We start from the raw sequence: 41,784 nt of genomic DNA on the forward strand, positions 1-41,784 counted from the left end.
GGCCAGTACGAAAGGATCGCGCAGCAGCGGTTCGAACTTGAGGTCTGCCTCCTGGGTACCGATAAAGTTCAAGCCAAAATCCGCTTCGCCGCTGGCTACGCTGTGCAGCACGGCATTGGCGCCTTCATCCACGATCTTGACGCGAACATTGGGATATTGCGCATGAAAACGGCCGATCACCGCCGGCAGGAAATAGTGAGCGGCCGACGGCACGCAGGCAACGGTCACTTCGCCACCGTGCGTCACCGCCGGATCTCCGATGCCCAGCAGCGAGGACTCCACTTCCGCCAGCAGGGCGCGGGCCCTGGCGGCAAACTCCCGCCCCACGAGCGTGAGGGTGACCCGGCGCGTGGTGCGCTCGAACAGTCTCACATTGAGCGCCTGTTCGAGCTTTTCGATGCGGCGCGAGAGCGCTGGCTGGGACAGGCTGAGCGCTTCGGCTGCGGCGCGGAAGCCGCCCTGCTCCACAACCGCCACCATGGCCTGCAGGTCACCGAGGTCGAATCTGATTTGTTGCATCGTGCGCGGGCCAAATGGCTGTGAAGACGAGTATCATGGCGGCGCGCCAGGCCCCGGCGGCAAAGCCGGGACCACGGCCCCGCCAGTGCTGGGCATGGCCGCACCACTTTTATTGATGCGCCGCGCCGATCAAAACGGCATTACCAGCCATTCTAGCGCCGCGCCGGGGATGCGCCGGGCGGCCAAGGCTCCGCGTACGCGGGAGGGAGTGCGGAGCGGGCCGCCGCGATATTCTCCAGAACGCCGCACGCCGATCGCAACGCGATAGCCAGGCGCCAGGCACAAATCACCAGACCCGGAGGAAACCGTCAGATGTCGGACACGCTCGCCATGCTGGTCGTCACAGCAGCGCTCAGCGCCATGATGCTGGCCATCGTCTGGTCGCTGCGCCGCTGCGGCCAGCCCGGCGTGACGCTATGGTGGCAAGCCAACCTGATCGCCACGCCGGCGCTGGTGCTGATTGCACTGCGCGGCAAGATCCCCGACGCGCTGTCGATCGTGGTGGCCAACGCAGGCCTGTCGTGGGCGCTTGCCTTGTTCCTGGCCGCCACCCTGCGCTTCTGCGGGCGCGAGCCGAACTGGCGAGCACTGGCCGTCGGCACCCTTGCCACGGTTGCCGGCATCGCGACGTGGCGCTACGTATTCAATGACTTCAATACGCGCGTGGTGATCGCGTCGGCCTTCAACGCAACGCTTTGCGCCCTGGTAGGCATCGCCCTGGTACGCCACCGCCCGCGCGGCCGCCCTTCCAGCCATTACCTGACCACGGCCGGCTTCGCCTTTATCTTTGCCGGCGGCCACGCCTTGCGCGGCTTGCTCTCTGCACTGTCGGTCATGGACGATCCCGCAACCTTGACCGCCCCCGGGCTGAATCTGGCCTTCCTGATAGTCGGTGCCCTGGTCACGCCCGCACTGACCATGGGCGCGGTGCTGATGATCCACGATGCCATGGTGCGCCGGCTGGAAGCCATCGCCAATACCGATTTCCTGACCGGCGCGATGTCCCGCATGGCGTTCGAGGAGGAAGCCGGGCGGGAGCTGGCGCGCGCCGCTCGCGGTGGCCGCCCGCCAGTGCTGCTGATCGTCGATATCGATCATTTCAAGTCGGTCAACGACACTTTCGGCCATGCCGCCGGGGACGCCGTGCTGGCTGAATTCTCCCGGCTGGCAGCGGCCAGCCTGCGCACGCCCGACCGCATCGGCCGCATGGGCGGCGAGGAATTCGTGGTGCTGCTGCCCGGCAGCGCGCAGGGGGAAGCAAGCCACGCGGCCGAGCGCATCCGCGCGCAGGCCCAGGCCAACCGCGTCACCGGCCCCTTCGGCACGGTGCGCTACACCGTCAGCGGCGGCTATGCGGAGTGGCAACCCGGCGAGACCCTGGCTCAACTCACCGCACGCGCCGATACGGCCCTCTATATGGCGAAGCTGTCCGGGCGCAACCGCATGCTGGCCTATACCACGCCGGCCGGCGCCGGCGCGGGAACGCCCGCCGCGGCCGGCGTTCCGTCCGTGCAGCGCTAGCTTCCTGAACCAGGACATCAGGCCTGCGCCGGCGTGGCGCGGTAGGCGCCGGGCCGCAGCCCGGTCCAGCGCCGGAACGCCCGGTGGAAAGCCCCCGGTTCGGCGAAGCCAAGCTCGGCCGCGATTTCCGCCAGCGGGCGGCTGGAATGGCTCAAGGCCTCGATGGCCAGGTCGCGCCGCATTTCGTCCTTCAACTGCTGGTAAGTGCCGCCCTCTTCCATCAGCCGCCGCCGCAACGACGATGGCGACATGTGCACGTCATGCGCCAGCCGGTCGAAGGTTGGCCACTGCTCCGGCGCCTGGGCACGCAACTGGCGGCGCACGCGGGCCATGACGCTGGCGCGGTCGGTGTACTTGACCACCACATTGTGCGGCGCATCACGCAGGAACGCCTTGAGGCTGCGCTCGTCCTGGTGCACCGGCTGGTCCAGCCAGGCCGCGTCGAACACCAGCGCCGTGGCGGGCTGGTCGAACGCGAGGTGGCGCGAATACATCAGGCGGTACTCCGCCGCATAGGGCGGCTCGGGGTAGCTGAAAGCGGCCAGCAGCACGGGCACGCGCCGACGCATCAGCCAGCTCATCAGCCCGTGCAGCATGATCAGCATGGTCTCCTGGGCGAATACGCCGGGCGCGCGGTCCGAGGTCGCGGCCAGTACCAGGGCGGCTCGCCTGCCCCTGCGCGCAGGATCCTCGCTGCCATCCTTTTCCCCTTCGGCCTCGCCCTGGCCGACGCCCTCGCGTTCGAGCCGTACGCCGATATCGTCCAGCAGGAGCCGGAAGTACCGGACCACCCGCTCCAGCCCCTGCGCCAGCGTCCTGCTGCCGGCCACCGCATGGCACAGCATGGCAAAGCTGCCGCATTTCATGCGGCGCGAATCCTGGCCAAAGAATTCATCGTCCAGCGCGGCGGCTACGCCCAGCCATAGGGCGCTGTAGCTGGCGGAGGACACGCGCGCTTGCGGCACCGCCAGCAAGGCCGGCGCAATGCCGGCCGCCTGCAGCACCGGCTCTGGCGCGATACCGCGCGAGCGCAGCCCCGCAATGGCGTGATGCACGAAACAAATGGCGACGCTGTGTTTTTCCATGGACGCAACAAAAGGGGATGGGTTGCCCTGCCGCCAAGCCGACAGTGGCAAACGAGTTCAGCAAGGTTGGCGGATTCTGGCATAGGAGCCGCCCGGCTGTCTTCCTACACTGCTGCCAGGCCCATCCCGGATGGGACCGACGGATACGACAGACACAGCAGGCACGCCTTACCTGCCCCGACCCCGCCTCCACCAGAGCAGCCATGCAACACGAATTCACCGAACAGCAAACCATGATCCGCGACACCGCTCGCGCCTTCGCCAGCGAGCGGCTCGCGCCGAATGCGGCGGCATGGGACCAGGCCAGCCAGCTGCCGGCGGAAGTGGTGGCGGAGATGGGCGCACTCGGCCTGCTCGGCATGATCGTGCCGGAGGAGTGGGGCGGCACCTATACCGACTACATCGCCTACGCGCTGGCCATCGAGGAGATCGCCGCCGGCTGTGCCGCCTGCGCCACGCTGATGAGCGTACACAATTCGGTGGGCTGCGGGCCCATCCTGCACTACGGCACCCAGGCACAGAAAGAACGCTACCTGCCGCGACTGGCCAGCGGCGAGATGATCGGCGCCTTCTGCCTGACCGAGCCGCAAGCCGGCTCGGAGGCCCATAACCTGCGCACCCGTGCCCGTCGCACGGAAGCGGGCTGGGTGCTGTCCGGCAGCAAGCAGTTCGTCACCAACGGCCAGCGAGCCGGCGTGGCCATCGTCTTCGCCTCCACCGAGCCGGAGCAAGGCAAGCGAGGCCTCTCCGCCTTCGTCGTGCCCACCGATACGCCCGGCTTCGTGGTGCACACGCCGGAGCGCAAGCTGGGCATCCGCGCATCCGACACCTGCGCCATCACGCTGGAGGAATGCCATGTGCCGCACGACGCCCTGCTCGGCGAACCCGGCGAGGGCCTGCGCATCGCCCTGTCCAACCTGGAAGGCGGGCGCATCGGCATCGGCGCGCAGGCCCTCGGCATCGCCCGTTCCGCCTTCGAGGCGGCCTGCCGCTACGCTGCCGAGCGTGTGCAGTTCGGCCGCCCGCTGCGCGAGCATCCGCCCATCGCCAATATGCTGGCCGACATGGCCACCGAGCTGAACGCCGCACGCCTGCTGGTGCACCGCGCCGCGCATATGCGCACGGCCGGCCTGCCCTGCCTGTCCGAGGCCTCGCAGGCCAAGCTCTACGCCTCCGAACTGGCCGAGCGCGTGTGCTCCAAGGCGCTGCAGATCCACGGCGGCTACGGCTATCTGGAAGACTATCCGGTCGAGCGTCATTACCGCGACGCGCGCATCACCCAGATCTACGAAGGCACCAGCGAGATCCAGCGCATGCTGATCGCGCGCAGCCTGTGAGCGGCACGGTCCCCCTGGCCGCCCCCAACCATTGCACCACCCAAACCTAGAACCGACGGAGACCTACCCAATGAGTGCCCAGCCCACAACCGCAACCGGCGCCAGCGCCGCCGCGCCCACCGTCAAGCTGCTGATCAACGGCGAATGGGTGGAATCCGCGGCCACCGAGTTCCGCCCGGTGGTCAATCCCGCCACGCAGGAAATCCTGGCGCGCGTACCGCTGGCCACCGCGGCCGAAGTCGATGCGGCCGTGGGCGCGGCCCAGCGTGCCTTCGCCACCTGGCGCCATACGCCGCTCGGCGCGCGCCTGCGCATCATGCTCCGCTACCAGGCGCTGATCCGCGAGCACAGCAAGCGCATCGCCGCCATCCTGACCGCCGAACAAGGCAAGACCCTGGCCGATGCCGAAGGCGATATCTTCCGCGGCCTGGAAGTGGTGGAGCACGCCTGCTCGATCGGCACGCTGCAGCAAGGCGGCTTTGCCGAGAATGTGGCGGCCACCGTCGACACCTACACCCTGCAGCAGCCCATCGGCGTGTGCGCGGGCATTACGCCGTTCAACTTCCCGGCCATGATCCCGCTGTGGATGTTCCCGATGGCAATCGTGTGCGGCAACACCTTCGTGCTCAAGCCTTCGGAACAGGACCCGCTGTCCACCATGGAACTGGTCAGGCTGGCGGTCGAGGCCGGCGTACCGGCGGGCGTGCTGAATGTGGTGCACGGCGCCCGCGAGGTCGTGGACGCCCTGTGCACGCATCCGGACATCAAGGCGGTTTCCTTCGTCGGTTCCACCGCCGTCGGCACCCACGTCTACAACCTGGCCGGCGCGCACGGCAAGCGCGTGCAGTCGATGATGGGCGCCAAGAACCACGCCGTGGTGCTGCCCGATGCGCACCGCGAGCACACCCTCAACGCCCTGGTGGGCGCGGCCTTCGGCGCTGCCGGCCAGCGCTGCATGGCGACCTCCGTGGCGGTGCTGGTAGGGGCGGCGCGCGACTGGCTGCCTGATCTGGTGGCGAAGGCCAGGACGCTCAAGGTCGGCGCGGGCAGCGAGCCCGGCACCGATGTCTGCCCGGTGGTCTCGGTTGCGGCAAAGCAGCGCGTGCTCGGCCTGATCGACGCCGGCGTGCGCGAAGGCGCCACCCTGGCGCTGGATGGGCGCGAGGTGCAGGTGCCCGGCTATCCCGACGGTAATTTCGTCGGGCCGACGGTGTTCGCCGACGTCACGACGGACATGTCCATCTACACCCAGGAAATCTTCGGTCCGGTGCTGGTGGTGATCGGGGTCGACACGCTGGACGAGGCGATCGCCCTGGTCAACCGCAACCCCTTCGGCAACGGCACCGGCGTGTTCACCCAGAGCGGCGCCGCGGCGCGCAAGTTCCAGAGCGAGATCGATGTCGGCCAGGTCGGCATCAATATCCCGATCCCGGTACCGGTGCCCTACTTCAGCTTCACCGGCTCGCGCGGCTCCAAGCTGGGCGATCTCGGGCCCTACGGCAAGCAGGTGGTGCAGTTCTATACGCAGACCAAGACGGTGACGGCACGCTGGTTCGACGACGCCACGGTGAATGATGGCGTGAATACGACGATCAGCCTGCGTTGACGAGCCGCGGGAAGGGCACGGGCTGCATGGAAAATGCCCCTGGCCCGCTCCCCACTCCCGCGCGGCGGGCGTGGGGAGAAACAATCGCAATCCGGAAGTCACCGCGACCTGGTCCGCGTCCGTGACTCTTGATCAAGGAGACAATATGCATATCGCCTTCATCGGCCTCGGCAACATGGGCGCGCCCATGGCCCGCAACCTGCTCAAGGCCGGCCACAGCCTCACCGTATTCGACCTCAACGCCGCCGCGCTCGCCTCCCTGCAGGCCGATGGCGCGGCCGTTGCGCAATCCGCCCGCAAGGCCGTGGCCGAAGCCGACTTCGTGATCACCATGCTGCCGGCTGGCGCCCACGTGCGTGCCGCCTATCTCGATCCGGAAGGCGTGCTCGCCGGCGTGCGCCCGGGCGTGCCGCTGGTGGATTCGAGCACCATCGACCCCGCCACCATCCGCGCGCTGGCCCTGGAGGCCGGCAAGCGCGGCAACCCGATGGCCGATGCCCCCGTCTCCGGCGGCACCGGCGGCGCCCAGGCCGGCACCCTGACCTTCATGGTGGGCGCGGAGCAGGCGCTGTTCGCGCAATTGCAGCCGGTGCTGGCCGGCATGGGCCGCAATGTGGTGCGCTGCGGCGATACCGGCACCGGCCAGGTGGCCAAGATCTGCAACAACCTGATCCTCGGCATCTCGATGATCGGCGTCTCGGAAGCGATGGCGCTCGGCGTGAAGCTGGGCATCGACGCTGGCGTGCTCGCCGGCATCGTCAATACCTCCACCGGCCGCTGCTGGGCCGCCGACACCTGCAACCCCTATCCCGGCGTGATCGAGACCGCGCCCGCCTCGCGCGGCTACAGCGGCGGCTTTGGCGCGGACCTGATGCTCAAGGACCTGGGCCTGGCCGCGGACGCCGCCCGCAGCGTGCGGCAGCCGCTCCTCCTGGGCGCCCTGGCGCAGCAGATCTACCAGGCGATGAGCCAGGCCGGCGACGGCCAGCTGGACTTCTCGGGCGTGATCCGCCAGTACCTCTCGCAACAGGAGCGGGCAGCATGATCGACCACGCGATCGACGGGCATATCGCCCGCCTCACCCTGAAGCGCCCGCCCGCCAACGCCTTCAACGCCGAAGGCCTGGAACAGCTGCGCCAGCTGGTGGCCACGCTGAATGCCGATGCACGCGTGCGGGCCATCGTCATCACCGGAGACGGCAGCCGCTTCTTCAGCGCCGGCGCCGACCTGAACGGCTTTGCCGACGGCGACCGCGCCCATGCGCGCGTGATGGCGCAGCGCTTCGGCGCCGCCTTCGAAGCGCTGCAGAATGCGCGCCCGCTGGTGATCGCCGCCATCAACGGCTATGCCATGGGCGGCGGCCTGGAATGCGCGCTGGCCTGCGACGTGCGCATTGCCGAGGAACAGGCGCAGATGGCGCTGCCCGAGGCAGGTGTCGGCCTGTTGCCGTGCGGCTGCGGCACCCAGACCTTGCCCTGGCTGGTGGGCGAAGGCTGGGCCAAGCGCATGATCCTGTGCAATGAAAAGGTGGATGCCGCGACCGCGCTGCGCATCGGCCTGGTGGAAGAAGTCGTGCCTGCTGGCCATGCGCTCGACGCGGCGCTGCGCCTGGCCGGGCGCGCCTGCAACGTGAGTCCGCGCGCGGCCGCTTTCAGCAAGCAACTGGTGCACCTGGCGCGCCAGGGCGTGGCGCGCGGACCGGCGCTGGCGCTGGAGCGCGAGCGCTTTGTCGACCTGTTCGACGGCGAGGACCAGCGCGAAGGCGTGAACGCCTTCCTGCAAAAACGCGCGCCGCAATGGCGCAACGCCTAGGAGCACGCCATGCCCCCGAACCCCAACGACGCCAGCCAGCAAGCGCATGCCGCCGAACCCGAGGTCCGCTTCCAGGAAATCAACGGCGTCGGCGTGATCACGCTCAACCGGCCGCGCCAGCTGAACGCCCTGTCCTACCCGATGATCGGCGCACTCGATGCGCAGCTTGCGGCCTGGGCCGGGCGCACCGACATCGTCGCGGTGCTGCTGCGCGGCGCGGGCAGCAAGGCCTTCTGCGCCGGTGGCGATATCCGCGCGCTATACGACAGCTTCCACGCCGGCACGCCCCTGCATCGGCAATTCTTCGTTGACGAATACCAATTGGACTACCGCTTGCATCGGTATTCCAAGCCGCTGGTGGCGCTGATGGACGGCATCGTCATGGGCGGCGGCATGGGGCTGGCACAGGCCGCGCATCTGCGCGTGGTCACCGAGCGCTCGCGCGTAGCCATGCCCGAAACCGGCATCGGGCTGGTGCCGGATGTGGGCGCAAGCCATTTCCTGTCCAGGCTGCAGTTGCCGCTGGCGCTTTATGTCGGGCTGACCGGCGTGACGTTGGGCGCGGCGGATACGCTGCTGTGCGGGCTGGCCGATATCGCCATCCACAGCACGGCCCTGGAGGCACTGGAACAGACGCTGGCCGGCATTTCGTGGCGCGGCGATACGCTGGCAAACCTGCGCGGCGCCCTCGGCGCGGCCGCGGCTGCCACCGCTACCCTGCCGAGCGCGGCGGAGGCACCGATGCTGGAAGTCTTGCCGGCCTTGCTGCGGCATTTCCGGCCCGAGGCCAGCCTGGCGGACCTGATCGCCAGCTTGTCCACCGAAGCGGATCCGCGCTACGCGGAGTGGGCCGCGCGCACGCTGGCAACGCTGCGCAGCCGCTCGCCCCTGATGGCCGCCGTCACCCGTGAACTGCTGCTGCGCGGCCGGCGCCTGGACCTGGCCGACTGCTTCCGCATGGAGCTTGGGGTGGTATCGAATGCCTTCACGCGGGGCGACTTCATCGAAGGGGTGCGCGCGCTGATCGTGGACAAGGACAACGCGCCGCGCTGGCGTATCGCGAACCCCGAGGAAGTGAGCGATGCCATGGTGCAATCGTTTTTCGAAAGCCCATGGCCACCTGGCAGCCACCCCCTGGCTGCGGCGCTGAGCTGACGCGCCCCATGCCATGCCTGGGGCGCGTGCTTCAGAGCGGCATCACTCGCGCGCCTTGGGCGCGTGCGGATGCTGCTCGTCCACCGGCACCTTGACCAGCCCGTCGGCGCGGAACATCGCCTTGATGCCGCGCACCGCCTGGCGGATACGCGCTTCGTTCTCGATCAGCGCGAAGCGCACGTACTCGTCGCCGTAGTCGCCAAAGCCGATGCCGGGCGAGACGCAGACCTTGGCCTTGGCCAGCAGCTGCTTGGAGAACTCCAGCGAGCCGAGGGCGCGATACGGCTCGGGAATGCGGGCCCAGATGTACATCGAAGCCTTGGGGATCTCCACCGGCCAGCCCGACTCGATCAGCCCGCGCGCCAGCACGTCGCGGCGCGTCTGGTAATGCGCGGCGATCTCCTTGACGCATTGCTGGTCGCCTTCCAGCGCGGCGATGGCGGCCACCTGCAGCGGCGTGAAGGTACCGTAGTCGTGATAGCTCTTCATGCGCGTGAGCGCCGCCACCAGGTCCGGGTTGCCCACCATGAAGCCGATGCGCCAGCCCGCCATGTTGTAGCTCTTGGACAGCGTGAAGAACTCCACGGCGATATCCTTGGCGCCTTCCACCTGCATGATCGACGGCGCCTTCCAGCCGTCGAACACGATGTCGGCATAGGCCAGGTCGTGCACCACGAAGATATCGTGCTTGCGCGCCAGTGCGATCACACGCTCGAAGAAATCCAGCTCCACGCATTGCGCGGTGGGATTCGACGGGAAGCCCAGCACGATCATCTTCGGCTTGGGATAGCTGCCGCGGATGGCGCGCTCCAGCTCGGCGAAGAAGTCCACCCCCGGCACCAGCGGCACCGAGCGGATATCGGCGCCGGCAATCACCGCGCCGTAGATGTGGATCGGATAGCTGGGATCCGGCACCAGCACGGTGTCGCCGCGATCCAGCGTGGCGAGCATCAGGTGGGCCAGCCCTTCCTTGGAACCGATGGTGACGATGGCCTCGGTGTCCGGGTCGATCTCGACGTCGTAGCGCTCGCGATACCAGTGCGAGATCGCGCGGCGCAGGCGCGGGATGCCTTTGGAGGCGGAGTAGCCGTGGGTGTCGGGCCGCTGCGCGGCTTCCGTGAGCTTGGCAACGATATGCGGCGGCGTGGCCCCGTCGGGGTTGCCCATGCTCATGTCGATGATGTCTTCGCCACGGCGGCGCGCCGCCATTTTCAGCTCGGCGGTGATATTGAAGACGTAGGGGGGAAGACGATCGATACGCGCGAAGCGGCGCTTGCCTGCGGAGGCGGACATGGGTTTTCCTTTAACGTAAGCGCCCGGAACCGTCCGAGCGACGCTGCCGGCCGTTGGTGCGGCCGACGGAAAAGATATTAGCGGCGAATGCGGCCCACGTCTACGGGTTTTGCTGCGTCGCCGGCGGATCCCCTAGGACGATGGGCACGATGCACCGGCCACGCGGATCAGTTCGTCGACCTCGCCCTCGTTCCACACGCGCACACCGGCCTGCGTCAACAGCGCAGCCGCCACGCCCTGACCGGACCGCAGGCCGCCACTGAACGTCCCATCGTAGTGCTCGCGGTTGCCGCAGGACGGGCTGTACGCCTTGAGCAAGGCGTGCCGGCATTGCCGCTGGCGCGCGATCGCCAGCGCGTCGCGGGCACCTTCGACAAACGCCTCGGTGACGTCGGCTCCGGTCGCCTCGCGTACCAGTGCGACACCCGCCAGCACCTGTGCGCCGCTGCCCCCCAGGATCTCCGCGGGCGGACGTGGCGTCGGCAAGCCACCGAGCGATTCAGGGCACACCGGGATCAGTTCGAAGTGCCGCGCCAGCGCGGCCAGCGTGCCGGCCGGCTGCGCCTTGCCCTGGCCGTCGTAGCGCACCGGGTGGCCGAGCAGGCAGGCGCTCACGAGAAGCGCCGGACGAGGGGAGGAGGTTTCTGGCATGGCAGCGTTGGCATCGTGGCCCGGTCATGGCACCCGGCCGCGGCAATGTCAGTGGAAGCGGCTGGCGAAGCGCTCCGGCCTCGGCATCCAGTTGCCGGTGATATCGGCCGAGGCGATGATGCCCACCGCCCTGCCGATCAGCAACGCGCGTGGCACCAAGCCGAAATAGCGCGAATCCGCGCTGTTGTCGCGATTGTCGCCCAGCATCAGGTACTGGCCGGCGGGAATCCGCAGCGGCCCGAAACTGTCTCGCGCCGCCACGCCCGACAGCCATTGCACGCGATGCGGCGGCAACGGCCCGCTCTCCATGCTGCGCGTGGCGTCCACCGGACCAACCGGGTCCAGGGGTTCGCGCACGGATTCCAGCAGCTCGTAGGCAGCGGCCTCGCCGTTGATGAACAGGCGTTCATGGCGCATTTCCACGACGTCGCCCGGCACTGCCACCAGCCGCTTGATCAGCCGGGTACCGTCGGCGGGCGAATCGAATGTCACGATATCGCCGCGCCTGGGTTCGCCAAGCCGGGCCAGGATGACGTTGCTCAGCGGCAGCTTGAGATCGTAGGCCAGCCGGTTCACCAGCACGACATCGCCTTCGATCAGCGTGGGACGCATCGAACCCGAGGGGATCGGATTCCAGTCGGCCACGGCAGTGCGAAACAAGCCGAACAGCAGCAGGAAAATCAGGAAACCGCGATTGTGGCGCAGCCAGTTTTTCATGGTCGATCCCAGGGCGGCCATCTGGGCCGCGGAAACATGATGATACCCAGAAGCCAGGCGGTCGGCACCCGGCGGCCATCCCGCATGGCGCACGCTCAGGCGCGGGCGCGGGTCACACGCCAGCGCCCTCGCCCACCTTGCTGACCACCGTGTCGCCGGGAGCGAGCAGGCGGCCATCCTCCGCGCGCACCTCGAGCAGCCTGACCGGCTTGCCGGCCTTGCTGTCCACCAGCACCGAATGCGACTCACCGGGGGCGAAGAAAAACGCCTCCCCCCATTGCCGCAATCCCACCACCACCGGAAACAGCGCGTTCCCCTTGGGCGTCAGCACATATTCCTGGTAAGCGCTGCCGTCCGATGCCGGCACCTGTTCCAGGATGCCGTGCGCCACCAGCGTGCGCAGACGGTCGGCCAGGATATTCTTGGCCAGGCCAAGACTGCGCTGGAATTCGCCGAAGCGCCGCAAGCCATCGAAGGCGTCGCGCACGATCAACAGCGACCACCAGTCGCCGATCGCATCGAGCGAGCGGGCCACGGGGCATGCCGCGCCTTCCAGGCTGGTTCGGCGAACCATATTGCAACTCCGGTTGCGCGCCGCCCGCGTGGCGCCGCGGGATGCGGCGCGCTGCATCGGCGCCGGTACCGGCGCCTGCGGCGAGGCGGTCGCATTGTAAAACCAGTCGTCCGCCGCCACAACCTCGGACTGCCGCGCTCGCCCTCAGTCTTCGAGCGTCTCGTGCACGGCGGCGGCGCCGGCCTTCCAGTAGCTGGCGGCCCGAATGCGCCCCTTCTCGATGCCGCGCTCGCCCACCAGGTACTGGCGCACCGCGCGCATCGCTGCCGCTTCGCCGGCCGCCCAGACATAGCCCTCCCCGCGCGGCAGCGTCAGCTCGCGCAGGGCCTGCTCGAGCAGGGCGCCAGCGCTGGTCCCCGCCGGCGCGCCGTCGCGATGCTGCCAGCGGACCTGCACCTCGGCGTGGCTGGGCAGCGGGATTTCCGCTGCGGCATTGTCCACCGCCAGCACCACCAGTGCGCTCACGCCGGCCGGCAGCTCCTCGAGGCGGCGGCCGATCGCCGGCAAGGCGGTTTCATCGCCAACCAGCAGGTGCCAGTCGAAGCCATCGGGAATCACGAACGACCCGCGCGGACCGCCCACGCCGAGATGCTGGCCGGGCGCGGCCTGTGCGGCCCAGGTGGAGGCAGGGCCATCGCCATGCAGCACGAACTCGATATCGAGTTCGCCGGCGGCGGGGTCATAGCGGCGCGGCGTGTAATCGCGCGCAGCGGGCTTGGGTACGCCCTCGGGGAACACCGGTCCGTTGGGGCCGAGTTCGGGCAGCGCCGGCTTGTCCTGCCCGGGCGCCGGGAAGAATACCTTGACGTGGTCGTCGAAGGACGCGGACACGAAGTCCTTCAGATCGTCGCCGGCCAGCGTGACGCGCAGCAACTGCGGCGACACAGCCTGGGTGCGCACCACCTGCAGCAGGCGCATCTTGAGGGGGTGGCGAACGCGTTGCACGGTAAGGTCGCGAGTATGCATGGATTGACTTGATTCCTTGATGATTTGGTTTCTGCTTCTGTCCTGCCGGTGCCTGGCCGCATTGCGCGGCAGGCACCTGGTTAGCGTGCGGCGGGCGCGGCTGGCTCGGCGCTCGGCGCGGCCTCGATCTCCGCAGTCGCCCGCGTGAGGATGGCGGCAATGCGCCGCTGCTCGGCAGCAGAGGCATCGGTACGCATCAGCAAGGCACGCTTGAGCGCCATGCGGGCCTCGACGAACTCCGGCAGCCAGCCGCCCTGCGCGTCGCCCTCGTCGGCAGGCGTGCCACCCTCGGCCCCGCGCCCTGACAGCGCGCGGCGCACCCAGTCCATCTTGCGCGCCACATGCGTGATCTTGTTGAGCATCAGCGCGAGCCGCTCGCGGTTGGCCTCCAGGTGCGCCCGGCCCGGCTCGGCCAATTGGTAGCGCTTCTTGTTGCCCTCGGTGTCCACGGTGGCGTAGCCGAGTTCCTCAAGGAAGGTCAGTGCCGGATAGATCATGCCCGGGCTGGGCTTGTAGAAGCCGTTGGTGCGGGTTTCGAGGGCCTTGATCAACTCGTAGCCATGGCTGGGCTTTTCCTCCAGCAGGTACAGCAGCATCAGCTGGAGGTCGTCCGAGCTGAACTTGCGCCCGCGGCGCCAGCTATCGCCGTCGTCGTCGAAACCATCGCCCCCGCCGAAGAATCCGCCGGGACCGCCGCCGTGCCGGTGACGGCCAATGGCATGGCGCGCCAGGCGCGAAGCCGTGTCGGGGGATAAATGAGAAGACAGATGGGCAAGCATGTGATGACCTAACCTGCCCACAAGAGGATGGTGACGCATGGCCGTAGCTCCTTACATATCTAAAAACATATCTTAAGATATATATCGTACGTAAGAATGTCAAGGCGATATTTGTGGAACCGGCATGCCTTCCCTGCACCACCAACCTCCCCGGGAACCTCTTCCAAGCCGTCGAATTCATTGGGGGGCAATTTCAAGGCATGGTTCCGGGAATAGTGACCCGAAGGCGCCGCTGCCGGGCTGCAAGCCGGTGCCGTCCTGCGCGCCGGTGACTCTCCCGCAAAAAGAAAAAGCCCCCGGCCGGGGAGGTCAGGGGCTGAATAGAGAAGGCGGGTCGCGCACCGCCCAAGAGAAATGATAGCCAGCACAATGCGGTGCGCAATCCCCCGATCAGGTGACAGCCGCCAGGCCTGCCTGCCGCGCTCAGGAACTGGATGCCGGCACGCTGACGGTGACGGAAACCGCCTCGCGATAGACGATCCTGGCGAGACGGCCCGTCTTGATCCTGTCCAGGTTGATATTGGGATCCCTGACATTCACCGTGCGCAGCGTCTCCCGCGGGGTGCGGAAGGTCACGGTGCGATTCCTGGCATCCACCTTGGTGATCTGCGCCGTGACCGTAGTCGTGATCTCCCGGACAAAGCCGGGCTTGGCACCCTCGCCTGCCCGCGCGGTCCGCTCCACCGTCTCCATCAGCGGCGCGTCCTTGCTGTCGAGCGGCTCCAGCGTGGTTACCGCCACCGCCCGCCGGGCGAGTGACACCACATCCCCTTTGTTGATCCGCCTGAAGTTCCTGGCTTCCGCACCGCCGATCAACTCGACGACGTTGCCGCGCGGGCCTTCCACCAGCACCGCCTTCGAATCCGGATCGATGGCAATCACACGCCCCGAAACCACCGATTCCTCGGCCATCCCAACCCCGACGGGCGGAGCAGCCTGGCTCGGCGGCGCAAAGAACACGGCCGCGCCAAGGCTGAGCGCATACAGGGCACGGGAGAACGGGCGGCGGTCTGGCATTTGTGTCCTGGCAAGTGAAGCAAGTGAAGGCAAGCGATTCGTCATTGAAGCCGTTCGAAGACAGTGCAGGCAGACGCGGGCGAGTCAACGCAAACAGACTGCATGGGGTCCGATGTGGGTGCAACATAGCGCGTATCCAAGCCCCCCGGGACGCCGGTCGAAAGATTTCACATCACCCGCCGGAGGATGTGAATCCAGGGGTGGCCGGACGCGGATTGCCCAGGGTCACTGCCAAGCGCTGGATACCGCCATCGAGCCGTTGCGATCAAACAGCTTCCCTGGAAGCATCGCCGCCAAAGCGCGCTTCCAGCATCCGCCTCGCCCCCGCAAGGATGCCCCGCGCAACCTCGTCGCTGGCCACCGTGCGCGCCAGCACCAGCGCCCCCACACACTGGGAGATCAGTCCCCAGGCCTCTGCCCCGCTGTCAAGCCGCGCGGCGATATCCCGCTGTATCGCGACCATCCCCTCTTCGCATGCCCGCCGGGTATCCAGATCGGCGCGGGCGATCTCCGCCGCCAGGCTGGGCAACGGGCAGCCGGTCTCCGGGTGGCGCACATGCCCCATGGTCAGGTATCGGTCCAGCATATTCGCCAGCCACGCCCCGTCCTCCTCTCCGTCGGCCAGCAGCAATTCCCGGCTGCGCTCCAGTTCTCGCCCGATCACCTCGCGCAGCAGTGCCTGCTTGGATTCGAAATGGCTGTAGAAGGCGCCGCCGGTCATCCCGGCCGCGCTCATCAACTGGTCCACGCCAGTCGTGGCAAAGCCCTCGCGCTTGACCAGTGCGCCGCCGGCCTCCAGCACCCGCTGGCGGGTCGCAGCCTTGTGACTTGCGGAATAACGCATTGCTTTTCCTGGAATTGGTATCGGACGGATGTGGCTTGACGCAGCCCGCATCCATACCATAACGTTCGTTTATTAAACGATCGTTCAGCTTACGCCGGATACGCGCTTGCGGGAAGCGGGCGGTACCGGCAGATACGGGCAAATACAGGCAGGAACGCAAGAAACCCGTCCGGCGCCTTGCCGCGCGGATAATCCAAGACTGGAGACAAGCTATGTCGAACAAGAAAGCCATTCTCGTGGTGGGTGCCGGCGACGCAACCGGTGGGGCCATCGCGCGCCGCTTCGCACGCGAAGGCTATATCGCCTGCGTGACGCGGCGCCATGCCGATAAGCTGGCGCCGCTGGTGGAGCAGATCCGTGCCGAGGGCGGCGAGGCATATGGCTTTGCTTGCGACGCGCGCAAGGAAGAGGACACCGTGGCGCTGATCGAGCGCATCGAGCGCGAGATAGCGCCGCTGGAGGTGGCTATCTTCAATATCGGCGCCAATGTGCGGTTCTCCGTCCTGGAAACGACTTCCCGGGTCTATTTCAAAGTGTGGGAGATGGCCTGCTTCGGCGGCTTCCTGATGGGACGCGAAGCCGCCCGCGCGATGCTGCCGCGCGGACATGGCTCCATCTTCTTCACCGGCGCCACCGCCAGCCTGCGGGGGCGCGACGGCATGAGCGCCTTTGCCGGCGCCAAACACGCGCTACGCGCCCTGGCCCAGAGCATGGCACGCGAGCTTGGGCCGAAGAACATCCATGTGGCGCACCTGGTCGTGGACGCTGCCATCGACACCGATTTCATCCGCGAGAATTTCCCCGACCGCTACGCCACCAAGCAGGACGATGGCATCGTCAACCCCGAACACATCGCCGACACCTATTGGATGCTGCATCAGCAGCCGCGCGACGCGTGGACGCACGAACTCGACATCCGGCCGTGGATCGAACCGTGGTAAGCCCCGGGGCCGGGCGGCACCGGCACAGCCACCGACGCAACGACTGACACAACGACCCACGCCAGCAAAGCCAAAACACGATAACGAGCGGAGACGACGACATGACCCGGCAAGTAGAGTTTTATTTCGACTTCGGCAGCCCCTATTCCTACCTGGCCTACAAGGAACTGCCGCGCGTGGCGCAGCGCACCGGCGCGCAGATCGCATGGCGGCCGATCCTGCTGGGCGGCATCTTCAAGGCCACCGGCAACCACAGCCCCGCGGAGATTCCCGCCAAGGGCCGCTGGTCCAGGACCGATACCGCGCGCTGGTCGCGCCGCTATGGCGCAAACCTGCAGCAGAATCCATACTTCCCGATCAACACGCTGGCGCTGATGCGCGCCGCGACGGGTTTCCAGCTGCGGGACGAGGCGGCATTCCACCGCTACGTGGACGCGATATTCGCCGCCATGTGGGAGCAGCAGCGCAACCTGAACGATCCGGCCGAGATTGCCGCCGTGCTGGCGGCCGCAGGCTTCGATCCGCGCGAGGTGCTATCGATGATCGAAGACCCCGCAGTCAAGGAAGCCTTGAAGCAGGCCACCGAAGCGGCCGTGGCGCGCGGGGTGTTCGGCGCGCCGAGCTTCTTTGTTGGCGACGAGTTGTTCTGGGGCAACGATCGCCTGTTGTTCGTCGAGGAAGCGCTGGCAGGGTAGCGGGCGCCTCGCAGGAATGCAGCTGCCGTCAGGTCGTCGAGCCAGCGCGGCAGGATGGCCGAGTCCGCCTCGACGATCTTCCGCTTGCCCGGATTGCACGCTGGAGAAGGCACGCACGGGCACAGGTAGAATCCAGTCCCCGGGGAGGCCTCCGCACGATGCCGGCATTCCCGGCGCCCTGTTCCCTGCACCTATCCGGAAAGCCATGACGCAAAGTCCACCGGCCTCGTCCGCCTACGAGATCCTCTTCGCCTTCACCGGCAAGGCTGGCACCGTGCTTGAATTCAAGCGCCTCGGGCTACCCGCCGATGCGCCACGCGCGTGCAGATACCAATGGTTGTGGGTAGGGGCCGGCCATCGCCCCTGGCAAGCGCTGCCACTGCAATTTGTCTCGATGAGCCAGGGGCTCCGCCAGGAGCGCGTGTTTGCAGAAGCCACGCTGCGCTTCGACGAGCGGGAGGCAGAATTGACGCTGCGGGCGGGAGCCACGCTGCACTTGCAGGCATGCCTGCCGGACGCCGTACCGCCCGGCGTGGAGGCGCTGGTGGCGCGTTGCGCGGCACTGGTTGCGTGACGGCGGCAAAACCGATGCGAACTGCAGCGGGCGCGCACCGCCTGTGCCGGCCTCTCCGCCCAGCCGCCTCACTCGCCAAGAAATTCCGCCAGCAATTCCATGCCCTCCACATGGTCCGCCACCACCTTGGCGATCACTGCGATGGGAATCGCCAGCAGCACGCCCCAGGCACCCCATAGCCAGGTAAAGAGCAGCAGCATCACGAACACCGCTACTGCGTTCATCTTTGCCATGCGCCCTGTCATCCAGGTCGTGAGCAGCGAGCCGACCAGGGTGGCGATCAGCAGCGAGCCACCCGCCGCCAGCGCCGCCAGGCCGAAGCCACCGGACTGCATGAAGGCGGCCAGCCCGATACATCCCGCGATCAGGACCGCGCCAAAGTACGGCACCAGATGCAGGGCCGCGGCGGCAAGGGCCAGGGTACCGGCGTTGTCCAGTTGCAGCCACTTCAGCAGGATCCACGTCAGCAACCCCACCATGGCATTGGTGACCAGCAGCATCACCATATAGCGCTGGATCTGCCGGTTGATCTCGTCGAGCATATGCACGCTGATCTTCTTCTGTGTCAGTGTGGTGCCGGCCATCTTGACGAACTTCCGCTTGAACATGTCACCGGACACCAGCATGAAGAAGGCCAGGAACAGGACGACGGCGGCCTGGGCGGCCATCGCGAAGATCCCGAGCGAGCCTGCCAGCAGCATGTTGTTGACCGGGTCGCCCGCGCGCTCCACGACGATTTGCGAGCCGCGTGCATGTGGCGCCTGCGCGGTGCCGCCGAGCACTGTGGCCGCCCGCCGGATCTTTTGGAGCATGGAATCGTTGCCGCTGAGCAAGGCACTGACGGAGCGCGACAGCTTGGCGGCCACTTCCGGCAGCCGGTCGACCAGGGCGGCAATCTGGTCCTGCAGCAGATACGCGCAGCAGACCACGCCGGCCAGCAATGCCAGCAGCACCAGCGAGGCGCCGATCGCGCGCGGCACCCGGCGGCGCGACAGCACCGTGACCATGGGATCGAGCATGTAGGCAATGATCACCGCCAGCACCACGGGAATGACAAAGGCGCTGGCAAGGTGCAGCGTGTAGAGCGAGGCGAGCACTGCGAGGACGGTGAGCGCCCGCCCGCCGCGCCCGTCGGACACGATCACGGGCGTGGGCGCCGGGGCCTGGATTGCCGGCGCTGCGGCGGCCCGCTCTTCGCCGGCCTCCGGGGCACCGGCGCTCCCGCTCGCCGGATCGCCGCGCCCGCTGCCGGCGATGCCATCAGGTGGAGCGGACGGAGCGGAAGGTTGCCCCGCTGCGCCAGGAAAGGTGTTTGCATCTGCCATTGGGGGGCCGCTACCGGGCATGAACGAGGGACGAAGGCATCGGGGATTCCGGGATGCATGCAAGCGCAAGGCGTGAACGATCGTGCCAAAGCGCAGTGCGGCTGACCGAAGGAACCATGGCGCGCAAACGCGCCGCGCAATGCGTCATTCAAGCATAGCCCCGCCGGCCGGCATTACTGTCGGAGAATGCCGCCTGCCCATGTAGGACAAGCACATCTTGTTCCTCGGCAAGCAATACGTCGCCTGGCCAGGAACGGTGCAGCGGCGTAGAAGCGGAGACAAAGCGGCGCACAGCGCGCATGACAGCCGCCATCATCGCGGAGTTCGAGCGCGGCTGCCATCCGGCACCGCCGCCGGCCCGGGTGGCATCCAGCCATGCCCCCTAGAGCAATGGCCCCAGCAGTTTCGGCAGCGAGGCCGCCAGCAAGGCCACGCCGGAGGCTGTCAGCAGGCTCAGCACGATCCTGCGGAAGGCGATTTCGCTGATGCCGATGTACAGGCGCGCGCCCAGGATGCTCGGCACCAGCATGGCTGGGCCCACCACCATGAACATGGGCAGCATAGCGCGCGTGACGATGCCGCTGCCCACGTAGGTTGCCATGGTCACCGCCAGCGTGGCGAGGTTGAAGTTCTGGATGATGGCGCGCTGCTCGTCCTTGGGCAGTCCGCGCAACGTGCACCAGAGCGTCGGGATAACGCCTGAGAAGCCTCCGATACCCCCCATGATGCCGCCGGCCGCGCCGATCACGCCGTCTGCCAGCCGGCCGCCGGCCCTGATCTGCGGCAGTTGCTTCGACAACAGCATCAGTGGGCACCAGATCACAAGCAAGGCGCCCAGGCAGGCTTTGAACAGTCCCGCGTTCAGGCTTGGCAGGATGGCCACGCCGATGGGAATGCCGGCAAGCCCGCCCGCCAGGAAAGGCAGCAACTGCCGTGGCGAGAAACTGCGCCGTACCGTTACGGCCGCCACCAGTTGCCCGGTCAGCGAGCCGAACACCGCCATCGCCGCGGCCAGGCGCGGCTCGATGGTCCAGACCCAGAACGACATCGCCACCATGCCGAAGGCAAATCCGGACAAGCCCTGCACGAAGCCGGCCACGACGGCGCCCAGCGCCACGATCAGAACGGGAAAATCCATCGGAGACTCGAATCCCTGCCGTGGACGCACCACCGGATGACGAAGGCGCCCCACGGAAAAACCGCAAACTATGCCGCGAATCGGGCGCTTTGTCATCCTCCCGCCGGTCTCGGCAGCGCCGCCCGGCCGCCACGCGCCTGGATATGGAGCACCCTGGCCCGGGCCGCGTCGAAGCGGGCGCCCTCCGCCGCCAGCCAGTCTTCCACCATGGCGATGTGCGGCGTCTGCCCATGCGCCGAGACAAAGAAGTAGGACGCCTGCGAGCGTGCGTGGACGCCGAACAGGTCCACCAGCCGTCCGGCTTCGATATCCTCCAGCACCAGCGCGGAACGTCCCATGGCGATGCCTTGCCCGGCCAGCGCGGAACCCACGGCCAACTGGGACAGGTTGAAGCGCTGGCCAGAGTCCAGATCGTCCATCTCCACGCCCGCCACCTGCAGCCAGCACTGCCATTCCGCGAAGGCTTGCGCGCCGTCCCACGGACTGATGTCGTGCAGCAACCATGCGCCCTTCAGGTCTTGCGGCGAGCGCAGGCCGGGATGGGCGGCAAGGAAAGCCGGACTGGCCACCGGCAGCAGCCATTCGTCCAGGAACAGCCGTGCCTTGAGGTCGTCATAGCCGCCCAGGTCGAAACGCACCGCGGCATCGATGCCGTCGCGCACCATACGGGTGCGGTCGAGCGCGTGGAATTCGCCATATACCCGCAAACCCACCTCCGGGTGATCGCGAAAAAAGTCGCCCAGGCGCGGGGTCAGCCAGCGCATGGCGAACGACGGCGCACAACTCAGCGCAATCGGCCCGGACTCGCGCGGCTTGCGCAGCTGGGTCAGCGTGCCCTCGATGGCCTGGAAGGATTCCCGCAGCACAAAGCGCAAGCGTTCGCCCTCCGGGGTCAGCATCAGCGCGCGCGGAGTACGCAGGAACAGTGGCCGGTCGAGCCATTGCTCCAGCTGCTTGACCTGCTGGCTGACCGCGCCCTGCGTGACGCAAAGCTCGGCCGCGGCGTGGGTGAAGTTGCAGTGGCGCGCGGAGGCCTCGAAACAGCGCAGCCAGCTTAGTACGGAAGACGATAACAAGGTGCTCATTGACATTGGTACGTTAGCCGGCCTGGATTCCGGCACCTGGAATACCATTAGTTAAACTAATGCCTCGCTAAGTATAAATCGATTGCCTGAGGGCACGCCCGGCCCAACAATGCAGTCACCCCGGAACACGCGACAGCCAATCTATCCCGATGAATCAGCCTACCACCATCGACAATCCGCAAGAAAATCCGTCTGCATATGCGGATCTGCGCGCAGGAACCCCCTTGCTATGGTGCAATCCGGCCCGTACGGACATCCCGGCCACGGTCCAGGCAGCGGGCGAACTGCACATTAGTCTAGCTGATGTCGAAGCAGCCCAGGCGAGATTCCGGCGCTTTGCCCCGCTGCTGCCCGCACTGTTCCCGGAGCTGGCGGAGACGGCCGGCGTCATCGAATCTCCCCTGCTTGCCGCGCCCGCCATGCAGGAAGGCCTTGGGCTCGCACCGGTACAGGGCCGCCTCTGGGTGAAGGCCGACCATAGCCTGCCGGTGGCCGGCTCGATCAAGGCGCGTGGCGGCATCCACGAGGTGCTGGAATTTGCCGAGTCCCTGGCGCTGCGGCACGGCCTGATCGGGCCCGCAAGCGACGGCCCGGAAGACTACCTGGCACTGGCGCGGCCTGCAGCGCGGGAACTGTTCGAGCGCTACCAGGTGGCGGTGGGTTCCACCGGCAACCTCGGCCTGAGCATTGGCGTGATGGCCTCGGCGCTGGGCTTTCGCGCCGCCGTGCATATGTCGTCGGACGCCAAGGAATGGAAAAAGGCGCGCCTGCGCAACCGCGGCGTGGAGGTGGTGGAACACGCCGGCGACTACGAGGAAGCCGTCGCCGCCGGCCGCCGCCAGGCGCAGCAGGACGAGTTCACCTACTTTGTCGACGACGAGCGCTCGCTGTCGCTGCTGCTGGGCTACAGCGCGGCGGCACTGCACCTGCGCGAACAGTTGGCGGCGCAGGACATCCGTGTCGACGCCACCCATCCATTGTTCGTCTACCTGCCGTGCGGCGTGGGCGGCGCGCCGGCCGGCATCGCGTTCGGCTTGCGCCAGCTGTTCGGGCCGCATGTCCACTGCTTCTTCGCGGAACCGACCCAGTCGCCCTGCTTCCTGGTGCAGATGATGGCGGACAGTGGCAATCCCTCGGTCTACGACGTTGGCCTGAGCAACCGCACCGAGGCCGACGGCCTGGCCGTGCCACGCGCCTCCGAACTGGCGGCGGCGGTCATGCGCCCGCTGCTGTCCGGCGTCTTTACCGTGGCGGACGACACGCTCTTCGCCCATCTCGCGCTGGCATGGCGCATGCAGGGGCTGCGCATCGAACCATCGGCCGCCGCCGGTTTCAGCGGGCCGCGCATGCTGTGCGAGAGCGCCGCCGGGCGCGGCTACCTGGCCCGGCACCAGTTGCAGGCCGTCATGCCGCAGGCTACCCACCTGGTCTGGACCACGGGCGGATTATTCGTGCCGCAGGCTGAGTACCAGGGGTTCCTGGACAAGGCCGCCACGCTTGGCGCCTGATCCGCACGGCCAGTCTCATCGATCAACCATCGCACGCCAGCCGGCCCTCCGGCGGCCTCTGCCAAGCAGGAGAGTCAGCATGAAATCCGTCCACACCTTCAAGCTCGCGTGCCTGGCCGCCTGTTGCCTGGCGGTGCCTGCCGGCAGTGCGCTGGCCCAGGCCTATCCTACCCACCCGCTCCAGATGGTGATCCCCTTCCCGCCCGGCGGCGCCACCGATGTGATCGGCAGGCTGCTGGCCAAGAAGCTCGGCGACCGCCTGGGGCAGACCGTGGTCATCGACAACCGGCCGGGTGCCGGCACCATCGTCGGCGCCGGCCTGGTCGCCAAGGCCGCGCCGGATGGCTACACGCTGCTGGTCAGTTCCGGAACCACCTTCACGGTCAATCCGGCCATCCATCCCAGGCTGCCCTACGATCCGCTCAAGAGCTTCGAGCCGATCGGGCTGACCGGGCGTACCGGCCTGATCCTGCTGGCCAACCGCGACGTACCGGTCAACAACCTCAAGCAACTCGCGGCGACGCTCAAGGCCGCGCCCGGCAAGTACTCCTACGGCTCCTTCGGCACCGGCACCACCGCCCAGTTCGCCGGCGAAATGCTGCTCAACGATCTCGGCGTCAAGATGCTGCATGTGCCCTATCGCGGCAGCTCGCCGGCCATGACCGACCTGATCGGCGGCCAGATCCCGTTCTCGGTGGACACGGTCGCGGCCGCTGTACCGCAGCTCCGAGCCGGCAAGATCAAGGCCATCGCGGTGACCACCGCCAAGCGCTCGACGCTGCTGCCCGACGTGCCCACCGTGGCGGAGAGCGGCTTCCCGGCTACCGACATGGATACCTGGCTGGCGGTGGTGGCGCCGCGCGGCCTGGCGCCCGAGGTCAAGGCCCGGCTGGAGAAGGCCCTCGCCGAAACCATGGCCGACCCGGACACCCGCAAGAAGCTGCTGGACAACGGTTTCGAGCCGGCCTACGGCAGCGGGGCCGAGGTGACGGCGCTGATCACCAGGGAGCTGCCGCGCATGCGCGCCATCGCGCAGCGCGCCAATATCCAGGCCGACTGACCGGCGCCTGAAGGCTCGGAGGCGGCGCGGTTTGACAGTGCCGCCCTCCGCCCACATCATCGCAGGCACGGCCGCCCCCGAGGCGGCGCCATGCCATCCGGAACGAACCGAGACCCCCCGACACATGACGCTCCCCGATTCCGCCACACCAGGCTTGAGGCTCGCGCCGCCCGCCGTTGCCGGCCAGCCCGCGGCCACCATCGATACCCCCTCGCTGGTGCTCGACCTGGACGTCTTTGAACGCAACCTGGCGCAGATGCAGCAGGCCGCGGACAAAGCCGGCGTACACCTGCGCCCGCACGCCAAGGCGCACAAGTGCCCGGCAATCGCGCTGGCGCAGATCGCGCGCGGCGCGGTCGGCATCTGCTGCCAGAAGGTGAGCGAGGCGCTGCCCTTCGTGCAGGCAGGGGTTACCGACATCCACATCAGCAACGAGATCGCCGGAACGGCCAAGGCCGCGCTGCTGGCCGGCATGGCGCGGCACGCCCGGCTCAGCGTCTGCGTCGACGACGCGCGGCAGATCGGCGCGCTCGCCGAAGCCGCCGGGCACGCCGGCAGCACCATCGGCGTGTTCGTGGAAATCGACGTCGGCCAGGGGCGCTGCGGCGTGGCCGATGCGCCTGCCGCGCTGCGCCTGGTACAGGCCATCGGCGCACACGCGCGGCTGGAATTCCGCGGCCTGCAGGCCTATCACGGCGGCATCCAGCATGTGCGCGACTACGCCTCGCGCAGGCAGGCAGCCGCCGACGCGGCGGCGCGCACGGCAGCCGTGGTTGCCGAACTGGCCGAGGCCGGCGTGGCCTGCCCGACGGTCACCGGCGGGGGCAGCGGCAGCGTCGAGTTCGACCTGGCGAGCGGCGTCTATACCGAGATCCAGCCCGGCTCCTATATCTTCATGGACGCCGACTACGGCCGCAACGACTACAGCGGCGCACTGCGCTTCGAACACAGCCTGTTTATCGCCAGCACCGTGATGAGCGTGGCGGCGGCGACGCGGCCCGCGCCACGCGTCGTGCTGGACGCCGGACTCAAGTCGATGGCGGTGGATTCCGGCCTGCCGCTGGTGTGGGGCGCGGCAGGCCCGGACCAGGCGTTGGCCTACGTGGCCGCCAACGACGAGCACGGCATCGTCGAGCCACTCACCAGGGCCGGTGCCAGTGCCGCCAGCCTGCCCGCCTTGGGCACCCAGGTGTTGCTGGTTCCGGGCCACTGCGACCCCACGCTCAACCTGTACGACGAAATCGTGGGCGTGCGCGGCCAGACCGTGGCATGCCTGTGGCCGGTGGCGGCGCGCGGGCTGAGCCGCTAGCCCTTCGCCACCACGCGTCGGGCCGCGCCAATGCACAGCCAATGCAACCAATGCAGCCAATGCCTATCGGAGCACCGCCAATACCAGCGCGGTGCTCTCCACCCATGCCAGAGAATGCCATCATGACCCAGAACGACAGCCTGCTCGCCCAATCCGCCGTGGCCCTGCGCCGCATGATCGGCAGCAAGGAAATCTCGCCGGTTGAACTGCTGGAGGCATGCATCGCCCGCATCGAGGCGGTCAATCCCTTTATCAACGCCGTCACCGCCACCTGCTACGAGCGCGCACGCGACGAAGCCCGGGCCGCCGAACGCGCCGTGCTCGACGGCGCCCCGCTGGGCCTGCTGCATGGCCTGCCGCTCGGCGTGAAAGACCTGGAAGCCACCGCTGGCCTGCTCACCACCTATGGCTCGCCGCTCTACCGCGACAATGTGCCCAGCGCCGACAACGTGCTGGTGGCACGCCTGCGCGCCGCCGGCGCCATCGTTACCGGCAAGACCAATATTCCCGAGATGGGCGCAGGCGCCAATTCGCGCAACGCGGTGTGGGGCGCCACCGGCAATCCGTTCAACCCCAACCTCAATGCCGGCGGCTCGTCCGGCGGCTCGGCTGCCGCGCTGGCAACCGACATGCTGCCGGTGTGCACGGGCTCGGATACCGGCGGCTCGCTGCGCATTCCCGCCGCCAAATGCGGTGTAGTGGGCTTCCGCCCGTCGCCGGGCGTGGTGCCCAGTTCGCGCAAGCTGCTGGGCTGGACACCGATTTCCGTGGTCGGGCCGATGGGCCGCACGGTGGCCGATGCCTGCCTGCAACTGGCAGCCTCCGCCGGTGTCTCGGCCAGCGACCCGCTCACCTATGCGCTCGACCCGCTGTCCTTCCTGGTACCGGCCAATGTCGACCTGGGCTCGCTGCGGGTGGGCTGGACCGAGGATTTCGGCGTGTGCGCGGTGGACAACCAGATCCGGCAAGTCTTTCGCGACAAGATCGCGGCCATGCGGCACCTGTTCCGCAGTTGCGACGAGATCCGCTTTGACCTGGGCGATGCACACCGCTGCTTCGACGTGCTGCGTGCGGAGAGCTTCGTGGCCGGCATGCATGAGGCCTATCAGCGCGACCCGGCCAGCCTGGGGCCCAACACGCGCGCCAACTACGAGATGGGCGCCGCCATGTCGCTCGGCGACAGCGCCTGGGCACAGGCCGAGCAGACCCGCATCCTTGGCCGCTTCCAGGCGGCCTTCGAGGACTACGACATCATCCTGTCGCCGACCACCCCGGTCTCGCCCTTCCCGTGGACCAGCCTCTACGCCGAGCGCATCAACGGTGAGAAGCAGGAGAATTACTACCGCTGGCTGGCGCCGACCTACGTGGTGACGCTGACAACGCATCCCGCCATCAGCCTGCCGTGCGGCGTGGACCATGCCGGCATGCCGTTCGGCCTGCAGGTGGTCGGACGCTTCCGCGCCGATCACCATACGCTGGGCGTGGCGCATGCCATGGAACAGGCTTTCGCAGGATCGGAGTCGCTGCGCCGTCCGTTGCCGCGCCTGGATCAATTGCGTGCGGCGGTGCCCGACCTGAGGTCGATTGTCACAGCACCGCCGATGCTGGCTGGTACCGGCTCCGGGCAAGGATCCCCGGTATCGGCCGTGTAGGCGGGGGGGCTGCGGCAGGCCATATCCGCTGTCCGGCTATCCGGCGCCGGCAGGGGCTACGTCGACACCGGCTACCCTCTCAAACTGATACGGTCTTTTACTCCACGGTTGCTTCTGTTATCCATGCCGCCCTGCCGGTAGCATGTTGTCCATGGCACGCGCCCGGCACGATCACCCGATCGTCCGGCCGGGCGCCGCGCCCAATCTCCCGGCCTTGCTCATGGAAATCCCCGCTTCAACCCTGTCCGTCCGGACAGGCCTCTCGCCTCGCCAGGCATCCCTCCACTTGCCGCCCGGCCGCCCAGGCCCGAATAAAGAGCCCTTCAATGCGCTCACGCGGTGGAGTACCCTATCTACTCGTGCGACTGAAACGCAACGCGGGCCGACCGCCAGCCCACACCGTCCCCGCCGCACCATGGAGGTCACCATATGTTCGGCTTGAGCGCGCTCGACCTGGCCCGGATCCAGTTCGGCTTCACCATTTCCTTCCATATCATCTTCCCCGCCATCACCATCGGCATGGCGAGCTACCTGGCGGTGCTGGAAGGCTGCTGGCTACGCACGCAGAACACGGTCTATCGCGACCTCTATCACTTCTGGTCCAAGATCTTCGCCGTCAACTTCGGCATGGGCGTGGTCTCGGGGCTGGTGATGGCCTACCAGTTCGGCACCAATTGGAGCTTCTTCTCGGACTTTGCCGGCAGCGTGACCGGTCCGCTGCTTGCGTATGAAGTGCTGACGGCCTTCTTCCTGGAGGCGGGTTTCCTCGGCGTGATGCTGTTCGGCTGGAAAAAGGTCGGCCCCGGCCTGCACTTCTTCGCCACACTGATGGTGGCGCTGGGCACGCTGATCTCGGCCACGTGGATCCTGGCCTCCAACAGCTGGATGCAAACGCCGCAGGGCTACGAGATCATCGACGGCCGCGTGGTCCCGGTGGACTGGCTCGCTGTCATCTTCAATCCGTCGTTCCCGTACCGGCTGGTGCATATGAGCGTGGCGGCCTTCCTTGCCACCGCGCTGTTCGTAGGCGCCTCCGCAGCCTGGCACCTGCTGCGCCGGCGCGACAACCCGGCCATCCGCAAGATGCTGTCGATGGCGATGTGGATGCTGCTGATCGTGGCGCCGATCCAGGCGGTGATCGGCGACATGCATGGTCTCAACACGCTCCAGCACCAGCCGGCCAAGATTGCCGCGCTGGAGGGCCACTGGCAGAACCGTGGCGACGAGGCGCTGCCGCTGATCGTGTTCGGCTGGCCCGACATGGCGCGCGAGGAAACCCGTTTCGCCGTGGAAATCCCGCGGCTGGGCAGCCTGATCCTCACCCACACCTGGGATGGCCAGATCAAGGGCCTGAAGGATTTCGCACCGCAGGACCGGCCCAACGCCACCATCCTCTTCTGGTGCTTCCGCGTGATGGTGGGACTCGGCATGCTGATGATCCTGCTCGGGCTCTGGAGCCTGCTGCTGCGCCGTGGCGAGGCGCTCTACCGCTCGCGCGCTTTCCTGCGCATGGCGCTATGGATGGGCCCGGCCGGGCTGATCGCGCTGCTGGCAGGCTGGTTCACCACCGAGATCGGGCGCCAGCCCTGGGTGGTCTATGGCGTGATGCGCACGGCCGATGCCGTCTCGCCGCACGGCGTACCGGAACTGGCCTTCTCGCTCGGGCTGTTCGTGGTGGCTTATTTCTTCGTGTTTGGCGTCGGTATCGCCTACATGATGCGGCTGGTGCGCAAGGGCCCGGTGATGCATGAGGGCGACCCGCCTCCCGATGGCGGCCACGAGGTGGAGGGCACCCCGGCGCGCCCGCTGTCCGCCGTGGACGATCCGGGCGATGTGCCGAATGCGGTCGCCTCCGCTAACCGCATGGCCGACAGCAGGAGCTGAACATCATGGGCATCGATCTCTCTCTTATCTGGGCCGTCATCATCTTCTTCGGCGTGATGATGTATGTGGTGATGGACGGCTTTGACCTTGGCATCGGCATGCTGTATCCCTTCGTGCCCGACCGCCAAGACCGCGATGTGATGATGAACACGGTGGCCCCGGTCTGGGACGGCAACGAGACCTGGCTGGTGCTCGGCGGCGCGGGCCTGCTGGCGGCCTTCCCGCTGGCCTACTCGGTGGTGCTCAGCGCGCTCTACCTGCCGCTGATCTTCATGCTGCTCGGGCTGATCTTCCGCGGCGTGGCGTTCGAGTTCCGCTTCAAGGCCAATGACCGCGAGCGCCATGTCTGGGACAAGGCCTTCATCTGCGGCTCGCTGATGGCGGCCTTCTTCCAGGGGGTTTCGCTGGGTGCGTACATCGATGGCATCCGGGTGACGGGGCGCGCCTTCTCGGGCGGGCCGCTGGACTGGCTGCAGCCCTTTCCGCTGTTCTGCGGCGTCGGCGTGGTGGTGGCGTACACCGTACTGGGCAGCACCTGGCTGATCATGAAGACCGAAGGCCCGCTGCACCAGCGCATGCTGGAGCTGACGGCCAAGCTGGCCTGGGTGCTGCTGGCGGTGATCGCGGTGATCAGCATCTGGACGCCGCTCGCGCAGCCGCGCATTGCCGCGCGCTGGTTCAGCCTGCCCAACCTGATCTGGTTCTCGCCGGTACCGTTGCTGGTGGCGTTCGCCATGTACCGGCTGATCCGTTCGCTGCAGCACCATGCCCACCTGGCACCGTTCATGTACACGCTGGCGCTGGTCTTCCTGGGCTATAGCGGGCTGGCCATCAGCGTGTGGCCGAACATCGTGCCGCCGAACATCTCGATCTGGGATGCCGCCGGGCCGGCGCAGAGCCAAGGTTTCGCGCTGGTGGGCGCACTGTTCATCATTCCGTTCATCCTGATGTACACCGTCTGGTCCTACTACGTGTTCCGCGGCAAGGTCAAACACGGCGAGGGGTACCACTGATGGCGGTGGCGAATCGCGGGCGCGGCGGAAAACCGCCCAGGCCCTGGCTCAGGCGAGTGGGCTGGATGCTGCTGATCTGGGTGGCCAGCGTGGCAGCGCTGGGCGCAGCGGCCCTGCTGCTGCGCCTGCTGATGCGCGCGGCGGGCATGCATAGCTGAGGGACTTCCCGCCGCTCCGTGGCCTACGCCGACAGGCCGCCATCCACGCCAATGCTCTGGCCGTGGATAAAGCGCCCGGCCGGCGACGCCAGCAGCACCGCCAGCCCCGCCACATCCTTCGCCTCTCCGATGCGGCGCATCGGGATGGCCGCGGCCATCCGCGCCTCCTGTTCCGGGTTGCCCCACAGCGCCTCGCGCGAGAACTCCGTGCGCACCGGCCCAGGGTTGATCGCATTCACGTTGATCCCCTTCGGACCCAGTTCCTGAGCCAGGCTGCGCACGGCCTGGTCGGTCGCCGCCTTGGTGATGCCATACAGCCCCAGCACCGCCGAGCCACGCTTGGCGCCGATGCTGGACATGAAAATGATCGAGCCGTCGCCGCGTTCGATCATCTGGGGCGCCAGCGCATTCACCAGTACCAGGTTGCCACGCACGTTGCCCGCCATGGCCTGGTCGAACAGCTCCGGTCCCTGGCTCAGCATCGAGCCCACGATGCCGCTGCCCGCCGCGTTCAGCACTAGCGCGTCGACCCGGCCGTAAGCCTCCAGCGCCCGCTGCGCGAAGACGCGGACACTATCCAGGCTGGCGATGTCGCAAGCGATGCCTTTCGCCTTGAAGCCCTCGCCTTCCAGCGCGGCCGCTACCGCCTCGGTGGCGGCCTGGTCACGTCCGGAGACCACCAGGGAGGCGCCCGAGGCGCCCAGCGCCCGGGCCATTTCCAGGCCCATGCCCTTGGTGGAGCCGGTAAGGACGGCCACGCGGCCGGTGAGATCGAACAGGTTCTGCATGACGGGTCTCCTGAGGGAAAGGCGCCGCCGCCCGGATCAGGGGCGGCGGCATTTTAAATGACGACCAACATCTATTGAATAAATTATGGTCATCATATAAAATCCGGTCAAGCAAAGTTTTGGCAGGAGAAACGGATATGGCGCGCGCATCACGAGAGCAAGCCGAGAAGCATCGGGAAGCCATCGAGCAGGCTTCCTCGAAGCTGTTTCGCGAACGCGGACTGAACGGCGTGAGCGTGGCCGAGCTGATGGGCGGCGCGGGCCTTACGCACGGCGGCTTCTATGGCCACTTCTCCTCCAAGGACGAGCTGGCCGCACTGGCCTGCAAGCGCGCCTTCGAGGAGTCGGCGCGGCGCTGGTCGCGCCGCCTCGAACGCGCCGGCGGCGACCAGCACGCCATGCGATCGAGCCTGGTCGAGCCTTACCTGACGCTGGCGCATTGCACCAACCCCGGCGACGGCTGCGCGGCCGTAGCGCTGGCCGGCGACATCGCCCGCGAGCCGGCGGACAAGCCGGTGCGCCAGGTCTATATCGATGGCTTCAAGCACATGGTCGACGACTGGATGAAAACGGTCGGGCATGCCGACCCGGCCGAGCGCCGCAAGCTCGCGCTGGCGCAGCTCGCCACGCTGGTGGGTGCGATGACGATCGCGCGCGCGACCGAAGGCGATGCCCTTGCCGAAGACATGCTTGCCGCCGCGCGCGAGATGCTGCTGGGTCCGCTCGCGCAATAGCGGACAACGCGGGCAACGCATAACGCATAACGCATAACGCAACGACAACACACCAACGCCGATCCACCGCCCCCGGATATTCCATGTTCGCTCAAGCGCTTTCCAGCCGGCTCGACCGGCGCGGCATCCACTATGCGTGGCTGATCGCGGCCATCACCTTCTGCGTGATGCTGACCACCTCGGCCGCGCTCGGCCTGCCCGGTGCCTTTCTCAAGCCGCTGACCCGCGAGATGGGCTGGAACACCGACCAGATCTCGTCGATCCTGGCCTTCCGCTTTGCCCTGTTCGGCTTGATGGCACCGTTCTCGGCCATCCTGATGGAACGCTTCGGCGTGCGTAACGTGGTCTGGGCAGCGCTGGCGCTGATCGCGGGCGGCATGGCGCTGGCGACGGTGGCTACGCAGTTGTGGCAGCTGTTCATTGCATGGGGCCTGATGCTCGGCGTCGGCTCCGGCCTGACCGCGCTGGTGCTCGCCGCCGTGGTCGCCAGCCGCTGGTTCAGCGCACGCCGCGGGCTGGTGATCGGCATCCTGACGGCAAGTTCAGCCACCGGCCAGCTAGCCTTCCTGCCGGTCGCCGCCTGGCTGATCGAGCATCTGGGCTGGCGCACCGCCGTGCTGCCGGTGCTGTTCGCCTGCGCCCTGCTGGCCGTGCTGGTGTTCTGCTTCATGCGCAACCGGCCGGGTGACGTCGGCCTTACCGCCTACGGCGAGGTTCCGGTGCATGCGCCTGCCGCACCGGCACGGCCGAGCGCACCACCCGCGCCGCTGACGCTGCGCGGTCCCTTCGTGGTGCTGCGCGACGCGGCCCGCAACCAGACCTTCTGGATCCTCGCCGGCACCTTCTTCATCTGCGGCCTGAGTACCAACGGCCTGATCCAGACGCACTTCATTTCCTTGTGCGCGGACTTCGGCATGGCCGCCGTGCCCGCCGCCGGCGCGCTGGCGATGATGGGCGCATTCGACTTTGTCGGCACCATCCTGTCGGGCTGGCTGTCGGACCGCTACGACTGCCGCAAGCTGCTGTTCTGGTACTACGGGCTGCGCGGCCTGTCACTGTTCTGGCTGCCGCATTCCACCTTCACGCTGTACGGCCTGTCGATCTTCGCCATGTTCTACGGCCTGGACTGGATTGCCACGGTACCGCCCACGGTCAAGCTGGCGGGCTCGGTGTTCGGCAAGGAGCGCGCGCCGATGGTGTTTGGCTGGATCTTCGCCGCCCACCAGGTTGGCGCGGCCACCGCCGCCTTCGGTGCGGGCCTGACCCGCACCCTGCTGCTGACCTACACCCCGGCCCTGTACGCCGCGGGTGCGGCCTGCGTGGTGGCGGCGCTGCTGGCGCTGATGGTCAGGCGCCCCTCGGCGCAGATCAGCGGTTCGACCGCCCGGGCAGCCAAGGCCTGAAAGTGGCGGCGCCGGCTGCCCGCGCCGCGTTGCCCCTTTCGCCATTGCGATAAGGAGGTAGCGCGGCGCAGTGCATTCCCGCTCGCCTATATCCCACCTCATCTCTCCCGCCTTTCTTCCGCTCCCGGCATGCCCCACGGCCATTCCTGCGGCCGAATTCTCTGCGCCTGCCGGCATCCCCAAGCCAGCCGGCAGGCGCGTCCGTACGCCAGCTTGCTTGTCCCATCAAGAATGCAAATAGGCGTATCAGCATTCTTTGCCTCGACGTCACTCTGGTGACAACCCCTTTTCTTACTCTGCGAACGCGTCGCGGGCAGCGCGATCGGCAGTGCCGCCAACGCGGCGCGCCGCTTCAGACAACAGAGAAGAGGAACCGGATATGGCATGGAAACAGCAGGCTCGCATGGCGTTTGGCCTGGCGCTGGCAGGCACGGTAGCAGCATGCGGTGGTGGTGGCAGCGACACGCCGGCGGTGGTCGCCCCCGAACAGAGCAACCCGGGCGCCGCCACCAGCAAGAAGGTGTTGCTGGTCGGCGTGGACGGTGCCACCTATGGCCAGCTGCGCAGCGCGCTGAACCAGCGCACGCTGCCCAACCTGGCCACGCTGGCGATCACGCCCGCGTCCACCGGCGGCCGGCTGGGCACCACCACCGAGCAGGTTCCGCTCGACGGCCCGAGCTGGGCGGCCGTGCTCGCCGGCAACTGGGTGGACCGGCACGGCGTCATCGATGACGTAGGCGCAGCCGCCGGCCTGCGCGTGCCGAGCCTGTTCAAGTACCTGCGCGATGCGAATACCGGCAGCCCCCGGCAGCGCCTGGGCGCTGCCACCAGCGCCCCGATGCTGCCGGCGCTGCTCAAGGCCGACGCAGCGGCGGGCAACCTCGACTCGCTGCGCGACTGCACTTCCGATGACACCTGCGTGACGCAGGAAGGCGTCAGGCTGGTGCAATCCGGCTACGACGTGGTGTTCGCACAGTTCAGCGCGCCTGGCAAGGCAGCTGCCGCGCAAGGCGTCCAGGGCAGCGGCTACGCCAGCTCGCTATCCGCCTTCGACCAGGCGCTCGGCAAGTTGCTGGCCGCGGTGCAGGCGCGCCGCCAGGCAAATGCCGGGGAAGACTGGCTGGTAGCAGTGACCACCAGCCACGGGCTGGACGCCACGGGCGCCACCACCACGGTGCCAGCACTGGGCAACCTCACCACGTTCATCGCGCTCAACAAGCCGTTCAACGCGGCGCTGGCCAGCAACCTCGCCGCGGCACCTGCCGATGCCGCCGCCCTCGCGGCACTGCCGAGCGAGGTCGACGTGCTGCCGACCGTGCTCGCGCATGCCGGCGTGGCCCTGCCCATCGCTACCTATCAGCTCGACGGCTCCCCCCTGATCGGCACCGCGGGGGTGCGTGCCATGAAATCCGTGGTGGGCAGCGCCAACGCCTCACTGGTGCTCTCCTGGCAGAACCCCTCCACTGCCAGCGGCGACATGACGCTGATACGCGATGGCGTACTGATCGCCAAGCTGCCGGCGGGCACCACCAGCTATGAAGACAAGACGCTCAACTCGCCCGCCAGCGGCCTCTACCGCTACAACTACACGCTGGTGCGCAACGGCGTGCCGGTATCGCTGCTGGCGCAGATCGACTACGTCAAGCCTATCGTGCTGGCGGACACACTGCGCAACAACCTGGCAGCCTATTACAGCTTCGAAACCCTGCCCGCGGTGGACAGCAAAGGCACCACCACCATCGGTCCGTGGGTGGCCGGCACCGACGGCGGCTCGCTCGGCAGCGACAACTTCGGCGGCAAGTCGCTGAAGGTCAACTCGAACATCGATGCCTACCAGCTCACGCAGAGCGGCGCCGATATCGCCCTGAGCCCGCAGTTCACCATCGGCTTCTGGTTCAAGTCGGATTGCACGCAGGGCAACGGCACCGGCGAGCCGATCCTATCCAACAAGAACTACTACTCGGGCGGCAACGCCGGGATCGCCATCGGTTTGTGGAGCAGCTGCGAGGTGCGCTTCAACCTGGGCAGCGGCGGCGGCAAGCGCGACGACATCACGGGCATGAAGTTCAGCGCCAATCAGTGGGCCTACCTGGCCTTGTCGGTCAACGCCACGGGCAAGACCTTCAGCGCCTACGTCATCGATCCGGTGCTCGGGCTGCAGAAGACCGAGAACAGGTCCATCGCCAATACCGATGTCACCAAGCTGAACGGGCTGGCCACCAAGGTCTGGGGCATCAACGACGATGCCACGCACAACTATGTGCCGAACAACGCCGGCGCGCTCAAGGGCGTGATGGAGTTCAACGACCTGGCCATGTGGACGCGCCAGCTCAGCCTTGCCGAGCTGCAAACGATCGCCGGCTCGCGCCAGCCGCTGTCCACGCTCAACCCCTGATCCTTATTCCTCCACGAGAGCAACGTGACCATGAAGCCTTTGATTTCCCTCCTCGCGCGGCCAGGCTGGCTGGCGGCAATGGCGCTGTGCGCCGCACTGGCCGCCTGTGGTGGCGACTCTGCCGACAACAAGTCCCCGGCCCCGCCGGGAGAGCCGGCCGCAGTCACACCGCAGTTGCGCTGCGCGCCGTAAGGCGCCGGCCCCGAGCGCACGTTCAGCACAAACCGACCCGATCAGATTGAAGACAACAATGAGCCTTAACAGCAGACGCAGATTCCTCAAGATGGCCGGCGGCAGCACCGCCGCCGCCGCCGCGCTGGCTGCCTTCCCGCCGTCGATCCGCCGCGCGCTGGCGATTCCCGCCAACAATGCCACCGGCACCATTCGCGACGTCGAGCATGTGGTGATCCTGATGCAGGAGAACCGCTCGTTCGACAACTATTTCGGCACGCTGAAGGGCGTGCGCGGCTTTGGCGACCGCTTCCCGATCCCGCTGGCCGGCGGCCTCAACGTCTGGCAGCAGGGCTTCACCAACCGCATCGTCCAGCCGTACCACCTCGACAGCGCCACTGGCAACGCCCAGCGCGTCAACGGCACGCCGCACAGCTACCCCGATGCGCAGAACGCCTGGGACCTGGGCCGCATGAACAAGTGGCCAACCTACAAGCAGACCCAGTCCATGGGCTACTACACCCAGACCGAGCTGGATTTCCAGTTTGCGCTGGCCGACGCCTTCACCCTGTGCGACGCCTACCACTGCGGCTTCCATGGCGGCACCAACACCAACCGCCTGTTCCACTGGACCGGCACCAATGACCCCACCGGGGCCAATGGCGGCCCGGTGATCGACAACAGCGGCGACTCCATGGGCGCCTCCACCGGCGGCTACCGCTGGACCACCTATCCGGAACGCCTGCAGGCGGCAGGCGTGAGCTGGAAGCTGTACCAGAACATGCCGGACAACTTCACCGACAACCCGCTGGCCGGGTTCGTGCAGTACCGCAAGGCCAACGAGGCGCGCGGCAATGCTTCCAACGGCAGCCCCTACCCGGCCTACACCATTGCCGACGACGCCATCAATCCGCTCATCAAGGGCATCGGCAACACCATGCCGGACGGCGGCTTCCTGCAGGCGCTGAAGGACGATATCGCGGCGGGCAGCCTGCCGCAGGTGTCCTGGATCGTGGCGCCGGCGAACTACTCGGAGCACCCCGGGCCTTCCAGCCCGGTGCAGGGCGCCTGGTACACGCAAGAGGTGCTGAACGCGCTGACGGCAAACCCGGCGATCTGGAGCAAGACCGTGCTGCTGATCAATTTCGACGAGAACGACGGCTTCTTCGACCATGTGCCGCCGCCCTGCGCGCCGGCCTATGACGACAACGGCGTACTGGCCGGCAAGTCCACCATCGCCACCGATGGCGAGTACCACGTCGACAAGCACCCCTACGGCCCCGGCCCGCGCGTGCCGATGTATGTGGTCTCGCCCTGGAGCCGCGGCGGCTGGGTCAACTCGCAGGTGTTCGACCACACCTCGGTGCTGCGTTTCCTGGAGGCGCGCTTCGGCATCGCCGAAACCAACATCAGCCCCTACCGCCGCGCCATCTGCGGCGACCTGCTGTCGGCTTTCAACTTCGTCAGCCCGAACAGCGCGGCCCTGCCTGTCATGCCCAGCCGCACCAGGGCCGTTGCCGACGGCGTGCGCACGGCGCAGGAAGCCAAGGCGCAGGTGGCGCTGCCCACCGCCGCCTTCCAGGCCGCCAACCCTGCCACCCAGGAAACCGGCACGCGTCCCTCGCGCGCACTGCCCTACGAACTGCATGTCAGCGGGCGCGAAGATCCGGGCTCGCGGGCGATGTGGCTGCTGTTCAGCAACACCGGCACCGCCGCCGCGGTCTTCCATGTCTACGACCGCCTCCACCTGGACCGCGTGCCGCGCCGCTACGCGGTCGAGCCGGGCAAACAGCTCAGCGGGAGCTGGGACGTCTTCGCGGCGGACAACGGCAAGTACGATCTGTGGGTGCTGGGCCCGAACGGCTTCCATCGCAGCTTCCAGGGCGACGTCAGCACGGTATCGGCCGCTGGCGGCACCGCGCCCGAAATCCGGGTGTGCTACGACATCGCCAATGCCGCCGTCTACCTGACCATGATCAATACCGGCGCTGTGGCGTGCACCTTCACGGTCACGCCCGCCGCCTACCGCGAAGATGGCCCCTGGACCTTCGACATCCCGGCGGGCAAGCAACTCGACCAGCACTGGCCGGTGGGCCGGCAAGGCAACTGGTACGACTTCGTCGTGACAACCACCCAGGGCAGCTTCCGGCGCCGCTTTGCCGGCCGCCTGGAGACCGGCACCGACAGCGTCTCCGATCCGGCACTGGGCAAGCCCGCCCGGGCCGTGCCCTGAACGCTGCCTGGCAGGCGGAGCGAGCCGGCTCCTGCCGCCGGGCGGCGTTGCGGGCCGGCGCAGCATCGGCTGGCCCGCGCTTGTCCACCCCCCATTCTGATTCTTCACCGCGCCTGGACGTTCGTACCGGCGCGGTGCAGAACTGTCACAAAACGCCGCTAGACTGGCGCGCTTGTTTTATCCCCTCGGAATCCCCCCATGCTCGGCGACCTGCTGACGACGTTCTATGAAGTGGCACGGCAGGGCAGCATCACCACCGCGGCCAAGCAGTTGCGCGTGAGCCAGCCCACCGTCACCGGCCGTATCCGCCAGCTTGAAGAAAACTATGGCGTCGAACTGTTCTACCGGCGTGCCGGCCGGGTCGACCTGAGCGACGTCGGCGTGGCCCTGATGCCGGTGGTGGAGCAGTTGATGCAGCATGAAGGCAACGCGGACTTCCTGCTGCGCAATGCCGGCAGCCTGCACCTCGGGCATCTGCGCATCGGCGCCACCGGGCCTTACTACATCCTGAAGAGCGTGGCCGCGTTCAGGCAGCGCTTTCCCGCCATCGAGATCAGCATCGATATCGGCAACTCGCAGCAGATGCTGGACGCGCTGTTCGAATACCGCATCGACGTCGCGGTATCGTCGCACGCCGTCAACGATGAACGCCTGGCGCGCATCACCCTGGCCACCGACCCGATGGTGGTGGTGGTCAATCCCGGCCACGCGCTGGCGCGCGCGCCCAGCGTCAGCCTGGCGCAGCTGGCCGCCTGCCACCTGCTGATCCGCGAGCACGGCTCGATGACGCGCAAGGCCACCGAGACCGCGCTGGACGAGGCCGGACTGCCGCTGCCGGCCAACACCGTGATCGGCAGCCGCGAGGCCATCTACGAAGCGATCCGCCAGGGCCTGGGCGCCAGTGTGGTGCCTGTGGGCGAAGTCCCGCGCGACCCCGCGCTGTGTGTGGTGCCCTTCGCCAGCCACCCACCCGTGCTGCACGAATACCTCTATTGCCTGCAGGGCCGCACGCATACGCGGCTGATCGGCGCTTTCCTTGATTGCCTCGCGCCGCGCGCGGCGGCTTAGGCGCCGCACGGAATAAGCTGCGTCAACGCCCGCGCACCGCCAGCGAAAACCGTCAATACCGGTATCGGGATTCTTGGGCCGCACATCATCTGGGGGTCACCCCCGGCCCGCATGCTTGCCGGTTTTCCGACCGGAGACGGCGCATGTCCTGCCTTGCCTTGTTTGACCTTGACCACACCTTGCTGCCGCTGGATAGCGAATACGAATGGGCGCGCTACCTGGTGGAGGCGGGCGCGGCCGACGCGCGGGAGGTCGAGGCCAATAACGCGCTATGGCTGGCCGAGTACGGCGCCGGGCGCCTCGATTTCCACCGCCATGCCGCGTTTGCCCTCGGCCTGCTGGCGCGCCATCCGCGCGCGCGGCTGGAAGCCTTGCGCAGCGATTTCATGCGGAACGTGATCGCGCCCGCCATCCTCCCCGAGGCGCGCGCCCTGCTGGCCAGGCACCGGGATGCCGGCGACCTGTGCTGCATCGTCACGGCCACTTGCCGCTTTGTCACCGAGCCGATCGCCGCGGCGCTGGAGGTGGACCACCTGGTGGCGGTGGAGGCAGCCCAGGATGCCCAGGGCAACTTCACCGGCGCGGTCGAGGGCGTGCCGAGTTTCGGCGCCGGCAAGATCGAACGCGTAGCGCAGTGGCTGCACTCGCTCGGACTGGCCTGGGACCAGTTCGGACATACCGCCTTCTACAGTGACTCGCGCAACGATATCCCCCTGCTCGAAGCCGTCAGTCACCCGGTCGCCGCCAATCCGGACGCCGCGCTGCGCGCCCTGGCGGCCTCGCGCGGCTGGCCGGTGCTGACGTTGTTCGCGCCGCCGGCCGCCCCGGCCCCGGCGCTGAACGCGGCCTGACTCGCAGCGCAAGCGCGCCATCCGTCACGCGGCCTTCACAATCCTGGGTGATGATGGCGGGCACGCTTTTGCACCGTGGCCTGCGTCAGCACCTATATTGGGAAGACCGGCAAGGCTGGCACGCAGCGGTTCCCGCGGCACGCGGCGCCTGGCGCAGCGCTGCGGCGCCTGGCGCAGCGCTGCGGCGCCCGGCGTCATGACACCAACGAATGGCCCGGCTTTCCGGCTCCTGGCTTGCCAGCCCGGCACCGCTTCCAAGGAACTGTCCCGCCCATGTCCGACCACCTGCCCCGCGTCACATCCGCCCCCCGCCGCCATCGCGCGGCACGCAGGACCGGCTGACGCCGCCGCCTCATGTCGCAGTTCCCCACCGGCAGCAGCCTGCCGGAAATGGCACAGCTGGAGGCCATCCTGGAAGCCGGCGCCGGGCGCCTGGAAGCCTGCCGGGTCGGCGAGGTGGAAGCGGCCGGCCAGCGCTTCCCCCTCTACACCGCCAGCATCGGCGCGACCGATCCGCACGCGCCCGCGATCGGCTTCTTTGCCGGCATCCATGGCCTGGAGCGCATCGGCACGCAACTGCTGCTGGACTATATGCGCATGTTGCTGTGGCGCCTGGAGTGGGACGAATTGCTGGAGCGGCAACTGCAATCGGTGCGGCTGCTGTTCATGCCCATCGTCAACCCTGGCGGCATGTGGGCCTCCACGCGCGCCAACCCCAACGGCGTCGACCTGATGCGCAATGCACCGCAGGATGCCGTGGGCCGGGTGCCGTTGCTGGCCGGCGGCCAGCGCCTGGGCCCCTGGCTGCCGTGGTACCGCGGCCGGCTCGGCGCACCCATGGAAGTGGAGAGCCAGGCCATGCTGCGCGTGGTCCGGCAGCAACTGCAGTCGCGCCCCTTAAGCTTTGCCCTGGACTGTCATTCGGGCTACGGCTGGGGCGACAGCATCTGGTTTCCCTATGCGCGCACCGTCGCGCCGATGCCGCACCAGCCGGAAATGTTCGCGCTCAAGACCATGTTCGAGCACGCGCATCCCCACCACGGCTACGCCTTCGAACCGCAGAGCCGCCAGTACCTGCTGCATGGCGACTTGTGGGACTGGGCCTACGACCATACGCCCGACGCCAATATCTTCCTGCCGATGACACTCGAACTGGGTTCCTGGCTGTGGATCAAGAAGAATCCTCGCCAGCTGTTTTCGCGCCACGGCTTCTTCAATCCGGTCAAGGCGCATCGCACGGCCCGCGTGCTGCGGCGCCATGCCAACCTGCTCGATTTCCTGGCCCGCGTGGCCTATGCTCCCGAGCGCTGGCTGCCGCGCGGAGAGCGCCGGCAGGCGCTGCTCGAACTGGCCAACGCCCAGTGGCCATGCGGACACCCCGGATGAGCGCCTGGATCCTGCTGCGCGGCCTGACGCGCGAGACACGCCACTGGGGCGCCCTGCCAGGCATGCTCGAGACCACTGCCGGCATCGGGCCCGTCGTCATGCTGGACCTGCCCGGCAATGGCGTGGAGACGGCCGCACAAGCGCCGGCCAACGTGGCCGCCATGGTGGACTTCGTACGCGAGCGCGCCCGGGGCCGGGGCCTGGCCTCGCCCTACCGCCTCCTCGCCATGTCGCTGGGCGCCATGGTGGCGGCCGAGTGGGCACACCGCTATCCGCGGGAAATCGGGGCACTGATGCTGATCAACACCAGCATGCGGCCATTCTGCGGCGTGACGCAGCGCCTGCCGCCGCGCAACTGGCCGGCGCTGCTTGGCATGGCGCTGCGCTGGCATGACGCCGATTTCTGCGAGCGCACCGTTCACCGGTTGACCTGCAGCACCAGTGCCGCGCTCGCCGCCGACGTAGCGGCATGGTCCTCGATTCGCGCCAGCGCGCCCGTGAGCCGCACCAACGCACTGCGCCAGTTGTGGGCCGCGG

At 67.7% G+C, this 41,784-nt stretch carries 39 protein-coding genes; 25 read left to right on the top strand and 14 right to left on the bottom strand.

Annotation, left to right across the window (positions count from 1 at the left end; all coding sequences use genetic code 11):
* A partial coding sequence (locus tag P3W85_RS33330; protein ID WP_276267896.1) for a LysR family transcriptional regulator occupies nucleotides 1-519 on the bottom strand: 519 nt, incomplete at its 3' end.
* A gap of 312 nt (nucleotides 520-831) precedes the next feature.
* Here P3W85_RS33330 and P3W85_RS33335 point away from each other — a divergent pair.
* Entirely contained in the window at nucleotides 832-2,040 is a 1,209-nt protein-coding gene (locus P3W85_RS33335) for a GGDEF domain-containing protein (RefSeq protein WP_276267897.1), read from the top strand.
* A 17-nt stretch (nucleotides 2,041-2,057) separates the two neighbouring features.
* Here P3W85_RS33335 and P3W85_RS33340 read toward each other — a convergent pair whose 3' ends face one another.
* Nucleotides 2,058-3,125, bottom strand: coding sequence for an AraC family transcriptional regulator (locus tag P3W85_RS33340; protein ID WP_017229521.1), 1,068 nt, complete (start codon nucleotides 3,123-3,125; stop codon nucleotides 2,058-2,060).
* Between the two features lie 203 nt (nucleotides 3,126-3,328).
* Between P3W85_RS33340 and P3W85_RS33345 the strand changes: the two genes are divergently transcribed.
* The 5 genes from P3W85_RS33345 (at nucleotide 3,329) to P3W85_RS33365 (ending at nucleotide 9,035) form a co-directional block, all read left to right on the top strand.
* A complete protein-coding gene (locus tag P3W85_RS33345) occupies nucleotides 3,329-4,462 on the top strand; it encodes an acyl-CoA dehydrogenase family protein (RefSeq protein ID WP_017229520.1) in 1,134 nt (377 codons plus the stop codon).
* A 70-nt stretch (nucleotides 4,463-4,532) separates the two neighbouring features.
* A complete protein-coding gene (locus P3W85_RS33350; RefSeq protein ID WP_017229519.1) occupies nucleotides 4,533-6,068 on the top strand; it encodes a CoA-acylating methylmalonate-semialdehyde dehydrogenase in 1,536 nt (511 codons plus the stop codon).
* A gap of 145 nt (nucleotides 6,069-6,213) precedes the next feature.
* A complete protein-coding gene (gene mmsB / locus P3W85_RS33355; RefSeq protein ID WP_276267898.1) occupies nucleotides 6,214-7,113 on the top strand; it encodes a 3-hydroxyisobutyrate dehydrogenase in 900 nt (299 codons plus the stop codon).
* Complete coding sequence (locus P3W85_RS33360; RefSeq protein ID WP_017229517.1) at nucleotides 7,110-7,880, top strand: enoyl-CoA hydratase; 771 nt, start codon at nucleotides 7,110-7,112, stop codon at nucleotides 7,878-7,880. Before mmsB ends, P3W85_RS33360 begins: the two co-directional genes overlap by 4 nt.
* A 9-nt stretch (nucleotides 7,881-7,889) precedes the next feature.
* Nucleotides 7,890-9,035 (top strand): enoyl-CoA hydratase/isomerase family protein, encoded by a 1,146-nt coding sequence (locus P3W85_RS33365; RefSeq protein WP_276267899.1) that lies wholly within the window; start codon nucleotides 7,890-7,892, stop codon nucleotides 9,033-9,035.
* Nucleotides 9,036-9,077: 42 nt separating this feature from the next.
* Here the strand turns inward: P3W85_RS33365 and alaC are convergent, their stop codons facing one another.
* From alaC to P3W85_RS33405, 8 genes are all read right to left on the bottom strand, one after another.
* Nucleotides 9,078-10,328 (bottom strand): alanine transaminase, encoded by a 1,251-nt coding sequence (gene alaC / locus P3W85_RS33370; RefSeq protein WP_017229515.1) that lies wholly within the window; start codon nucleotides 10,326-10,328, stop codon nucleotides 9,078-9,080.
* A gap of 132 nt (nucleotides 10,329-10,460) precedes the next feature.
* Nucleotides 10,461-10,979, bottom strand: a complete 519-nt coding sequence (locus P3W85_RS33375) for a DUF523 domain-containing protein (protein WP_035815431.1) — start codon at nucleotides 10,977-10,979, stop codon at nucleotides 10,461-10,463.
* Nucleotides 10,980-11,027: 48 nt separating this feature from the next.
* Entirely contained in the window at nucleotides 11,028-11,696 is a 669-nt protein-coding gene (lepB, locus tag P3W85_RS33380) for a signal peptidase I (protein WP_276267900.1), read from the bottom strand.
* A 112-nt stretch (nucleotides 11,697-11,808) separates the two neighbouring features.
* A complete protein-coding gene (locus tag P3W85_RS33385) occupies nucleotides 11,809-12,270 on the bottom strand; it encodes a winged helix-turn-helix transcriptional regulator (protein ID WP_276267901.1) in 462 nt (153 codons plus the stop codon).
* Nucleotides 12,271-12,414: 144 nt separating this feature from the next.
* Nucleotides 12,415-13,236: a siderophore-interacting protein gene (locus P3W85_RS33390; protein ID WP_276267902.1), complete on the bottom strand. Its 822-nt coding sequence runs from the start codon at nucleotides 13,234-13,236 to the stop codon at nucleotides 12,415-12,417.
* A gap of 80 nt (nucleotides 13,237-13,316) precedes the next feature.
* Entirely contained in the window at nucleotides 13,317-14,054 is a 738-nt protein-coding gene (locus P3W85_RS33395; RefSeq protein WP_430869670.1) for a PadR family transcriptional regulator, read from the bottom strand.
* Nucleotides 14,055-14,438: 384 nt separating this feature from the next.
* Nucleotides 14,439-15,032, bottom strand: coding sequence for a hypothetical protein (locus P3W85_RS33400; protein ID WP_276267904.1), 594 nt, complete (start codon nucleotides 15,030-15,032; stop codon nucleotides 14,439-14,441).
* Nucleotides 15,033-15,297: 265 nt separating this feature from the next.
* Nucleotides 15,298-15,876, bottom strand: coding sequence for a TetR/AcrR family transcriptional regulator (locus P3W85_RS33405; RefSeq protein WP_276267905.1), 579 nt, complete (start codon nucleotides 15,874-15,876; stop codon nucleotides 15,298-15,300).
* A gap of 212 nt (nucleotides 15,877-16,088) precedes the next feature.
* Between P3W85_RS33405 and P3W85_RS33410 the strand changes: the two genes are divergently transcribed.
* The 3 genes from P3W85_RS33410 to P3W85_RS33420 all read left to right on the top strand — a co-directional run bounded on the left by P3W85_RS33410 (nucleotide 16,089) and on the right by P3W85_RS33420 (nucleotide 18,086).
* Nucleotides 16,089-16,817 (top strand): SDR family oxidoreductase, encoded by a 729-nt coding sequence (locus P3W85_RS33410; protein WP_017226258.1) that lies wholly within the window; start codon nucleotides 16,089-16,091, stop codon nucleotides 16,815-16,817.
* Between the two features lie 101 nt (nucleotides 16,818-16,918).
* The gene (locus P3W85_RS33415) at nucleotides 16,919-17,512 is read left to right on the top strand and encodes a 2-hydroxychromene-2-carboxylate isomerase (protein ID WP_017226257.1); all 594 of its coding nucleotides are present in this window, start codon (nucleotides 16,919-16,921) and stop codon (nucleotides 17,510-17,512) included.
* A gap of 205 nt (nucleotides 17,513-17,717) precedes the next feature.
* The gene (locus P3W85_RS33420; protein WP_017226256.1) at nucleotides 17,718-18,086 is read left to right on the top strand and encodes a hypothetical protein; all 369 of its coding nucleotides are present in this window, start codon (nucleotides 17,718-17,720) and stop codon (nucleotides 18,084-18,086) included.
* A 68-nt stretch (nucleotides 18,087-18,154) separates the two neighbouring features.
* Here P3W85_RS33420 and P3W85_RS33425 read toward each other — a convergent pair whose 3' ends face one another.
* From P3W85_RS33425 to P3W85_RS33435, 3 genes are all read right to left on the bottom strand, one after another.
* On the bottom strand, nucleotides 18,155-19,411 hold the full coding sequence (locus P3W85_RS33425) for an AI-2E family transporter (protein ID WP_276267906.1): 1,257 nt from the start codon (nucleotides 19,409-19,411) through the stop codon (nucleotides 18,155-18,157).
* A gap of 382 nt (nucleotides 19,412-19,793) precedes the next feature.
* Nucleotides 19,794-20,549, bottom strand: a complete 756-nt coding sequence (locus P3W85_RS33430) for a sulfite exporter TauE/SafE family protein (protein WP_017227666.1) — start codon at nucleotides 20,547-20,549, stop codon at nucleotides 19,794-19,796.
* Between the two features lie 92 nt (nucleotides 20,550-20,641).
* Nucleotides 20,642-21,634 (bottom strand): LysR family transcriptional regulator, encoded by a 993-nt coding sequence (locus P3W85_RS33435; protein ID WP_017227665.1) that lies wholly within the window; start codon nucleotides 21,632-21,634, stop codon nucleotides 20,642-20,644.
* Between the two features lie 149 nt (nucleotides 21,635-21,783).
* Here P3W85_RS33435 and P3W85_RS33440 point away from each other — a divergent pair, with 149 nt between their 5' ends.
* The 7 genes from P3W85_RS33440 (at nucleotide 21,784) to P3W85_RS33470 (ending at nucleotide 30,218) form a co-directional block, all read left to right on the top strand.
* Nucleotides 21,784-23,142, top strand: a complete 1,359-nt coding sequence (locus P3W85_RS33440) for a D-serine ammonia-lyase (RefSeq protein WP_276267907.1) — start codon at nucleotides 21,784-21,786, stop codon at nucleotides 23,140-23,142.
* A 79-nt stretch (nucleotides 23,143-23,221) separates the two neighbouring features.
* Complete coding sequence (locus tag P3W85_RS33445; RefSeq protein WP_017227663.1) at nucleotides 23,222-24,202, top strand: Bug family tripartite tricarboxylate transporter substrate binding protein; 981 nt, start codon at nucleotides 23,222-23,224, stop codon at nucleotides 24,200-24,202.
* Between the two features lie 124 nt (nucleotides 24,203-24,326).
* Nucleotides 24,327-25,511 (top strand): DSD1 family PLP-dependent enzyme, encoded by a 1,185-nt coding sequence (locus P3W85_RS33450; RefSeq protein WP_276267908.1) that lies wholly within the window; start codon nucleotides 24,327-24,329, stop codon nucleotides 25,509-25,511.
* A gap of 122 nt (nucleotides 25,512-25,633) precedes the next feature.
* Nucleotides 25,634-27,163, top strand: coding sequence for an amidase (locus P3W85_RS33455; RefSeq protein ID WP_276267909.1), 1,530 nt, complete (start codon nucleotides 25,634-25,636; stop codon nucleotides 27,161-27,163).
* 429 nt (nucleotides 27,164-27,592) lie between these two features.
* Nucleotides 27,593-29,047 (top strand): cytochrome ubiquinol oxidase subunit I, encoded by a 1,455-nt coding sequence (locus P3W85_RS33460; protein WP_017229966.1) that lies wholly within the window; start codon nucleotides 27,593-27,595, stop codon nucleotides 29,045-29,047.
* 5 nt (nucleotides 29,048-29,052) lie between these two features.
* Nucleotides 29,053-30,060: a cytochrome d ubiquinol oxidase subunit II gene (gene cydB, locus P3W85_RS33465; protein ID WP_017229967.1), complete on the top strand. Its 1,008-nt coding sequence runs from the start codon at nucleotides 29,053-29,055 to the stop codon at nucleotides 30,058-30,060.
* Entirely contained in the window at nucleotides 30,060-30,218 is a 159-nt protein-coding gene (locus P3W85_RS33470; protein WP_276267910.1) for a DUF2474 family protein, read from the top strand. The genes cydB and P3W85_RS33470 overlap by 1 nt, the downstream gene beginning before the upstream one ends.
* A 23-nt stretch (nucleotides 30,219-30,241) precedes the next feature.
* On the opposite strand, the gene P3W85_RS33475 is transcribed toward P3W85_RS33470, so the two are convergent.
* A complete protein-coding gene (locus P3W85_RS33475; RefSeq protein WP_017229969.1) occupies nucleotides 30,242-31,006 on the bottom strand; it encodes an SDR family NAD(P)-dependent oxidoreductase in 765 nt (254 codons plus the stop codon).
* A gap of 137 nt (nucleotides 31,007-31,143) precedes the next feature.
* On the opposite strand from P3W85_RS33475, the gene P3W85_RS33480 reads away from it, so the two are divergent.
* From P3W85_RS33480 to P3W85_RS33520, 9 genes are all read left to right on the top strand, one after another.
* Nucleotides 31,144-31,740, top strand: a complete 597-nt coding sequence (locus P3W85_RS33480; protein WP_276267911.1) for a TetR/AcrR family transcriptional regulator — start codon at nucleotides 31,144-31,146, stop codon at nucleotides 31,738-31,740.
* An 83-nt stretch (nucleotides 31,741-31,823) separates the two neighbouring features.
* Nucleotides 31,824-33,143: an MFS transporter gene (locus P3W85_RS33485; protein WP_017229971.1), complete on the top strand. Its 1,320-nt coding sequence runs from the start codon at nucleotides 31,824-31,826 to the stop codon at nucleotides 33,141-33,143.
* Nucleotides 33,144-33,522: 379 nt separating this feature from the next.
* Entirely contained in the window at nucleotides 33,523-35,538 is a 2,016-nt protein-coding gene (locus tag P3W85_RS33490) for a LamG-like jellyroll fold domain-containing protein (protein WP_276267912.1), read from the top strand.
* A 24-nt stretch (nucleotides 35,539-35,562) separates the two neighbouring features.
* Nucleotides 35,563-35,730, top strand: coding sequence for a hypothetical protein (locus P3W85_RS33495; protein ID WP_276267917.1), 168 nt, complete (start codon nucleotides 35,563-35,565; stop codon nucleotides 35,728-35,730).
* 58 nt (nucleotides 35,731-35,788) lie between these two features.
* Complete coding sequence (locus tag P3W85_RS33500) at nucleotides 35,789-37,942, top strand: phosphocholine-specific phospholipase C (protein WP_276267913.1); 2,154 nt, start codon at nucleotides 35,789-35,791, stop codon at nucleotides 37,940-37,942.
* Between the two features lie 198 nt (nucleotides 37,943-38,140).
* Nucleotides 38,141-39,010: a LysR substrate-binding domain-containing protein gene (locus tag P3W85_RS33505; protein ID WP_276267914.1), complete on the top strand. Its 870-nt coding sequence runs from the start codon at nucleotides 38,141-38,143 to the stop codon at nucleotides 39,008-39,010.
* 143 nt (nucleotides 39,011-39,153) lie between these two features.
* The gene (locus P3W85_RS33510; RefSeq protein WP_276267915.1) at nucleotides 39,154-39,861 is read left to right on the top strand and encodes an HAD family hydrolase; all 708 of its coding nucleotides are present in this window, start codon (nucleotides 39,154-39,156) and stop codon (nucleotides 39,859-39,861) included.
* 354 nt (nucleotides 39,862-40,215) lie between these two features.
* Nucleotides 40,216-41,247: a M14 family zinc carboxypeptidase gene (locus tag P3W85_RS33515; protein WP_017224416.1), complete on the top strand. Its 1,032-nt coding sequence runs from the start codon at nucleotides 40,216-40,218 to the stop codon at nucleotides 41,245-41,247.
* Nucleotides 41,244-41,784: alpha/beta fold hydrolase (locus tag P3W85_RS33520; protein ID WP_276267916.1), on the top strand; the 541-nt coding region annotated here is incomplete at its 3' end. The genes P3W85_RS33515 and P3W85_RS33520, both read left to right, overlap by 4 nt.

The organism is Cupriavidus basilensis (assembly GCF_029335485.1).
GTDB lineage: Bacteria > Pseudomonadota > Gammaproteobacteria > Burkholderiales > Burkholderiaceae > Cupriavidus > Cupriavidus basilensis_E.

Bases quoted from the DNA above. Each gene is read 5' to 3' on its own strand.
- P3W85_RS33335 (WP_276267897.1), top strand. From the start codon at position 832: ATGTCGGACACGCTCGCCATGCTGGTCGTCACAGCAGCGCTCAGCGCC.
- P3W85_RS33340 (WP_017229521.1), bottom strand. From the start codon at position 3,125: ATGGAAAAACACAGCGTCGCCATTTGTTTCGTGCATCACGCCATTGCG.
- P3W85_RS33345 (WP_017229520.1), top strand. From the start codon at position 3,329: ATGCAACACGAATTCACCGAACAGCAAACCATGATCCGCGACACCGCT.
- P3W85_RS33350 (WP_017229519.1), top strand. From the start codon at position 4,533: ATGAGTGCCCAGCCCACAACCGCAACCGGCGCCAGCGCCGCCGCGCCC.
- mmsB (WP_276267898.1), top strand. From the start codon at position 6,214: ATGCATATCGCCTTCATCGGCCTCGGCAACATGGGCGCGCCCATGGCC.
- P3W85_RS33360 (WP_017229517.1), top strand. From the start codon at position 7,110: ATGATCGACCACGCGATCGACGGGCATATCGCCCGCCTCACCCTGAAG.
- P3W85_RS33365 (WP_276267899.1), top strand. From the start codon at position 7,890: ATGCCCCCGAACCCCAACGACGCCAGCCAGCAAGCGCATGCCGCCGAA.
- alaC (WP_017229515.1), bottom strand. From the start codon at position 10,328: ATGTCCGCCTCCGCAGGCAAGCGCCGCTTCGCGCGTATCGATCGTCTT.
- P3W85_RS33375 (WP_035815431.1), bottom strand. From the start codon at position 10,979: ATGCCAGAAACCTCCTCCCCTCGTCCGGCGCTTCTCGTGAGCGCCTGC.
- lepB (WP_276267900.1), bottom strand. From the start codon at position 11,696: ATGAAAAACTGGCTGCGCCACAATCGCGGTTTCCTGATTTTCCTGCTG.
- P3W85_RS33385 (WP_276267901.1), bottom strand. From the start codon at position 12,270: ATGGTTCGCCGAACCAGCCTGGAAGGCGCGGCATGCCCCGTGGCCCGC.
- P3W85_RS33390 (WP_276267902.1), bottom strand. From the start codon at position 13,236: ATGCATACTCGCGACCTTACCGTGCAACGCGTTCGCCACCCCCTCAAG.
- P3W85_RS33395 (WP_430869670.1), bottom strand. From the start codon at position 14,054: ATGCGTCACCATCCTCTTGTGGGCAGGTTAGGTCATCACATGCTTGCC.
- P3W85_RS33400 (WP_276267904.1), bottom strand. From the start codon at position 15,032: ATGCCAGACCGCCGCCCGTTCTCCCGTGCCCTGTATGCGCTCAGCCTT.
- P3W85_RS33405 (WP_276267905.1), bottom strand. From the start codon at position 15,876: ATGCGTTATTCCGCAAGTCACAAGGCTGCGACCCGCCAGCGGGTGCTG.
- P3W85_RS33410 (WP_017226258.1), top strand. From the start codon at position 16,089: ATGTCGAACAAGAAAGCCATTCTCGTGGTGGGTGCCGGCGACGCAACC.
- P3W85_RS33415 (WP_017226257.1), top strand. From the start codon at position 16,919: ATGACCCGGCAAGTAGAGTTTTATTTCGACTTCGGCAGCCCCTATTCC.
- P3W85_RS33420 (WP_017226256.1), top strand. From the start codon at position 17,718: ATGACGCAAAGTCCACCGGCCTCGTCCGCCTACGAGATCCTCTTCGCC.
- P3W85_RS33425 (WP_276267906.1), bottom strand. From the start codon at position 19,411: ATGGCAGATGCAAACACCTTTCCTGGCGCAGCGGGGCAACCTTCCGCT.
- P3W85_RS33430 (WP_017227666.1), bottom strand. From the start codon at position 20,549: ATGGATTTTCCCGTTCTGATCGTGGCGCTGGGCGCCGTCGTGGCCGGC.
- P3W85_RS33435 (WP_017227665.1), bottom strand. From the start codon at position 21,634: ATGAGCACCTTGTTATCGTCTTCCGTACTAAGCTGGCTGCGCTGTTTC.
- P3W85_RS33440 (WP_276267907.1), top strand. From the start codon at position 21,784: ATGAATCAGCCTACCACCATCGACAATCCGCAAGAAAATCCGTCTGCA.
- P3W85_RS33445 (WP_017227663.1), top strand. From the start codon at position 23,222: ATGAAATCCGTCCACACCTTCAAGCTCGCGTGCCTGGCCGCCTGTTGC.
- P3W85_RS33450 (WP_276267908.1), top strand. From the start codon at position 24,327: ATGACGCTCCCCGATTCCGCCACACCAGGCTTGAGGCTCGCGCCGCCC.
- P3W85_RS33455 (WP_276267909.1), top strand. From the start codon at position 25,634: ATGACCCAGAACGACAGCCTGCTCGCCCAATCCGCCGTGGCCCTGCGC.
- P3W85_RS33460 (WP_017229966.1), top strand. From the start codon at position 27,593: ATGTTCGGCTTGAGCGCGCTCGACCTGGCCCGGATCCAGTTCGGCTTC.
- cydB (WP_017229967.1), top strand. From the start codon at position 29,053: ATGGGCATCGATCTCTCTCTTATCTGGGCCGTCATCATCTTCTTCGGC.
- P3W85_RS33470 (WP_276267910.1), top strand. From the start codon at position 30,060: ATGGCGGTGGCGAATCGCGGGCGCGGCGGAAAACCGCCCAGGCCCTGG.
- P3W85_RS33475 (WP_017229969.1), bottom strand. From the start codon at position 31,006: ATGCAGAACCTGTTCGATCTCACCGGCCGCGTGGCCGTCCTTACCGGC.
- P3W85_RS33480 (WP_276267911.1), top strand. From the start codon at position 31,144: ATGGCGCGCGCATCACGAGAGCAAGCCGAGAAGCATCGGGAAGCCATC.
- P3W85_RS33485 (WP_017229971.1), top strand. From the start codon at position 31,824: ATGTTCGCTCAAGCGCTTTCCAGCCGGCTCGACCGGCGCGGCATCCAC.
- P3W85_RS33490 (WP_276267912.1), top strand. From the start codon at position 33,523: ATGGCATGGAAACAGCAGGCTCGCATGGCGTTTGGCCTGGCGCTGGCA.
- P3W85_RS33500 (WP_276267913.1), top strand. From the start codon at position 35,789: ATGAGCCTTAACAGCAGACGCAGATTCCTCAAGATGGCCGGCGGCAGC.
- P3W85_RS33505 (WP_276267914.1), top strand. From the start codon at position 38,141: ATGCTCGGCGACCTGCTGACGACGTTCTATGAAGTGGCACGGCAGGGC.
- P3W85_RS33510 (WP_276267915.1), top strand. From the start codon at position 39,154: ATGTCCTGCCTTGCCTTGTTTGACCTTGACCACACCTTGCTGCCGCTG.
- P3W85_RS33515 (WP_017224416.1), top strand. From the start codon at position 40,216: ATGTCGCAGTTCCCCACCGGCAGCAGCCTGCCGGAAATGGCACAGCTG.